Annotated in this window: 39 protein-coding genes (1 of these 39 only partly in view); 18 read left to right on the top strand and 21 right to left on the bottom strand. The window is 70.3% G+C overall.

What is annotated here, in order from left to right:
- Nucleotides 1-4,264: the 3' portion of a DUF6531 domain-containing protein gene (locus Aco04nite_RS08375; RefSeq protein ID WP_212996611.1), read on the top strand. The gene continues 1,181 nt to the left of window position 1, outside the view; only the last 4,264 of its 5,445 coding nucleotides appear in the window; its start codon lies off the left edge, out of view; the stop codon is at nt 4,262-4,264.
- 71 nt (nt 4,265-4,335) lie between these two features.
- On the top strand, nt 4,336-5,244 hold the full coding sequence (locus Aco04nite_RS08370; RefSeq protein WP_212996610.1) for a hypothetical protein: 909 nt from the start codon (nt 4,336-4,338) through the stop codon (nt 5,242-5,244).
- A 198-nt stretch (nt 5,245-5,442) separates the two neighbouring features.
- Here the strand turns inward: Aco04nite_RS08370 and Aco04nite_RS08365 are convergent, their stop codons facing one another.
- Entirely contained in the window at nt 5,443-5,865 is a 423-nt protein-coding gene (locus tag Aco04nite_RS08365) for a hypothetical protein (RefSeq protein WP_212996609.1), read from the bottom strand.
- 202 nt (nt 5,866-6,067) lie between these two features.
- Here Aco04nite_RS08365 and Aco04nite_RS08360 point away from each other — a divergent pair, with 202 nt between their 5' ends.
- A complete protein-coding gene (locus Aco04nite_RS08360; RefSeq protein ID WP_212996608.1) occupies nt 6,068-6,865 on the top strand; it encodes a hypothetical protein in 798 nt (265 codons plus the stop codon).
- A gap of 3 nt (nt 6,866-6,868) precedes the next feature.
- On the opposite strand, the gene Aco04nite_RS08355 is transcribed toward Aco04nite_RS08360, so the two are convergent.
- Nucleotides 6,869-7,117 carry a hypothetical protein gene (locus tag Aco04nite_RS08355; RefSeq protein WP_203840672.1) on the bottom strand — a complete coding sequence of 83 codons (249 nt, stop codon included), beginning with the start codon at nt 7,115-7,117 and terminating at the stop codon, nt 6,869-6,871.
- A 136-nt stretch (nt 7,118-7,253) separates the two neighbouring features.
- On the opposite strand from Aco04nite_RS08355, the gene Aco04nite_RS08350 reads away from it, so the two are divergent.
- The 10 genes from Aco04nite_RS08350 (at nt 7,254) to Aco04nite_RS08305 (ending at nt 15,583) form a co-directional block, all read left to right on the top strand.
- Entirely contained in the window at nt 7,254-7,943 is a 690-nt protein-coding gene (locus Aco04nite_RS08350; RefSeq protein WP_212996607.1) for a hypothetical protein, read from the top strand.
- A complete protein-coding gene (locus tag Aco04nite_RS08345; RefSeq protein WP_212996606.1) occupies nt 7,943-8,299 on the top strand; it encodes a hypothetical protein in 357 nt (118 codons plus the stop codon). Before Aco04nite_RS08350 ends, Aco04nite_RS08345 begins: the two co-directional genes overlap by 1 nt.
- Before the next feature lie 30 nt (nt 8,300-8,329).
- The gene (locus Aco04nite_RS08340; RefSeq protein ID WP_212996605.1) at nt 8,330-9,172 is read left to right on the top strand and encodes a lipocalin/fatty acid-binding family protein; all 843 of its coding nucleotides are present in this window, start codon (nt 8,330-8,332) and stop codon (nt 9,170-9,172) included.
- Nucleotides 9,173-9,192: 20 nt separating this feature from the next.
- The gene (locus Aco04nite_RS08335) at nt 9,193-9,819 is read left to right on the top strand and encodes a hypothetical protein (protein ID WP_212996604.1); all 627 of its coding nucleotides are present in this window, start codon (nt 9,193-9,195) and stop codon (nt 9,817-9,819) included.
- An 8-nt stretch (nt 9,820-9,827) separates the two neighbouring features.
- Nucleotides 9,828-11,411 carry a DUF8823 domain-containing protein gene (locus Aco04nite_RS08330; protein WP_212996603.1) on the top strand — a complete coding sequence of 528 codons (1,584 nt, stop codon included), beginning with the start codon at nt 9,828-9,830 and terminating at the stop codon, nt 11,409-11,411.
- Entirely contained in the window at nt 11,408-12,259 is an 852-nt protein-coding gene (pdxY, locus tag Aco04nite_RS08325; RefSeq protein ID WP_212996602.1) for a pyridoxal kinase PdxY, read from the top strand. Before Aco04nite_RS08330 ends, pdxY begins: the two co-directional genes overlap by 4 nt.
- A 27-nt stretch (nt 12,260-12,286) precedes the next feature.
- Nucleotides 12,287-13,279, top strand: a complete 993-nt coding sequence (locus Aco04nite_RS08320) for an aldo/keto reductase (protein WP_212996601.1) — start codon at nt 12,287-12,289, stop codon at nt 13,277-13,279.
- Nucleotides 13,280-13,377: 98 nt separating this feature from the next.
- Complete coding sequence (locus tag Aco04nite_RS08315) at nt 13,378-14,088, top strand: WXG100-like domain-containing protein (RefSeq protein WP_212996600.1); 711 nt, start codon at nt 13,378-13,380, stop codon at nt 14,086-14,088.
- On the top strand, nt 14,088-14,759 hold the full coding sequence (locus Aco04nite_RS08310; protein WP_212996599.1) for a hypothetical protein: 672 nt from the start codon (nt 14,088-14,090) through the stop codon (nt 14,757-14,759). Before Aco04nite_RS08315 ends, Aco04nite_RS08310 begins: the two co-directional genes overlap by 1 nt.
- Nucleotides 14,756-15,583 carry a hypothetical protein gene (locus Aco04nite_RS08305; protein ID WP_212996598.1) on the top strand — a complete coding sequence of 276 codons (828 nt, stop codon included), beginning with the start codon at nt 14,756-14,758 and terminating at the stop codon, nt 15,581-15,583. The genes Aco04nite_RS08310 and Aco04nite_RS08305 overlap by 4 nt, the downstream gene beginning before the upstream one ends.
- Nucleotides 15,584-15,636: 53 nt before the next feature.
- Here the strand turns inward: Aco04nite_RS08305 and Aco04nite_RS08300 are convergent, their stop codons facing one another.
- The 4 genes from Aco04nite_RS08300 to Aco04nite_RS08285 are packed head-to-tail and all read right to left on the bottom strand — an operon-like array spanning nt 15,637 to nt 18,327.
- A complete protein-coding gene (locus Aco04nite_RS08300; protein ID WP_212996597.1) occupies nt 15,637-16,110 on the bottom strand; it encodes a hypothetical protein in 474 nt (157 codons plus the stop codon).
- Nucleotides 16,111-16,136: 26 nt separating this feature from the next.
- Nucleotides 16,137-16,604: a hypothetical protein gene (locus Aco04nite_RS08295; RefSeq protein ID WP_212996596.1), complete on the bottom strand. Its 468-nt coding sequence runs from the start codon at nt 16,602-16,604 to the stop codon at nt 16,137-16,139.
- Nucleotides 16,601-17,479: a peptidase inhibitor family I36 protein gene (locus Aco04nite_RS08290; protein WP_212996595.1), complete on the bottom strand. Its 879-nt coding sequence runs from the start codon at nt 17,477-17,479 to the stop codon at nt 16,601-16,603. The genes Aco04nite_RS08295 and Aco04nite_RS08290 overlap by 4 nt, the downstream gene beginning before the upstream one ends.
- 14 nt (nt 17,480-17,493) lie before the next feature.
- Nucleotides 17,494-18,327 (bottom strand): peptidoglycan-binding protein, encoded by an 834-nt coding sequence (locus Aco04nite_RS08285; RefSeq protein ID WP_212996594.1) that lies wholly within the window; start codon nt 18,325-18,327, stop codon nt 17,494-17,496.
- Nucleotides 18,328-18,480: 153 nt separating this feature from the next.
- Between Aco04nite_RS08285 and Aco04nite_RS08280 the strand changes: the two genes are divergently transcribed.
- The 3 genes from Aco04nite_RS08280 to Aco04nite_RS08270 are packed head-to-tail and all read left to right on the top strand — an operon-like array spanning nt 18,481 to nt 21,307.
- Nucleotides 18,481-19,599, top strand: coding sequence for a sensor histidine kinase (locus tag Aco04nite_RS08280; RefSeq protein WP_212996593.1), 1,119 nt, complete (start codon nt 18,481-18,483; stop codon nt 19,597-19,599).
- On the top strand, nt 19,596-20,669 hold the full coding sequence (locus tag Aco04nite_RS08275) for a hypothetical protein (RefSeq protein ID WP_212996592.1): 1,074 nt from the start codon (nt 19,596-19,598) through the stop codon (nt 20,667-20,669). The genes Aco04nite_RS08280 and Aco04nite_RS08275 overlap by 4 nt, the downstream gene beginning before the upstream one ends.
- The gene (locus tag Aco04nite_RS08270) at nt 20,657-21,307 is read left to right on the top strand and encodes a response regulator transcription factor (RefSeq protein ID WP_212996591.1); all 651 of its coding nucleotides are present in this window, start codon (nt 20,657-20,659) and stop codon (nt 21,305-21,307) included. The genes Aco04nite_RS08275 and Aco04nite_RS08270 overlap by 13 nt, the downstream gene beginning before the upstream one ends.
- 76 nt (nt 21,308-21,383) lie before the next feature.
- Here Aco04nite_RS08270 and Aco04nite_RS08265 read toward each other — a convergent pair whose 3' ends face one another.
- From Aco04nite_RS08265 to Aco04nite_RS08255, 4 genes are all read right to left on the bottom strand, one after another.
- Entirely contained in the window at nt 21,384-22,691 is a 1,308-nt protein-coding gene (locus Aco04nite_RS08265; RefSeq protein WP_212996590.1) for a serine/threonine-protein kinase, read from the bottom strand.
- 201 nt (nt 22,692-22,892) lie between these two features.
- Complete coding sequence (locus Aco04nite_RS49535; protein WP_280519319.1) at nt 22,893-23,015, bottom strand: hypothetical protein; 123 nt, start codon at nt 23,013-23,015, stop codon at nt 22,893-22,895.
- A 266-nt stretch (nt 23,016-23,281) separates the two neighbouring features.
- A complete protein-coding gene (locus Aco04nite_RS08260) occupies nt 23,282-24,370 on the bottom strand; it encodes a hypothetical protein (protein WP_212996589.1) in 1,089 nt (362 codons plus the stop codon).
- Nucleotides 24,357-24,881 carry a SigE family RNA polymerase sigma factor gene (locus Aco04nite_RS08255; protein ID WP_212996588.1) on the bottom strand — a complete coding sequence of 175 codons (525 nt, stop codon included), beginning with the start codon at nt 24,879-24,881 and terminating at the stop codon, nt 24,357-24,359. Before Aco04nite_RS08255 ends, Aco04nite_RS08260 begins: the two co-directional genes overlap by 14 nt.
- 252 nt (nt 24,882-25,133) lie before the next feature.
- Here Aco04nite_RS08255 and Aco04nite_RS08250 point away from each other — a divergent pair, with 252 nt between their 5' ends.
- A complete protein-coding gene (locus tag Aco04nite_RS08250) occupies nt 25,134-26,108 on the top strand; it encodes a helix-turn-helix domain-containing protein (RefSeq protein WP_212996587.1) in 975 nt (324 codons plus the stop codon).
- Nucleotides 26,109-26,118: 10 nt separating this feature from the next.
- On the opposite strand, the gene Aco04nite_RS08245 is transcribed toward Aco04nite_RS08250, so the two are convergent.
- From Aco04nite_RS08245 to Aco04nite_RS08200, 10 genes are all read right to left on the bottom strand, one after another.
- Nucleotides 26,119-26,403: a hypothetical protein gene (locus tag Aco04nite_RS08245; RefSeq protein ID WP_212996586.1), complete on the bottom strand. Its 285-nt coding sequence runs from the start codon at nt 26,401-26,403 to the stop codon at nt 26,119-26,121.
- 223 nt (nt 26,404-26,626) lie between these two features.
- Entirely contained in the window at nt 26,627-27,379 is a 753-nt protein-coding gene (locus Aco04nite_RS08240) for a thioesterase II family protein (protein ID WP_212996585.1), read from the bottom strand.
- On the bottom strand, nt 27,376-28,353 hold the full coding sequence (locus Aco04nite_RS08235; protein WP_212996584.1) for an acyltransferase domain-containing protein: 978 nt from the start codon (nt 28,351-28,353) through the stop codon (nt 27,376-27,378). Before Aco04nite_RS08235 ends, Aco04nite_RS08240 begins: the two co-directional genes overlap by 4 nt.
- Entirely contained in the window at nt 28,346-29,431 is a 1,086-nt protein-coding gene (locus tag Aco04nite_RS08230; RefSeq protein ID WP_212996583.1) for an LLM class flavin-dependent oxidoreductase, read from the bottom strand. The genes Aco04nite_RS08235 and Aco04nite_RS08230 overlap by 8 nt, the downstream gene beginning before the upstream one ends.
- Nucleotides 29,421-30,713 carry an ATP-grasp domain-containing protein gene (locus Aco04nite_RS08225; RefSeq protein ID WP_212996582.1) on the bottom strand — a complete coding sequence of 431 codons (1,293 nt, stop codon included), beginning with the start codon at nt 30,711-30,713 and terminating at the stop codon, nt 29,421-29,423. Before Aco04nite_RS08225 ends, Aco04nite_RS08230 begins: the two co-directional genes overlap by 11 nt.
- Nucleotides 30,710-50,005, bottom strand: a complete 19,296-nt coding sequence (locus tag Aco04nite_RS08220) for an SDR family NAD(P)-dependent oxidoreductase (protein ID WP_212996581.1) — start codon at nt 50,003-50,005, stop codon at nt 30,710-30,712. The genes Aco04nite_RS08225 and Aco04nite_RS08220 overlap by 4 nt, the downstream gene beginning before the upstream one ends.
- Nucleotides 50,002-51,975 (bottom strand): asparagine synthase (glutamine-hydrolyzing), encoded by a 1,974-nt coding sequence (gene asnB / locus Aco04nite_RS08215; protein ID WP_212996580.1) that lies wholly within the window; start codon nt 51,973-51,975, stop codon nt 50,002-50,004. Before asnB ends, Aco04nite_RS08220 begins: the two co-directional genes overlap by 4 nt.
- A 15-nt stretch (nt 51,976-51,990) precedes the next feature.
- Nucleotides 51,991-52,245 carry an acyl carrier protein gene (locus tag Aco04nite_RS08210; RefSeq protein ID WP_212996579.1) on the bottom strand — a complete coding sequence of 85 codons (255 nt, stop codon included), beginning with the start codon at nt 52,243-52,245 and terminating at the stop codon, nt 51,991-51,993.
- On the bottom strand, nt 52,193-53,095 hold the full coding sequence (locus tag Aco04nite_RS08205; protein ID WP_280519322.1) for an ACP S-malonyltransferase: 903 nt from the start codon (nt 53,093-53,095) through the stop codon (nt 52,193-52,195). Before Aco04nite_RS08205 ends, Aco04nite_RS08210 begins: the two co-directional genes overlap by 53 nt.
- Nucleotides 53,096-53,160: 65 nt before the next feature.
- Nucleotides 53,161-53,337 (bottom strand): hypothetical protein, encoded by a 177-nt coding sequence (locus Aco04nite_RS08200; RefSeq protein ID WP_212996577.1) that lies wholly within the window; start codon nt 53,335-53,337, stop codon nt 53,161-53,163.
- Nucleotides 53,338-53,986: 649 nt separating this feature from the next.
- Between Aco04nite_RS08200 and Aco04nite_RS08195 the strand changes: the two genes are divergently transcribed.
- Nucleotides 53,987-55,186 carry an MFS transporter gene (locus Aco04nite_RS08195; protein WP_212996576.1) on the top strand — a complete coding sequence of 400 codons (1,200 nt, stop codon included), beginning with the start codon at nt 53,987-53,989 and terminating at the stop codon, nt 55,184-55,186.
- Between the two features lie 33 nt (nt 55,187-55,219).
- Here Aco04nite_RS08195 and Aco04nite_RS08190 read toward each other — a convergent pair whose 3' ends face one another.
- Nucleotides 55,220-57,592 (bottom strand): endo-beta-N-acetylglucosaminidase, encoded by a 2,373-nt coding sequence (locus tag Aco04nite_RS08190; RefSeq protein WP_212996650.1) that lies wholly within the window; start codon nt 57,590-57,592, stop codon nt 55,220-55,222.
- Nucleotides 57,593-57,671 lie beyond the last annotated feature (79 nt).

Here is a 57,671-nt window from a genome sequence, read left to right as displayed (position 1 = left end):
CACCGACGCGTCCGGCCGGGTCGTGACCGCGGACCTCGGCACCGACGGGCTGATCCGCAAGATCACCCTGCCGGACGGCCGCTCGGTGAAGTACGCCTACACCGACGGGCTGCTCACCGCGGCTACCGACGCCGAGGGTGCCACCTGGAAGTACGCCTACACCGGCCGGCTGCTGACCAAGGTGACCGACCCCGACGACCGGGTCCAGGTGACCACCACCTACACCGGCGCCCGGGTCACCGCCCAGACCGACGCGCTCGGCAAGGTCACCACGTTCGCGTGGGACGCCACGAAACAGGAGGCCCGCACCACCGACGCCGACGGCGTCAACTTCTTCGACGGCTACCGCGGCAACGTGCTCGTCTACAGCCAGAACGGCAACGGCGACACCACCAACCAGCGCTACAACGCCCAGGTCGACCCGACGCTGCTGGTCGACGCGAAGGGCAACCAGCTCGCCGCCGGGTTCGACACCGCCGGGAACATGACCACGATGACCGCGCCGGAACCGTTCAACTACACGGTCAGCAACACCTTCGACCCGCACAACAACCTGACCACGCACACCGACGGGCTCGGCAACACCTCGACGTTCGGCTACAACGCGTTCGACGAGATCACCCGGATCACCAGCTTCGGCGGCGACACGACCGTGGTCACCGTCGACGACCGCGGCCTGGTCACCGAGATCGCCGACCCGCGCGGCAAGAAGTCCACGATGACCTACGACGCGTTCGGCAACCTCACGGCGCACACCACCCCGCTGGGTGCCAGGACCGCCTACACCTACGACACAGCGGGCCGCCCGGTCCGCGAAACCGACCCGCGCGGCACGGCAACCGGCGCGAACCCGGACGCCTACACCACCCGCTACGTCTACGACGCGCTCGACCGGCTCCGCAAGTCGTTCGACCCGGGCAAGGAAGACCCCTGGATCACCGACTACGACGACCTCGGCCAGCTGACCCGCTCGGCGGACCCGGAGGGCAACGCGACCACGTACGCGTACCTGAAGGTCATCGGCCGCACCGCGTCGGTGACCGACGCGACCGGCAATCGCACCGACTACGCCTACACCGCGGCCGGCCGCAGGTCAGCCGTCACCGACCCCGCAGGCGGCAGGACCACCTTCGGGTACGACACCCGCGGCAACCTGTCGACCGTGGTGTCCCCGCGCGGCAACGTCAAGGGCGCGAACCCCGCTCCGTTCACGAGCACCTACACCTACGACTTCAACAGCAACCTCGTCCGCGCCCAGCGCCCCTACCCGGGCGGCGGTTTCGCGACCGTGGACACCGGCTTCGACGAGCTGAACCGGGCCGTCACCGGCACCGACGCGTTCGGCAAGGTCACCCGGACCCGCTACGACAACAACCACCAGGTGGTCTCCAGCATCGACCCGCTCGGCGACGAGACCACGGTCGACTACGACGCGGACGGCCGGCCCAGCGCCGTCACCGCCCCGGCCGGCGGCACCCTGCGCACGGAGTACGACGATGCCGGCAACCCCGTCGCCCGGATCTCCGCGACCGGCGGGAAGACCACCTGGACCTACGACGACGACAACCGCGTCGCCACCGCCGTCGAGGCCCGGGGCAACGTCGCCGGCGCCGACCCCGCCGACTTCACCACCAGGTACACGTACGACGCCGTCGGCAACATCACCGCGGTCACCGACGCGCTCGGCGCGCGCATGAGCTTCGGCTACGACGCACTCAACCAGGTCGTCCGCAACACCGACCGGCTCGGCAACGCCACCACCTACGGCTACGACGACGCGAACCGGGCCACCAGGGTCGTCGCGCCCGGCGCCGCCAAACCGACCACGAAGTACGAGTACGACAAGGCCGGCCACGTCGTCAAGCGCACCGACCCGAACGGGCACAGCGGCGAGTACACGTACGACGTACTCGGAAGGGTGTCCACGGTCAAGGACGCCCTCGACCGCAAGAGCACGTACGCGTACGACATCGAGAGCAACATGGTCCGCTACACGGCACCCGGCGAGGGCGACGACTCCGCGCGCAGCGTGGTCAACACGTTCGACACCCTCAACCGGCACGTCGGGCAGGACCAGGGCGCCGGCTCGCTGATCTACCACTACGGCTACGACGCCGAGAACCGCATGACGAGCATGGCCGACCCGTCCGGGCTGCGCACGATGGCCTACGACGCGAACGGCATGCTGACCCGGGTGAGCCGCGACGACGGCAGCTTCACGTACGGCTACGACGGCGACGGCAACGTCACCTCGCGTACCTGGCCGGACGGCACCACGATCACGGACACGCTCGACGCCGCCGGGCGTACCACTCAGACCAAGGCAACCGGCGGATCGGCCGGCACCACCGGCACCACCTGGTCCTTCGGCTACGACCCGGCGGGCCGGCTGACCCGCACCACCATGCCCGGCGCGGAGACCACCCGCGGCTACGACCGGGGCGGGCGGCTCACCGACCTCAGCACCACCAGCGGCGACGACGTCCTGGCCCGCTACCGGATGGTGCGCGACGCGGCCGGGAACCCCACCACCGTCACCACCACCCGCGGCGCCACGTCGCAGGCCGTCGGCTACAGCTACGACCCGTCGAACCGGGTCACCGCCGCCTGCTACGGCGTCGAGACCTGCGCCGGCACGCCCGCGAACGCCGTCACCTACAAGTACGACGCCGTCGGCAACCGGCTGTCGCAACGCCTGACCGGGACCGCCGGCTCCGGCACCACCACATACGACTACGACAAGGGCGACCAGCTCGTCGAGGCCACCACCAGCGGCGTCGCCGGGGCTGCCAGCGGCGGCGACGCGCGCACCGTCAAGTACGACTACGACGAGCAGGGCAACCTGATCAAGGCCGGTGACAACCGGTTCACGTACAACCTGGACCACACCATGGCGTCGGCGACGGTCGGCGGGCGGAAGGCCGACTTCAGCTACGACGGCCAGGGGCTGCAGCTCAGTGCGGTCTCCGGCACCGGCACCGACGTGCAGAGCCGCACGTGGCGCTACGACATCAACAACACCGTGCCACAGCTCGCGCTGGACACCCTCAGCAAGGGCACCGACAGCACCACCCGCGGTTTCGTCGCCGGTCCGGGGGAGACCCCGCTCGGCCTGCTGAAAGAGGGCGAGACCGACTCGTACGCCCTGGACTGGCTGGGCGGCGTCGCCGACGTCGTCTCCGGCACCGGGGACACCCTCGCCGCGTACGACTACGACCCGTACGGCAACGCCCGCACCAACGGCACCGCGGCGAGCGTGACCGCACCCGGCTCCGACAACCCGAAGAAGTTCACCGGCGCCTACCAGGACGGGGCCCTGGGCAACCAGTACTCGTTCCCGGCCCGCGCCTACGACCCCGGCACCGGCCGTTTCGGCAGCCCGGACCCGGTCGCCCAGCCGCTGCGCGCGGCGGCGGTCAGCACGTACGGCTATGTGGACGGCCGGACCACGGTCTTCACCGACCCGTCCGGCGCCTACACCAACGCCGATCACGACGCCGCCGAGGCGCTGGCCCTGGAGCAACTCGACGCGCGCTACGGGCGGTGGAACGTCTACGGCGGGGACGTGCCCGGGCGGATGTCGCTGCAGGGCGTCACGGGACTGATCCGCGTACCCACGGTGGCACCGCTGACCGGCGAACCCCTCATGAGCGAACCGGACATCATCGCCCGGTTCGGCGCCACCACCCTGGTGTGGGAGGTCAAGCACGCCGCCGACCAGCTCTCCTCCGGTGCACCGGGACGCCGGCCGATCCGCGAGGCGGAGAACGTCGCCCAGGTCAACCGCTACATCCGGTCGCTCGTCGGGCCCCGGTTCCCGAACGTGCAGAAGGGCCCGGACATCGTGCCGGCCAGCCGTACCGATGCCGACGGGATCTTGACCATCTTCTCCCGACCCAACTGGTTCGGCTGGGCGGCCAAGGGCAAACGCCCGGCCGCCGCGTCCAACGCCGAGGGGATCATCTACTACTGGCGGGTCAAACCGCCGCGGGTGCCGGCCCCTCGCACGACCGGCCAGCCGACCCAGCAACCCACGCAGCAACCGGGCCGGCAACCCACCACCGCCCCGACCACCCGGCCGGGTGACCAGCCCACCCAGCAACCCGTCGACTCCCCGGTCGTCAGCGACGTCGTCGTGGGCGTGCTGGTGGCGGTCGCGGTGGTCGCCGTCGTGGCACTGGCCATCGTCCTGCTCCCCGTGGAAGCGGTCGCCGCCGCCGCGGTGGCGGTCGTCGGCGGCTTGTGGGCCTGGGCCACCGCCTGATAACCCTGGTATCCATCGGTCGCGCGACCCGGAATCGTTCCGGGTCGCGCGACCCCCTTCGCGAGGTGACGATGCGAGACGATCAGCGGCAGGAGATGCCGCAGGCCGAGTTCGACGCGGTGCACTACTTCGTCAACGAGCCCGGCCGGGCCCCCGCGCCCCCCGAGGACCTGGCCGTCTACCTGGCCTCCACGCTCACCCAGCCCGCCCTCGCCGAGCAGCTCGACACCCTTGTCGCCGATCTGCGGGCCCTGGTTCCCGGCTTCGATCCGGTGGCCACCTCCTGGGCGTCGGCCGGCGAGGCTCCCGCGGGCGCCGAGGGCGGACCCGACGACCGCACCCGGGCCGCTCTGCGCGCCGGACAGGTCGAAATGCTCCAGGTATCGCTGGCGGACGACATGGGGCGGCGGCTGATCCTCTCGCTCGTGGCGCTGCCCGGCGACCCCGCCGCGAGCCTCGGCCTCTCGATCGCCGGCGAGGACAACCCCTGGCCTGACGGCCCCGACCCCATGGCCGAGCGGTTGCTCCAGCTCGTGCTCCGCCGCCGGCACGAGTGGTCCCTCACCACCGCGGGCATCACGTACGACCGGAGCGGCCTCGACCGCACAGCCTGGGAACGCTGGTACTCGGCTCCCGACACGCTCATGCTGCCCGCCGCCACCGAACACGTCCGCGGCTACTTCTGGGCGAACCTGCTGACCCCGGGACACCTGGCCGCGTACGGTGGCGAATTCCCGCACCGGGCCGAGAGCGCCGGCATGACGGTCGTTCCCGCCGGCGACGGCGTGCTCGTCCGCGACCCGGGCCCGATCACCGCCTTCACCGACGACCGCCTCGCCGCGATGAAGAAACTGCTCACGCCGGTGCTGCTCGACCGGGCGTACCTGTCCTATCAGGGCTACCCGCTCCGGATCGTGCGCGACCCGGGCACCGCGTTTCGCCAGGTCCCCCCGGGCGACCCCGTCCCGCGCGTCTTCTGATACGGCCTAGTCCCGGCCTAGTCCTCGCGGCCGCACGGGAAACGGGTGACGCCGGCGGCCCATACCCGGGGAACCGGCGGGCTCGCTGTAGCCGCGTGGGTCGTAGGTGCGTTCGTCGACCTCGGCCAGGACGTCGCCGGTGGTGCTCAGCCACACCACGACGTCGTAGCGGGCCAGGTTCGCATCCGGCCGGCGCCCTCAGATCTCGGCCTGGTACTCCTCCACCTTGCCGACCGGCCAGCCGATGAACTCCGCGACCTCTTCGGCGTCCTCGGCGAGGGCCCAGTCCTCGATGGCGTTGGCGAGCCCGTCCGGCAGCTCGGGCGACGACACGTACGTCAGGTCCTCGTCCTCCAGGATGCGGTCGTGGTGGACGAACTTGCCGTCCGGGTCGAGCTCGGCGGCTGCGGCCTCGTACGCCTCGATGCCACCGCCGCCCGCGGCGAGGATCTCGCTGGTACGCCAGTCGATGATGTCCCAGCCGTCGTCACCGATCTGGCCGCCCGTGATGATGCGGTGGCCCTGCGCCTCGAGCTCCTCGATGCGCTGGCGGGTCTGACCGAGGCTGGCGAAGTTGGCCTCGAGCACGTTCTGCACGTGCTCCTTGAGAAGGTTGCTCACGAGCGTGAATCCTATCGTCCGGGCCCGGGCGAACATCGCCGCCGTCGTCCATTCGAAAGAATTGTATTCGACAGGGGTTGTCCGAAAGGCGTGGTATTTCATCGTCGGAAAGTTGACGATGCTTTTCTCGCGGGAATCGTTTACAGTCCGATTGCCTCGTTCGGAAAAGGGAAAACCCCATGCGCAAAGAGCTGGGAGTCACATGCGTATCAAGGCCATGGTCGCCGCCGTTGCCGTCGCTCTGGTGCTGAGTCCCGGGGCCGCCCATGCGAGCACCGGGATCGGGAACGGGGAGATCCGGATCGCCCGGACGGCGCAGGACTACACGTACCGCACCTACAACCGGCACTGGTCGGTCGTCGCGGTGCAGCCCGCTGCCACGGCCGACTGGGACCTGGCGCTGCGTGACAATGCGGGCACCATCGTGGCGACCAGTGTGTACGGCGCGGGGCGGACGGATTTCGTCGCGGTGGATTCCAACGTCGGGCGGCGGCCGTTCGATGTGTACACGGCGGTGGTCACGGCGTACACCCCCGGTCTCTATTGGGTGCAGCAGTTCGCCGGGAGTGACACGGTGACGCTGCCGGCGATCACCCACCACGGGGTCACGGGTGCGGGCGATCCCGATCTGGCGTTCGTCAGCCTCGCCGATCACGATGTCGTGTCGATCGCGGACGTCTACCTGGGTGCGGGGGAGTCGTTCTGGGCGAACACGACCACGGCGGCGGCGTCACTGTTCCTGCTGGACAGCGATCCGGCGAACCCCGCCACGTTCGCGCAGGGGCGGGCCACGGCGACGGCCCGGCAGCACACCCAGGTGCTCGACGGGTGCACGCTCTACACCGCGCAGCGCAGTGGGTGGCACGCGCTGGTGCTGACCGGGGACCGGGCGCCGGAGACCCACAACCCCACGCAGGGTACGGCGTACGCGCTGCACCGGGTCGATCCGGCCACGCCGTCGAGCTGCCCGCAGCGCAACTTCCCCGCCCCGACGCCCTGATCCTCAGGCCCGTTTGAGGAACGCCGTGAGCTGGAGCACCGTGCCGCCCGTGTTGGCCACGCTCACGAGCTCCCAGCCGTGCTCCTTCAGCATGCCGACGGCGGTCATCAGCACCGACAGCATGCTGCCGGACGTGCCGAGGTTCGCGACGACGGCCAGGTAGGGGAAGGGGTACGGCCGGGGGTCGAACTGGCCGCTGAGCACGACCGCGGCGTCGACCTCATGGTTCATGGGAGCGGAGGCTGGCTGCATGACCACCAACGTAGCGAGCGCCGGGGCGGGCTGGACAGGGACCACGCGGCGTGGGCCCTTCGGCTATCGTGGCCCGATATCGACAGACGGCTGGTGAGATCGGCGTACTCCCGCGGGGGGAGTCGGGGGGAACGGGATGTTGAAGACAAAGCGCACCATCGCGCCGGACGATCCTCGGGCTCCCGACGCACGGCACTTCGCCGAGCGGCTCCGCAACGCCGTCGCGAACACTCCGCGTGACCTTCCCGTCGACGGACTCGACCGGATCCCCGGCGCGGACGTGAGCGACACCGTCACCTGTTTCGTGAACGTCCACGGTGATTTCGTCGACCTGAACCTGCAGTCGGACTGGTGGTACACCGTCGGCCCCTCGGGCGTCGCCGCCGCCGTGCTCGACGCGCTCGCGTTCGCCCAGGAGAAGAGCTCGATCGCGATGGCGATTCTCGGGCACTACCACCGCCGGGTCGAGGAGCGCGACGACAACCCGTTCTCGTTCCTGCAGACGGCGGACGTGCCCTACTCCCGCGACCCCGAGTCCGAGATCGCCGAGGCGTACGAAAAGGTAAGGCGCACCGCTTCACTCGTGGACGTCGCCGACCGGATGAGTCGCCGCCGCGAGACCGCGCAGCAACGCGTCATCGCAGGTCCGCGCGGGTTCTTCCGGCTGACCATGGCGGGTTTCGAGCTGCAGCACGCGGACGTCGACGAGAACGCCCTGTCGGCATCCGACGCCGGCCTGCTCGCCGAGGACGCCCGCGCCGCTCTGGTGCAGGCCACCCGCGAGAACGACCCGAGGTACTGGTTCGCCAGAGAGGTGGTGGGCTGATGCCCGACGAATATCCTTACTTCACCCCGGAAGCCATCGAGGTCGCCACCCACGCGGTGCACGACGAGGCCAAGAAATGGTTCGGTTTCTCCGACCGCATGGCCGACGTCAGCAGCGCGATGGGCGGCATGACGCTCTCGGCCACGGCTTTCGCGGTCATCGACATCACCGGCATCATGACCGGCACCGACCAGTCCGGTGCCTACACGACAACGCAGGAATGGCTGACCTCGCTGTTCACGGATGCGACCGGCAAAATGGAGCGGTTCGGCGATGCGCTCAACAAATGCGCCGACGAGTACGACCGCACGGACGGCCTGAGCGCCAAGTCCTTCGACACCATCGCCACGTCGTGATCCGTCCTGGCCTCTGGAGAGGAACCGGCCGTGCCTGACAATCCACCGGCGCCCGCGACGAGCAGCAGTTACACCCCGGTCGCCATCGAGGCGTTCCGCAAGGCCGTGGATCTGGTCCAGGAGATGATCGACAAGATCCGCGACGAGCTCACCAAGCTGATCAACGGCGTCAACTCCTTCATGCAGTCCGCCGTCGACAAGGTGAACGACAGCCTCTTCGGCAATGTCGTCGAGTTCTTCACCGGTGACCTCGAGGCCAACCTCAAGACGATCACGACGACGACCGAGCTCGCCCGGGACAAGATCTCGGAGATCCTCACCAAGGCCTCCGAGGCGGTGGCCGGCGCGGTTCCGGTCGCGTCGCTGTTCTCCCACGGCTTCGACATCAACGACAAGGTCACCCGGCCGCTGTCCGGCATGTTCGGCGACATGACCGGCTCCGGCGAGATCGACTTCTGGCGTGGCCCGGCCAAGGACACGTACGAGAAGCGGGTCCTGGACCAGCAGGACGCGGTCACCAACGCCACCGCGAAGCTCAAGAAGCTCGTGGAATACCTGGGCCAGGCCGGCGCCGGCAACATGGCGTACATGGCGAGCCTCGGCGAACGGCTCGGCGAGATCTACGGCAGCATCGTGACCGCCGTGATCGACCTGGGCGCGACCGCGGCCGGCGCGCTCACCCAGGCGATGGCCCTGCTCGCGCACTTCTCCGAGGTCATCGGCACCGCCGCCACCCAGATCGTCGGGTACGCCACGGCCCTCGGTGCCCGGATCACCGAGGTGCTCGACCAGATCCTGCAGCTGGAGGCCGAGAAGGCCGATCTCATCGGGCTCACCTCGGACGGCATGTGGCCGTCGCCCGTCTCGGACTGATCTCGGACTGACGGAGGTTCATGGTGACCAGTCGCCTGCTGATCGTGCCGGTTTTCGCCGTCGCGCTGACCGTGACCGGGTGCGGTGTCGAAGCCGACCCGGTGGCACTCCCGCCCGGCTCGGAGCAGTCCTCGCCGGCCTCGGGGTCGGACGCGTTCGTCGGCAAGTACACCAAGCTGAACGGCACCTGCCCGACGCTCGACGGTGACACCGCCAAGGATCTGAAGCTGCCGGCGACCGGCACCCCCGCCGACGTCAACGCCGACACCCCGATCTCGCAGCTCGTCACGTGCACGTGGGGCACCGGCGCCGGTTCCGTCACCGTCCTGGTGACCATCGACCGCCACACCGGCACGCCCACCGCCGAGGAGAGAACCGCCGGCCAGTTCGAGAAGGACTGGCAGGCGGCGATCGACGACGGCCGTACGCTGGCCGCCAAACCGGTGAGCGGTATCGGTGACCAGGCCTACCTCGGTGTTCACCGTGACCGGCAGAGCATCGTGCTGTCTACACGGGCCAGCAACGCCGAGGTCCAGCTCTCCTACGGCGTCGCCGACATGGAGCCCGAGTCGTTCGCCGCCAACCGCGACAGCAACGCCGACACCATGGTCGCCCTCGGCCGCGATGTCCTCGACGACCTTTCCTAGACCGAGTTTTGATCCGACTTCACGAGGTACGCCGGTGGTGCCACCCCGCCGTCGCGGCCGGGCTGCTCGCCGGTGTGCTGAGCGTGGTGTGGGGCTTGTGGCTGGCGCGCAACGCGGGTGACCTCACGGCCCAGTACGCCTGGACCGGCTTCGTCCGCGAGCATCCGGGATCGGCGTACAACTTCTCCTGGTACGGCGGGATCCATCCGGCTTCGTACAGCGTCGTCTCGCCGTACCTCATGGCACTGATCGGGGTCCGGACCACCGGTGTCCTGGCCTGCACCGCCGCAGCCGTCCTCGGCGGTCTGCTGCTCAGCCGGTCCGGGATCCGCCGGCCGCTGCTGCCCGCCCTCTGGCTGGCGGCCGCGATCTGGGGAAACCTCGCCACCGGACGCGTCACCTACCTGCTCGGCATGGTGTTCGTCCTGCTGGCAGCCGTTGCCCTGCAACCCGGAACCGGTCGTCCCCGGCCGGTGCTCGCGGCGGTGGCCGGCACGGTGGCCACCCTGTGCAGCCCGGTCGCCGGCCTGTTCGTCGAGGTGCTCGCCGCCGCGCTGTTCCTGACCGGCCGCCGCCGGCACGCCGTGCTGCTCGCTCCCGGCCCGGCGCTGGTGATCGGGCTGACCACCCTGCTGTTCCCGTTCTCCGGCGTGCAACCGTTCCCCCTGGGATCCGCCCTGCTCACCGCCGCCGCCGCGGCAGCCGTCGCCGTGCTGACCCCACGATCCTGGCGCACCGTACGAGCCGGGGCCTGGGTGTACTGCGCCGGTGTCGCACTCTGCTGGGCGATCCCCACCCCCATCGGCAGCAACGTCGAACGGCTCGCCCTGCTCGGCGCGGCCGCCGTCCTGATCAGCGCCGCCGCCGTCCGCGAACGCACCGGCCGATGGCTGATCGCGACGTCCGTGGCCGCCGCCGGGCTCGCCGTCTGGACGGTGGTGCAGCCACTCAACGACTACACCCGGATGGACGCCGTCGCCGACGCCCGCCCGCTGCTCGACGAGCTCCGGCAGCTGGACGCCGGCCGGGGACGCGTCGAGGTCGTGCCGCTGCGTACGCACTGGGAGGCGTTCGGCGTCGCGCCGTACGTCAACCTCGCCCGCGGCTGGAACAGGCAGGCGGACGTCGAACGCAACCCGCTGTTCTACGACGGCACCCTGACCACGGCCACCTACCAGGACTGGCTGCGCACCTGGGGCATCGGCTACGTCGTGCTGCCCACGGCCGCACCGGACGGCGCCGGGATCGACGAGGCCCGGCTCATCACGGCAGGCATGCCAGGGCTGTCACCGGTGTGGCAGAACCCGGACTGGCGCATCTATCGCGTGCAGACCCCCACCCCACTGGCCGACGCCCCCGCAACCGTCACCGGCATCAGCCCGGCATCCGTCACCGTCACCGTTACCCGACCCGGGTCGACGCTGCTACGCGTGGCCTGGTCACCGTGGCTGGCCATCGACGCCGGGACGGCCTGCCTCACCCGCCACGGCGACTGGACCGAGCTGGTCACCACCACGCCCGGCACCTTCACCATCGACGCCCGCTACTCCTTCGACCGCGGCACACCGTGCCCGCCTAGGCTGGGGGCATGAAGGTTCTGTCCATCCAGTCAGCGGTCGCCTACGGCCACGTCGGGAATTCCGCGGCCGTGTTCCCGCTGCAGCGCATCGGTGTCGAGGTCGTCGCGGTCCCGACGGTCAACTTCTCCAACCACACGGGGTACGGAGCCTGGCGCGGCCCGCTCATTCCCCCGCCGGACGTCGCCGAGATTCTCCTCGGCGTCGAAGAGCGCGGCGTGTTCCCGCAGATCGACGCCGTGCTGTCCGGATACCAGGGCGGCGCCGGCATCGGTGACGTCATCATCGACGTCGTGCGCCGGGTGAAGGCCGCGAACCCCGCGGCGCTGTACGCGTGCGACCCGGTCATGGGCAACGCCAAGTCCGGCTGCTTCGTCGCACCCGAGATCCCCGACCTGCTGCGCGACCGGGTCGTGCCGGTCGCCGACATCATCACCCCGAACCAGTTCGAGCTGGGGTTCCTCACCGGCACCGACCCGGCGAGCCTCGAATCGACCCTCGTCTCGGCCGACCTCGCCCGCGCCATGGGCCCCTCGACCGTCCTGGTCACCAGCGTCGAGCGCCCCGACCGGGAGGAGGGCACGATCGAGATGCTCGTCGTGGACCCCGCCGGCGCCTGGCTGGTGAGCACCCCGCACCTGCCGTTCAAGGCGAACGGTTCCGGCGACGTCACAGCCGCGCTGTTCACCGCCCATTACGGGACGACCGGGGACGCGGCTCTGTCGCTGGAGCGTACGGTCTCCAGCGTCTTCGACCTGCTCGACACCACCTACCGCTCCGGCGACCGCGAGCTCCAGCTCGTGCAGGCCCAGGAGTTCTACGCCACCCCGCGCATGCAGTTCAAGGCCGAGCGGGTGCGGTGACCTCAGCGTCCGGCGTAGGTTCGAGGTATGGAATACACCCGTCTGGGTCGTAGTGGCCTCTCCGTGTCCCGGCTCGTGCTCGGCACCATGAACTTCGGTCCGGAGACGTCCGAGGACGACAGCCACGCGATCATGGATCGCGCCCACGAGAACGGCATCAACTTCTTCGACACCGCCAACGTGTACGGCTGGAAGCAGGGCGAAGGCGTCACCGAGCAGATCATCGGCCGCTGGTTCGCCAAGGGCGGCGACCGGCGTGAGAAGACCGTGCTGGCCACCAAGTACTACGGCAGCATGGGCGACTGGCCCAACGACGACCTGTCGTCCGCGCTGAACATCCGCAAGGCTTGCGACGCGTCGCTCAAACGGCTGCAGACCGACTACATCGACCTCTACCAGATGCACCACATCGACCGCACCACGCCGTGGGACGAGATCTGGGAAGCGTTCAGCGTCCTGCGCCAGCAGGGCAAGGTCCTCTACTTCGGCTCCTCGAACTTCGCCGGCTGGCACCTCGCCCAGGCCCAGGAGGCCGCCCGCTCCCGGCACTTCCTCGGCCTGGTCAGCGAGCAGTCCATCTACAACCTGCTCACCCGCTGGGTCGAGCTCGAGGTCCTCCCCGCAGCCCGCGAGTACGGTCTCGGCGTCATCCCCTGGTCCCCGCTGCAGGGCGGCCTGCTCGGCGGCGTCCTGCGCAAACAGCGCGAGGGCGGCGCCTCCCGCAGCACCTCGGAACGCTCCGCCGGCGGCCTCGCCAAGCACCGCGACGCCATCGAGGCCTACGAGAAACTCTGCGCCGACCTCGGCGAGGACCCCGCGAACGTCGGCCTTGCCTGGCTCCTCGCCCAGCCCGGCGTCACCGGCCCCATCATCGGCCCCCGCACCGCCGCCCAGCTCGACGGCGCCCTCCACGCCTTGGAGATCAAGCTGGACGACCCCACCCTCGCCCGCCTCGACGAGCTCTTCCCGCCGCCGGGCCCCAACGGCGCCAAGCCGGCCCCCGAGGCCTACGCCTGGTAGTCACAAGCCCCACCGGCGAAGCTCCGGCCCTTCAGCCCGGGGCCGGAGCTTCGTTCTTACTCTGAGTTAGCTGTATGCAGCATCTGTACAGTGGTCCCGTGGCGATAGATGACCTCCCGCTGCCGGTCGTGAACTTCCTCAATGTCCTTGGCGTGCCATGGCCTTACATCGATGAGGACGTGGTCTCACAGTTCGCTGCGTTCACCCGGGACTTCGCCACCGCGGTGCAGACCACCCATGACGACGCGACCCGGGCGGTGGCCGGTATCGCCGGTGCCTACCAGGGGTCGGCGACCGATGCAATGAGCTCCGGTTGGGCGCGGATGTCCGCCCGGCACGTCGATGAGCTCGTCGACGGTTGTCACGTGCTTGCCGTCGCCCTGGACGTCGCAGCCGGTTACATCGTTGCCCAGAAAGCCGAAGCTATCGCCGTCCTCGTCGGTATGGCTGCCGCCTTCGTAGCGGATCAGGCCGCTGCGGTGGCGACCGCCGGGCTTGCTGAGGCTGCCGTGCCATTGATCATCGAAGGCGCCGAACTCTTGGTGAAGTCACTGGTCATGGATCTTGAGCAGCACATCATCGGCCAGGTGATCGAGGCGGCCGCGAAGCCTCTGTTCGCCAAGGTGGAGGAGGCTCTCGCGGGCCTGGACTGGTCACAATCCGGCACGACTCAGTCCGAGGCCGCCACCGGTGTGTCGCTGGATCCCGCGGCGCTGGCGCGGCAAGTCGCGGTCCTGCGGGACCACGCCACCGCTCTCGGCCAGCACGGCACCCGGTTCGCGGGACTCGTCGCGAGCCTTGAGTTCTGATGGCGGACGGGGAGATCAGCGCCGTTTTCAAGGCACTTGCCCGGCAGATGGCCGAGGCCATGGAACGGGCCGCCGGCAAGATGGCCGCCGTCAGCGAGGAAACCGCCGAGCGGGCCGCAGCCGGCGGCAAGAGCCTTGAGGAGACCGATGCCGCAGTCGCCAAGAGGTTCGACGACATCCGGACCGAGGAAACCGGTGGAGAGAGGATCGCTGCTGAGACAACGGGCCCGCCATGGCCGGTCAGCGACGGCGTTACCGGACCCGCGCGTGGCAAGGACCTGCGGCCGCCGAACAACCGGCACACGGTGGCCGGAGCTCGCAGCGGGCAGGTGCGGGGTGATAACACCGTCATCCTGCGGGGTAATGAGCAGGCGGTCCGCGACGATGTGCGGGAGATCGCCGCAGGCAACGCTGAGTGGGACGACGCCGCAGCGGTCTACCGGGTGAACGAACGCAGTTACCGGGTGGAACCGCAAGGCACTGTCTTTCCCGTTTCCGGTCCAGGGCTGGTCTACCTTGATCGAAACGAGTACGCCGCGTTGAAGGAGATCGCCAAGGCTCGAGGCGATCCTGCCCAGGTGCCGGCCTTCACGCAGAATCCCCGCTTCACCAGCAATCCGGACGCCATCACCAAGGCCAAGGCCATCTACGACGGGACATATCTGGGATGACGACGGGCTACGACCTGCTGATCGCCGGCGACCTCGACGTGGTGCGGCTGCGAGTTGCTCTCTGCAGGATCAACGAGGTGCCGCTGGACGAGGTCGACGTCGCCGACGAGGACGCCGAGGACCGGAACTGGCAGGCGATCGTGTTGTGTACCTTTGCGCCGCGCTCCGGTGACATCCGGTGGGCGCTCGACGTCTATGTGACGGAGGCGGCTCCGGTGCGAAGGTCAGTGGCCGAGAGCGCCGAAGAGCTGGCGGTTGAGCTGCGCGTTCCGGTTCTGTATGACGCGGGCGGCGTACGGCCGAGTGCGTATTGGCTTGCTGCCCCGGACGGGCCGCGCACCCGGGCGAGGGTCTACGACGGGCCGGAGGAGGGTTCGCTGGTGATCGACGCGGTGGAGCGGCCGGTGGCGTTGCTGCCGCGGGTCCGGGTCGCGCCGCAGCCCGAGGTCATCAAGGATCACCCTGTTCCTCATCCGATCGCTGACGCATTCGATGCGGTGCTGGGAGACAGCGCGCTGATTCCGGTGACCGGTGACGAGCTCTGGCACGCCACGACCCGGTTGAAGGCGTGGGAAGCGCTCGCCGTTCGCATGACCACGGGATGGCCGCCGGACGGCCGGTACCCACGTGACTTCTACGACCAGGACCTCGAGGTACGCGACCAGCTGACGCGAACCGTGGTGCCCGCCGTGGTCGCCGTACCGTTCGAGCGGGCTGTCGAGGCCGTCGACGCGGTCTTCCGTGACCACACCACCGCGGCCGGCCCCGAGCCCGGTCGCGGTTGGTGGTGGGGACGCGTGCCGGACCCGGAGCCGTGGTCGTAACGCTGACCGGCGGGTCCGGCACACGCAGAAGGCGTTGCCGATGGCTTTGCGGGTTATCCGCAGTGGCCGTAGATCTGGGCTGTGGCGGTGATGCTGCCGACCTCGATGGTGGAGCCTGCGTTGATGCACGTGCCCGCTGCTGAGCCCTTGGTGTTGACCGGGCCGGCGTAGCTGCTGTAGTGGCCGGAGTCGTAGTTCACGTTCTGGACCGGGCCGTCCTGGCTGTTGCACCTGCTCGCTACCGGGCCGCTGGTTCCGAAGCAGCGCAGGACCCACACGGACATGTCGCGGGCGGCGCCGGTGACGTTGGTCGCCTTGGCGCAGTTCTTGCCGGTGGACGAGTTGTAGTAGAGGTGAAGGGTGCCGTAGGTGTGGCTGCCGGACTTCATGGCCGCCGTGTCGATCTCCGTGCCGGAGCAGCTGCCGGTGACGGCCGCCGATGCCGGGGCCGGGGCCAGCGCCGCGAGGGAGAGCAGCGGGGTCAGGAGCAGGGCCGCGGACAGACCGGTTCTGCGCAGAGAAATCATTGAATCTCCTTGGTCGAGGGCGGCGGTCAGCCGCAGTGGCCCCAGATGTCGGCGCGGGCCTCGCCGCCGCTGGTCACCATCTGGGCTCCGGCGTAGATGCACCGGCCGGCGGCGCTGCCGAGGGTGTGGACCGGGCCGGCGTAGCTGCTGAACACCCCGGAGTCGAGGTTCTTGTTCTCGGTCGGTGTGTCGGTGAAATCGCAGGTCGCCTGTGTGCCGGAGGAGCCGGCCTTGCAGCGGAAGACCCATACGGCCAGCTGGTGGGCGGTACCGGTGGTGTTGGTCGCCTTGGCGCAGTTCTTGCCGGTGGACGAGTCGTAGTAGACGTACAGGGTTCCGTACGTGTGGGAGCCGCCCTTGATCGCTTTGGAGTCGATCTGGGTGCCGGAGCAGCTGCCGGAGACGTCGGCGTTCGCGGGGGACGGCGCTGCGAAGGCGAGCAGCGAGGTCAACAGGAGGAGGGCGGCGAGAGCGGCCCTGCGCAGAGGTGTCATCGTTCGTTGTACCCCCGTGCGTTCCAGAACGCGGTCGGGTCCGGGTTGACCAGGGTCTCGTCGCTGCTCACGGCGGCGAGTTCCTTGCGGCCCGGGCGGTATTCGACGTGGGTGTGCGCGGCGCTGCTGGAGCCGACGCCACGCCACGACTCGGTGGCGATCTGCTGGTCACGGGTGACGGTGTCGCCCTCGCTCAGGCTCGCCAGCGGGGCGCTGTGCAGGTAGACGATCGTGGCGTCGATACCGGAGTGGTAGATCGCGATGGTGGAGAGGCCGCCGCTCCCGGTCGAGCCGCGGACGATGTTGATGACCTTCCCGGACAGCAGGGCCCGGACCGGGGCGCCGAGTTCGCGGGCCATGTCGATGCCCTCGTGCCGGCCCGGGGTGTTCACATAGCGGTCGAAGCCGCAGGTGATGGTGCCGCTGGCGTTGTAGAGCCCGTGGGTCAGGTTCTCGTCGGCGGTGTCGTCGACGCCGAACTTGTGCGACGCGTTCTCGTTCTTCAGCTTCGAGTTGAGGTTGACCTTCTTACCGGCGGCGATGCCCTGGTGGGCGCCGCCGTAGCCGCTGTTGAAGTAGACGGTGACCGGGACGTCGGAGCGGTTCCAGACCGACGCGGCCTCGTTCTTCACGCACAGGTCCTGGCCGGCGCCGGCGCCCTTGAACTCGTAGCAGCTGGGCTGGGTGGCGCCGTAGTCCGAGATCGAACCGGTGAAGTCGGAGATCGATCCCTCGTTGTCGCTGTTGTAGTAGAGGCAGAACTCGCCGTCGTTGCAGACGCCGTCGCGGGACGCCGCGTGGGCGGCCGTCGGGGCGACGGTGACGATGCCGGCGCCGATCAGGGCGGCGATGGCGAGAGCTTTGAACTTCTTCATGGACGAACTCCTTGTCAGAGGGAACGCAGGTATTCCTCGTAGGTGACTTTCGAGACGCGCGGGCCGTCGTCGGCCGCGTTGTTCGCCAGGCCGTTGCGGCCCTCGTAATAGGCGCCGACCTGCTTCTGCGCCGAGGCGGACAGGTCGGTGTCGCTGATCGCGACGGCGTGGATGTGCAGCGGCCAGTCGCCCTGTGCCGGGGTCCGCAGCCACGCCGCGAAGCCGACCTGGCGCAGCGCGGTCACGGCGGCGGTGCGCTTGGCGGCGGTCAGTGCCTCGGCGTCGAGGTCGAGCGCGCCGCCGCCGTCGTGCGTACCGGCCGAGGTCGGGTCGGCGCCGGGGGAGTAGGACCCCTGCTCGACGGTGAAGGTGATCCCGGACCGGGTCTGCGCCGCCTTCAGCATGGCCAGGGTCCGCGTGTTGACGGGAAACCCCTGGTGGGTGGTCCGGGCGCCGACCGAGTAGACCCGGGTCAGGGTGAACTGCCCGTCACCGAGCCTGGTCAGCGACGTCTTGCCGGGCAGCCCGGAGGCGTCGATGCCGCTGTAGCCGAGTTGCTTCTGCCACTGGGCGTACGCTGCGACGGTCCGCGTGCCGAAGTGGCCATCCACATAGGACGCGTCGATCAGGCCCAGGCCGCGCAGGGCGGTCTCGACCAGCCGGACGCTCGGACCGGCGCCGGCGGTGACCGCCTCATCGGCCTTGACCGGGTCCCACTGCGCCGCCTTGAGCACGGCCTCCATATCGACCGTGGGCAGTGCGGCAGCGGCGAATGCCGACTGCGGGGCCAGCGCGAGCGCCGGGACGGCGGCGCCCAGTGCCAGCAGGGAACGACGGGAAACGTTCACCGGAAACCCTTCCGTGCAACGTGGTTTCTGCTCTGTCGATGCAGGACGCTACTGACGCGTAACCGTTGCGGTGAGCGGTGAACGACCCTCATCCGGCGGCGAGGTGGCATCGACCAAATACGCTGTCGCGCGCGGGGGAGAAAGGGGGCGGCTGTGCACACCATCAGCGACATCGGGCCGGTGGAGACCTCGGTCAAGGCTGCCGCCGCCCGGATCGCCGTGACCGCCAAGGTGCTCGTCGTCGTCGCCTGCACCGCCCTGGTGCCGCTCGGTGGCGTGACGGCAGCCTCCGCCGCGGTCGTCGTCGCCGTCCTGGCGTGGCAGGTCGCGTTCGTGCTGGCCGGGCGGTGGCCGCGAGCACGCGCGGTCGTGGACGGCATCCCGCTCGTTGCCGCGTGCGTGCTGCTGCCGTTGCTCCACCCGTCGCACGGCCATCTCGACCTGGACGACTGGGCGCGACCGGTGACCTCGGTGTGTGTCGGCGCGGTGCAGTTCTACACCCGCCCCCGTGACGGTCTCGGCTACACGCTCGTCATCTCCGCCGGCGTGTGGGTGGGGTCGACGCTGGCTCCGGGCGACGACTGGAACCTGCGCGGCGCCCAGGCGGTGATGCTGCTCTGGCAGGGTGGGCTGGCCCGGTGCCTCATCGTGCTGGTCACCCGGAGTGCCCGGCGCGTCGACGACCTCACCGCCGCCACAGCCACCGCGCGACGCGAGGCGGAGCTCACCACTGCCCGCCGGGCCGACGTCGAGGAACACCTCGCGGTGCTGCACGACACCGTCGCCGCCACGCTCACGGCAGCGGCGTCGCGTGGCGTCAGTGGCCCCGAACTGCAGCACCGGGCGCGATCCGATCTGTCCCGGCTCGAGCCCGCGCCCCGGACCGCGACGTTCGCGGACCTGACCACCCCACCCGAGACCGGTACGCTCGGCGTCACCGTCACGCAGGAATCCGCCGGCGATGCTCCGGCGATCCCCGCGTACGCCATCGATGCCCTGCTCCTGGCCCGTGACGAGGCACTGCGCAACGTCGAACGCCACGCCGGCACCGGCCAGGCCCGGCTGCGGCTGCGGCTGCCCGCACCGGGAACGGTGACGCTGGACGTCATCGACGACGGTCGCGGGTTCCGGCCGGGCGACGTTCCCGGCGGGACACATCTCGGCCTGCGACTGTCCGTCGAGGCCCGGATGCGCCGGGCCGGCGGCAGCGCCCGCGTGGTCAGCGCCCCGGGCCGGGGCACCCGAGTCGAGCTGCGCTGGCCCGCCGCGTGACCGACATCCGCAGGGCGGCCCGGTGGGGAACCTGGGTGATGTGCGGCGTGCTGCTGCTGGTGCTGTACCGCGCCGACGCCCTGGACAATCCCGCCGGCATCCAGCGCGTGGCCTACCTGGCCAGCATCGGCGCCTGGCTCGCGACGGCCGGCCTCATGGCCTGGCCCGAGCGGGGCACCCGGCAACGACAGGTGCTCGCCACCACCCTCAGCGTCGTGACACTCGCCGCCACCACCGCCGTAACCCTCACCGTGCCCGCCGGGCTGCAGCACACCAACGCCAACTGGGCGATCGGGGTGAACGGCTGGCTGCTGCTGACGATCGCCTCCGGTGTCCGGCTGTCGCTGCTCGTGCTGTGGCTGGCCCTGCCGGTGGTGCTCGCCCTGGCCGCGGCGATCCCCGCCGGACCGCCGGAGATCGCCGTGATGTGCGTCCGCGCGCTCGGCATCCTCGGCCTGCAGATCCCGATCGCGCTGGCGACACGGGCACTCGAACGCTCCGCCGAGGCCACCAGGCAGCTGCAGCTGACGCAGGATGCCATCCGCACGGAGCAGTTCGTGGCGGCCGCGCTGCACGACGACCGGCTCCGCCGCTCCCGGACGGTCGCCGCCGCGGTCGAACCGGTCCTGGCCAGCCTTGCCGACGTCGCCGCGGGCACCGCCCCCGACGACAGCCTGCGCCGGAGCAGTCGCATCGCGGCCGCCCAGGTGCGCCGCCTGCTCGCCGCCTGGAACCACGACGACGGCGACCCACTCGGTGACGAACTGTCAGCATGCCTCGACGATCTGCAGGCGGCGGGCACCCGGATCGAGGTCGCCGTGCACGCCGGCCAGCTGCCTCCCGTGCTGCGCCGGGCGACCCGCGACGTGGTGCGCGCCTGCGCCCGCCTGCCGGTGTCCCGCCTGCGTCTCACCGCCGTGCCGACCCCCACCCACCTGAGCCTCAGCGTCGTCGCCCGCACCGGCAACCCCGGGGCGCGGTTCGTGCTCGGCCCCGTCCCCGCCCCGCTGGCGATCCGTACCACCACCATCGACGAAACCCTGTGGGTGGAGCTGACATGTCCCCTCTGAACCCGTCCGTCGCCATCGTCGACGACCACCCGGTGGTCCTCGCCGGCGCCCGGGCCTGGTTCCAGGCCGCCGGGATCACGGTGACAGCCGCCGGTAACGACCCGCGGATCGCCACGACCCCGGAAGGCCTGCGGGCCGACGTCGTCGTCCTGGACCTGCAGCTCACCGACCGGCACACCGTGGCCTGGGACGCCCTGGCGGAGCTGGTCGCCGCCGGCCGGCGCGTGATCGTGTACACCATGCGCGAGGACCGCGAGACCGCGCTGCGCTGCCTCGACGCCGGCTGCGCCACGTTCCTCACCAAGGCCGAGGGCGAAGAACACCTGGTCGCGGCGGTGCGAGCGGCCGCCCAGGATCTGCCGTACGTGCCGCCCGCCCTCGCCGGAGCGATGTCGGCGAACGAAGCCTCCGATCGCCCGCGGCTGACCGAGCGGGAGCAGGAGGTGTTGCTGGCGTGGTTCCAGTGCGAGTCCAAGCAGCTGGTCGCCGCCCGGTGCCACCTCTCACCCCGGACGGTCGAGGGCTACATCGACCGGGTCCGGGTCCGCTATGCCCGCGCCGGGCGCCCCGCCTCGACGAAGGCCGCCCTGGTCGCGCGCGCCCTGCAGGACGGTCTGATCCAGCTCGACGACCTCTGACGGCCACCCCCGCTCAGAACAGGCCCTGCTCAGAACAAGCCCTGCTCAGGCGGGCCCTGCTCAGGCCAGGCCCTGCTCAGACCAGGCCCTGGGCCTCGCCGGTCGGGGTGGGCGGGGGCGTCTCGACCGGGGTGGACGACGGGTCCGGGTCGGTGGTCGGGTCGACCGGCTCGGTCGGGGTGGGGCTGGTGTCCGGGGACTCCGTCGGCGTCGACGGGGTCGGCGAGCCGGAGGGCGACGCGGACGGGCTCGCTGAGCGGGACGCACTGACCGACGGGGCCGGCTTGGACGACGAGCGGGGCCGGCTGGGCACGGTCGACTCCACCGGGACGACCGCGGTGGGCTCGGGCGCGATGACCGGTCGTGTCGACGAGCCGGGCACGGCCGGTGTCGTCGCAGCGGGCGGTGTCTCGCCGACAGCGGCGTCGGCCGGGTGACCGCCGGGCGTCGCGGCACCGTTGGCGAGCTGCATCCCCACGACGGTCAGGGCCACCGTCACGACCCCCAGCGCCGCCATGACGACCCCGCGCCGTCGCGAGCGCGTCGTCCCCATCGCGGGAATGAACGCCGTGAGGGATTCTGAGCTGCGGCGCAGGATGTCGGCCGCGGCCGCCGCCGTGGGACGCCGGGCCGGGTCGTCGGCGGTGCACGCCTCGTAGAGCCGGATGAGGTCGCGGGGGATCCCGGGGATGCGGGGCAGCCGGGGCGACGGGTTGTGGTGGCGGGCGGTGAGGATCTCGACGATGCTGTTGCCCGGCCAGGCGCGCTCGGCGGTGAGGCATTCGAACAACAGCAGGCCGAGAGCGTACACATCGGCTGCGGGGTAGGTCGCCTCGCCGCGGAGCTGTTCCGGGGCGAGCGTGGCCGGGGTGCCCCACAGCCGGCCCTGGGTGTCGACGGCGTTCTTGCCCGCCGCGGCGGCGATGCCGAAGTCGAGGACCTTCGTGCCGTCCGGGGAGAGCATGACGTTGCGGGGCTTGACGTCGCGATGCACGAGATTCTGCTCGTGCGCGGCGGCCAGCGCGGCAGCGACATCCGCACCGATCTCGGCGGCGCGTTGCCATGGCAGCGGGCCGGTGCCCTTGAGCCGGTCGGCGAGCGTCTCACCGGCGACGAACTCCATGATGAGGAACGGCGTGCGGTCGGCGCCGTCGACAACCTCGCCGTAGTCGTAGACCCGGGCGATGTTCGGGTGGTTGAGCCCCGCCGCGGTGCGCGCCTCCAGCAGAACGGCGTCCGCGGCGTTGTCGCCGGGACCGTACGGGAAGAACAGTTTCACGGCGACGTGTCGTTTCAACGTACGGTCGAAGCCACGATGGACCACCGCACTGCCGCCACGGCCGACGGCGTTGCCCACCCGGTAACGCCCTGCGAGCTCTTGCACCGCGACCTCCCCCACCAACCACCCACAGTGAGAGAGCCTCGGTGGATGTGCGCAGATCCTACCCCGGGCCGCGGTGATCAAACCGCCCCGATCGATGGCCGCACGGCAACGGTTCGATGAAGTCACCGGCGAAAACGGCGGAAGTAGTGCCAGACCAGGTCGCGTGCCGCCCCTCTCGGTGACGGGCGGCACGCCGGTTCGTCAGAAGGTGATCTCGCCCTGGTGGTAGACGCGGGGGAGGTAGTACGAGTTCCGGGTCTCGTTCATCTCATGGAACGGCCGCAACAGCACCGGAACCCCGACATCCGCGGAGTTGAACATCATGCCGCCACCCCAGAGCCCGGGCCACTGACGATGTGGCTCCCGGTGATCGCCTCTCCCGGGTAAGAGTCAGCCCTCCGAGGCTCCGGCCGCCACGGTCTGGATCAGCGTGGCGGAGGCTTTGGCGAGGTCGTTCCAGGGGAGGAGACCTGCAGCCGGGGGTCTATGTCGGGCGGGGGCAGCACGTCCGGCTTGTCTGGTTGTTCGTAGTGAACGGCTGACCCCGGAACGCCGCGCCGCGCCGCGGGTGGGACGCGGCGCCGGCGGTTCTACGGGTGGAGGAGCTTGGTGGCCGGGGTCCAGGTGGTTTCGTCGGTGAGGTCGGCAAGTTTGATCGACTTGGCGACCTGGGTCTTCTCGGCGATGGGGAGGTTGCCGGTGACCGAGAGCAGGGTTGTGCCGGTGACGATCGAGTAGGTGCAGGACGTCGCTGCGTCGGCGTTGGTGCACTTGTGGGAGGCGTCGATGGGTGGGGGCTTCTGTCCCGTTGCGGCGAGGGAGCTGACCGTGATGGTGAAACTGCCGGGCAGGTCGAGGTAGGGATCCGACAGGCCGGTTGCCGGGGCGTTGCGGGCGAAGATCGCGCCGCCGTAGACGGTGCCGTTGCTGCCGGTGATGCTGTCCCAGCCGGGCAGCGAGTGCTCGGCCACGTCGACCGCGGTGTAGCCGGCCGGCAGGTAGGCCATCGTGAAGGGCAGGACGGCCGGGGCCGGGCTGGTGTTCGGTTTGAAACCTGCGATCAGGGCGGTCAGGTCGGTGAACGACGGGTTGTCAGCGTCGGTGGAGAGGGACTTCACGACCGCCCAGGCGCCGGTCGCGTACTGCCAGGCGATCGCCTTGTCACCCCGGTCGGCGTCGGTCCGGGGCTTGCCGTCCGCCAGCAGGGTCGCCTGGAGCACGGCCTGCCCGTCGACGGTCACCGTCGTGGCGTTGGTGAGTGAGGCCTCGTTGAACGCGCCCGGCTGGTAGACCGTCAGCGACGCATACGCACCGGACGGCGCGCCGTCGACCGTGATCGTGGCGACCTGGTAGGCGGCGGACACGTCGGTCGGGTTCTGCACGTGCAACCTGCCCGCGTCATAGGCCCCGAAGGTGAAGCTGAACGGCGGCGACGTCACCGCGGTGGGGCCGGCCGTTCCGACTGCGGTGGTGGCGGTGGTGGTGTCGTCGTGCGCGGGCAGCGCGAACGCGCCGCCCGCCACCACCGCGACCAGTGCCGCCGCGCCGGCCATGGCGAATCCGCCCTTGCGACGGCGCTCGGCCCGGCGACCGGCCGACACGATCTCGTCGATTTCGATGCTGCGACCCAGTGGTGGCTCGTCGGCCGTCACCGTTTCCACGACCTCATGCAACCGCATGGGACAACTCTCCTTCGCTGAGATCGATCTTTTCCGCGGCCATGAGCTCGCGGAGCTTGGCGAGGCCTCGGGAGGTCTGGCTCTTCGCCGTGCCGAGGTTGCAGCCCAGGACCTGGGCCGTGTCCTCCAGGCTGAGGCCCAGGTAGTGCCGCAGGATCACGGCTGCGCGCTGCCGGGGCGGGACCCCGTCCAGCGCGGCCTTGAGGCGTAACCGCTCGTCGGTGGCGCCTGCCGGGTCCCGCAGCGCGATCTCCGGCATGGCGTGGCTCGCCGACCGTTCGCGGCGCCACGGGCGCCGGGTCTCGTCGATCGCGGCCCGGTAGACCATGGTTTTGACGTAGAGGTCCGGGCGCTCAAGCTTGCGCCAGCGCGGGTAGAGCTTGACCAGCGCGTTGGCCACGGCGTCCTCCGCCGCGTGCCAGTCGCCGCAGGTCAGGTATGCCAGCTTGCGCAACGACGCCATCTGGGACGTCACGAACTCACGAAATGCGTCTTCTTCTGCGGCTCTCAAATCGCCTGCCTCCCTTCGGCGGAGATGGAACGGTCAGCGCCGGGCCAAAGGTTGCACGCCGAACGGGCGTAGTCGGGCAGTTACGCAGAGGGAAAGCGATCTCTGTCGGGCAAGACCCTGATAGCCAAGATCTTTTTGCGCTTATAGGTTTCCGATTGTCTGGTCGACGAACCGGTAGCGGTCCGGCAATCAGCGATACCCGGTTGGATCAGCGCAGGACCTGGGAGTTGTACCTTGCTTCAGATTCTAGGCATGCAGGGGATACCGGAGACCGTCTACCGCGCGATGCTCAAGCATCAGGAGATGTCCGTCGAGCAGCTCGCGGAGCATCTCACCCTCTCCACGGACGATATCCGGACGGCGCTGGACGTGCTCTTCGAGCGCCGGTTGCTGCGGGAGTCGCTGGAGGACCCCGGCCAGATGTTCGCCGTCGATCCGCTGGTCGGGTTGCAGGAGCTGATGGCGGAGGAGCGGCGTCACCTGGTCGAACGGCAGCAGCAGATCGCCGACCGGCAGGACATGATCACCCGGATGCTGGCGGAGAGCGAGCTGCGTACCGTCGGCGGTCGCGCCGGTGACGGGGGCGGTGTCGAGCGGCTCGACGGGATCCAGGCCGTGCAGCGGCGGCTGGAGCAGTTGTCCTGCAATGCCACGCGTACGGTGATGACGTTCATGCCCGGGGGTGCCCAATCCGGCCCGGCGCTGACCGCGGCACTGCGCAACGACGAGTCGGTGCTGCGCCGTGGGGTAACCATCCGGACCATCGGGCTGGACACCATCAGGCAGGACGACGCCACCTTCGATTACGCCGGCGGGCTGACCGATCGTGGTGGCGAGTTCCGCACGGTGGCGACGCTGCCGCCGCGCATGGTCCTGGTGGACAACTCGATCGCGCTGGTGCCCATCGACCCGGTCGACACCCGTAAGGGAGCGCTGTGTCACACCGGGCCGGGCGTGATCGCCTCCCTCGTCGCGCTGTTCGAGGCCACCTGGGACGTCGCCACCCCACTGGGCGCGGAGCGTGACACCGAGCGGATCGGGCTGTCGGAGCAGGAACGCCAGCTGCTGGTGCTCATCGCCCAGGGTCACACCGACGAGTCCTCGGCGTCGCAGCTGTTCATCTCCGCCCGCACCTCACGCCGGATGATGGCCTCGATCATGGAGCGGCTCGGTGCGCGCAGCCGGTTCGAGGCGGGCGTGAAGGCCGCCCAGCTCGGGTGGCTCTGAGTTACCGAAGTTACTGACGGCGGGTCTGAACTGCGGCGAGTTTCCAGCCGCTCAGCGACGGCGATGTCGCCAGCGCCCGGCGGCAGATGGCCGCGGCCGACGCGGACGCGGGCTTTCCGTCGAGGCGGCTGTAGAAACCGAGATGGATGACCGCCGGGCCGGGCCGGATGCTGACGTGTTCCAGGAGGTCCTCCGGGGTGGCCGCGGTCCAGATCACGTCCGTGATCACCGCCGGCGGCGACTCGTTGACCGGGCAGCAACCGTGCGGGACGAGCTTTATCGTCACAAGACGCATAGGTACGTCGATTCAGTCGATTGCCCCGCAGACCCGCGCCGGACGGCGTGGGCCCGCGGGGACGGCGAAGTCGGCGGGCTGGATCCAGCAGGGCGGTGCCCGGGGGGACAGCCGTTCCCCCGGGCAATATTTTCCGCCCGGACGTGCGCCGCGGGAAGGGCGGACGGGTGGCCTCAAACGTCCTGGACGTTTCAGGTCAGCGCCGACAGCGCCGCCGGCCGGTTCAGGTCAGCGCCGACAGTGCCGTCGACCGGATCAGGCCGGCGATCCGGTCCACGTGCTGGGTCAGATAGAAATGGCCGCCGGTGAACGTCGTCAGCTCGAACGGGCCGCGGGTGTGCCCGGCCCACGCGCGTGCCTCGGCGTCGTTCACCTTCGCGTCGTCACGCCCGATCAACGCGTGCACCGGGCTGTTGATGACCGCGCCGGGCTCGCTGCGATAGCGCTCGATCGCCTGATAGTCGTTGCGCAGCGCCGGCATGACCAGGGCCACCATCTCCGGGTTGTCGAACAGGCTGGTGTCGGTGCCGTCGAGGGTGCGCAGCTCCGCCATGATCTCCGCGTCGGGCGCCAGATGCACCCGCTCGTTCAGCCGCTGCCGCGACGGTGCCACCCGGCCGGAGGCGTAGAACCGGTCGACCCGGGCGCCCCTGTCCTCCAGCCGGCGGATCGTCTCGAACCCGACGGTCGCACCCATGCTGTGGCCGAAGAACGTGAGCGGCTGGTCCGCCAGCGGCAGGATCACCTCGGCCAGCCGGTCGGCCAGCTCCGCCACGCCCGGCACGAGGGGCTCACCACGGCGGTCCTGCCGGCCCGGATACTGCACCGAGAACACGGCCAGGCCGGGTTCCAGCGCGAGCGCGAGCGGCCGGTAGAAGGGCGCCGAACCCCCGGCATGCGGCAGGCAGATGAGCCTGCCACGGCCCGATCCTTCATCAGTACGCGCATAGCGCCGCAACCACAGCTGCGCGCTCACCGGACAGCCATGATCTCGGCCCGCGACTCCTCGAACTGGGCCGGCCCACCGTGCCCGCGGCGCAGCGTACCGACCGCCGTCGCCGTACCACCGGCCGCCGCGATGGTCGCCCGGATCCCGTCGAGCAGCACCGGGTGCGGGCTGACCTCGATGACCGTCCGGTGACCGGCGAGGGCGGCCCGCAGCGCCGGTTCGAACAGCACGGCGCCGCGCAGGTTGTCGAACCAGTACTGCGCGTCGAGGTCGGCGGTGTCGACCAGGGTGGCGGTCGTGGAGGAGTAGAACGGCACGACGCCCGAGCGCGGCGAGACGGACGCCAGGCCGGTGAGGATCGGCTCGCGCAACGGCTCCATCAACGGCGAGTGCGAGGCGTAGTCGACCTTGACCTTGCGGGCCATGACGTCGTCACGGAAACACTGCACCAGCAGCTCGTTGAGGGCCTGCACCTCACCGGAGACGACAACGCTCTGCGGGCCGTTGATCGCGGCCAGGGTCAGCCGCCCCGGCCAGCGCCGCAGATACTCCTGCGCCTTCTCGGCCGACAGGACCAGCGAACCCATGCCGCCGCTGCCGGCCAGCTCGGCCAGCAACCTGCTGCGCTGCGCGATGACCCGGGCGGCGTCGGGCAGGTCGAGGGCGCCGGCGACGTACGCGGCGGCGATCTCGCCCTGGCTGTGCCCGATCACCGCGCTCGGCTCGACGCCGTGGGAGCGCCACAGCGCGGTGAGCGAGACGTACATCGCGAACAGCACGGGCTGCACGACGTCGACCCGGTCCAGGTCGGGCGCGCCGGGCACACCGCGCAGCACGTCGAGCAGCGACCAACCGGTGAGCGGATCGAGCGCCGCGGCGGCGCGGTCCATCTCGGCGGCGAACGCCGGTGCCGTGTCCAGCAGCTCCCGGGCCATGCCGTCCCACTGGGCACCCTGACCCGGGAACACGAACACGACGCCGCTCTCGGAAAGATCAGACATTCGCGGTCTCCTTCGACGAAACAGCGCGCTTGGCGAGCTCCTCGCGCACCGTTGGGATGACGTAGCGACCGAAGTCGATGGCGTCGCCGAGCCAGTCGTAGCCGCGGGCGGCGATGATGTCCACGCCCAGGTCGATGTAGTCGAGGATCGCCGCGGCCACGGTGTCCGGCGTGCCCACCAGCGCGGTGGTGTCGCCACTGCCTCCGGTGGCGACCGCGGTGGCCGTCCACAGTGCCCGGTCATGGCGTTCACCCGTGCCGGCCAGCGCCAGCAGACGTTGCGTACCCGCGTTCTCCGCCTTGTGGTCCGGGTCCCGGCGGGCGTAGAGCCGCTCCACGATGTCGTGGGCCTTCTTCCACGCGAGGTCCTCGGTCGCCGCGATGATCGGCCGGAAACCGATCTGGATCCGCGGCGAATCCGTGCGCCCGGCGGCCTTCGCGGCGGCCCGGACCGCCGCGATCTGCGCGGCCGTGCCCTCCAGCGACTCGGCCCACAGCGCGTAGATGTCCGCCTCGGCGCCTCCGGCGCTGTAGGCAGCCGGGGACGAGCCGCCGAACGACACCTCCGGGCCCCGAGCGCTGACCGGGACGACGTCGTTCTGGAACCCGGTGAACCGGTAGTGCTCGCCGTCGTGGTCGAACGGCTCCCGTGTCGTCCACGCCCGCTTGACGATGCCCATGTACTCGCGGGTCCGGGAGTACCGCTGGTCCTTGCTCAGGTAGTCGCCCTCGCGCTGCTGCTCGCTCTGCACGCCGCCGGTGATGAAGTGCACGGTCGCCCGGCCGCCGGAGATCTGGTCCAGGGTGGCGAACATCTTCGCCGCGTACGTCGGGTGGCAGACGTTCGGCCGGTGCGCGACGACCAGCCCGAGGCTGCGGGTGTTGGCCGCGATCAGACCGGCGACCATCGTCGGGTCCGGAGCGCTGGTCCAGTAGGGCACCAGCACCCGGTCGTACCCGAAGTCCTCGTGGGCGCGGGCCAGCCGGATCGTGTACTCCGGGTCCATGAGCGCCCCGGAACGGTCGCGGATCTCCGAACCGTCGTTGATCGCACCGGTTCCCAGGAATTCAACGGGCATCGCTGATCGCCTCCTCGCGTACATCAATGGAATAGGTCTTGAGAATGTGTTCCATGTCCTGGCGCACCGACTCGCTGCTCGGCCCGGCGAGCACGAACGTGCCGGTGGTGTGGAAGACGGGCCGGCCGTCGTTGAGCGTCTGACCGACCTCGGGCAGGTCGGCGTGCAGCACCGAGACGGGCAGCGTGTCCACCCCGTGCACGGCCTGCACGCGGCAGGGCTCGCTCGTCTGTTCCATCCCGGCCCACAGCGCCCCGGAGGCACCTCCGCGCACCGGTTCGACGTCGTGGTGGGTGGCGGGTCCCGGCAGGGACGACGGCGTGCCGGTGCAGGCCCGGACGGCCTCGTCGGCCAGATCGATGCCGTACGCCGTGCGCACGTGCTGCCGGATGTAGCCGCCACCGAACCGGTTCGCGATCTCCAGGAAGACCAGGTCGTCGTCCGGCGTCGTGAACAACTCCAGGTGGAACGCGCTGTCGCGCAGACCCAGAGCCTTCAGGACCGTGCTCGTGTACGCCGAAAGCCGCGCGACCCGCTCGGGACTGTCCACTGTGATTGACCCGAGCGGCGCGTTGTGATGCTGGGTGCTGTAGCAGTCGCCGTAGTAGTCCGAGGCGCTGAAGAAGTGCAGTTTCCCGTCGCGGACCACGCCATCGGTGTGGCCGATCGTCCCCGCGACGAACTCCTCGATCTCGTGGGCCGCCCCGATCGGCTCGGTCCGGACATGGTCGAGCAGTTCGCGGCCGCTGCCGAAGACCCGCACCCCGAAACCGGCCGCCTGACTCCGGGGCTTGAGCACGACCTTCTTCTGGATCCGCGCCACGATGTCGGCGAGGCGATCGGGCGACGTGGTCTCGTCGACCGCCCAGAACGCCGGGGTCCGCACCACGTCGCGCAACGCCTGCTTCATGGCCACCTTGTCGCGGCACAGCAGGGCGGTGCGCAGATCTGTTCCGGGTACGCCGAACAGATCCCGGAGCCGGGCCGCGGGCAGCGTGGTGTGCTCGTACACCGCGACGACGGCGTCGGGCGTGCCGAACCGGCCGGCGAATCCGCGTACCGCCGCCTCGATCTGGTCGAAAGCCCGGTCGTAGTCGTCCATGTCGATACGGTCGGGGACGTCCAGCACCGCGATCGCGGCGAACTTCGTGCGGACCGTGTCGCTGAGCAGGCCGGCGGCGTACCCGTCGACGACCAGGGTGACGGTGCAGGCGTCGAAGTCGACGGCGTCGGCGTAGCTCTCGTAGAACCCGACATGCACCACATGGGGTTTGCGGGTCATCGGACAACCTCCTGGAGGACGGTGAACCACTCGTCGGCCATCGCGCGGACGGTCGTCGCGTCGAACACGTTGGTGTCGTACTTGAAGAAGGCCTTGTAGCCCTCGCCGTCGGGGTAGATCTCGACGGTGAGCCGCCGTTCCCCGGCGTCGGGCAGGTCATCGAACTGCCGCAGGTCGAGCTCGCCGGGCCGGGCCGCCCCGGCGTTGGTCAGCAGGCCGACGCCTTCGAAGTTCTGGAACAGGAAGTTCGTGGCCACCAGCGGTTCCTGCGTGACGTTCAAGGCCCGGCCGATCTGCGCGTACGGGTAGGCGCCGTGCTCGAGCCCCGTCAGGACCCGGTGATGCAGCTCGCGGGTCAGCTGCGCGAAGTTCTCCTCGCCGGTGACCTCGCAGCGGATCGGCAGGCAGTTCGCGAACTGCCCGACGACCGACCGGAACCGCTCGTCGAAGCGGGCGGCGGTGGGCAGGCCCACGACGAAGTCACGCTGACCGGTGAGGCGGTGCAGGAACATCGCGTACGCCGTGAACATGACCGTGGAAACGCTCACCCGATGGGTACGTGCGGTGGCGGCGACGGCGGCAGCCAGTTCAGCGGGAACCTTCACCGGCATCGCGTCGGCGCGGGGAGTCCGCGCCGGGTCGTACGCCCGGTCGTAGGGCAGCGCGAGCGCCGCGGGGGTGTTCCCCAGCTCCCCGACCCAGTAGGCGCGGTGGCTTTCCCCGTCGGGCCCGGCGAGCATGTCGCGTTCCCATGTCACGTAGTCCTGGTAGGAAACCGTTCCGGCGGTGTCGATGCCCCGGTACGCCTCGCCGAGCGTGCGGATCAGCACGGTCGTCGAGGTGCCGTCCAGCACGATGTGATGCGCCGTGAGCAGCAACAGGCGACGCCGTCCCGGCAGGGTGACCAGGTGCGCCCGCAGCAGCGGCCCGGTGCTCAGGTCGAACGGCTGGTTCGCCAGTTCCCGCAATCGGGCCAGCTGAGCGACCCGTGAGCCGGCAGCGATGTCGACCCGCTCGAACGACGGCCGGCGGCCGTCGTCGATGTCCATCACCGGAACGCCGTCGCGTTCGCGCAGGACCGCGCTGAGGACCGGGTGCCGGCGGAACTGCTCCCCGACCGCGCGTTCCAGTGCGTCCTCGTCGAGCTCGCCGTGCACCTCGAACAGGATCGGCAGGTTGTAGATGGTGGTGTCCGGCCACCGCTGCTGGACCTGCCACATGCCGCGCTGGCCGTGGGACAGCTCCCACGTCTCACCCGGCCGCGTCTCACCCGCCGCAGTGGTGCTTCCGCCCAGGTGGGTGCTCAGCTCGTCGATGGAGCCCGCGTCGAACAGCATCGCCGGGGTCACGTTCGTGCCGAGCTCGGCCCGCAGGGCGTTCGCGAGCTGCAGGACGAGGATCGAGTCCAGGCCGTAGTCGGTGAGCGGCGCGGCGGTGTCGATCCGCCCGGCCGGGATGTCGAGGACGGCGGCGGCCCGGTCCCGGATGATGTTCGTGACCGGCGCCGAAACCGATCGGGCCGGTGGGACAGGCGGAACCGCCAGGGCCGCCAGGGCCGCCAGGGCCGCTGGAGCCGCTGGAGCCGGCGGGACAGGCTCGGTGGCCGCGGCCGTTCCGGTCACCGCTCGCAGGATCTGCTGGCCGAGTTCTCCCGCCCGGGGCAGCTCGGACACCACCGTCGGGAAGCCCTCGCTCTCGAGGACCTCACGCCAGCTGTCCAGGGTGAGCGCGGGCGAGCCCGGGATGCGCAGCGCCTTGTCGTCGAACAACCACCAGCCGTCGAGCAGCCCGAACGTCAGATGGCTGAACAGGTCGAACTTCGACAGCTCGTTGAGCAGCAGCGAACCCCCGTCGCGCAGCGCGGCCCGGCTGTGCCGCACGGTCCGGCGGATGTCGCGGGTCGCGTGCAGCACGTTGGCGGCGATGACCAGGTCGAAGTCGCCGTCCGTGAAGCCCTGCCCCGCGATCGGCGCCTCGATGTCCAGCCGCTGGGTCTCCAGGTAGGGCACCGAGGGCCCGAACCGGGCGCGGGCCCGGTTGAGGAAGGCCTTCGACAGGTCGGTGAAGACGTACGTGTCGATGTTCTTCTCGTACGCCCGCAGCGCCTCGAACATCGCCGTACTCGTCCCGCCCGTGCCCGCGCCGATCTCGAGGATCCGGAGCCGGACCTGCGGGTCCCGCTCGACGTGCCCGGCGACCAGTGCGGTCGCGGCCCGGGTCATCGCCTGGTTGAACAGGTCGGCGGCGTCGTTGTCGCGGTAGCAGCCCTCCACCAGCCCCATGTCGCCGCCGGGGAACAGCACGTCGGTCGGGCGGATCCGGCCGGTCAGCACGTCCGGCAGGGCCCGCAGCGCCGCGGACACCAGGCGTACCTCGGCGGCCTTGTCGGGTTCGGTGGACCAGGTGGCACAGCGGCGGTCCCACTCCGCCAGCGCGATGTGCGCCGGCTGGGGCCGGCCGGCGGGCAGTAGCCGTTCGGCGTGCCGCATCCATTCGGCGTACTGCGGCGCGATCGCGGAGCGGTCCGGGATGGCGGCGAGCTGAGCCGCCAGAACGGTGGCCAGCATCGGGTCGCGTTCCTCGTCGCGCCAGTGCCGCACCCGCTCGATCAGGTCGTCGGAAGGTTGTGCACAATTTAATTGTGCACAATCGAGTTGGTCCGCGTCGTCACTGAGGGTAACGCGCCCGGTCCCGGCCCCGGTTACCGCGGCGCGGTCCAGGTTGGGCAGGGTGTTGCGCTCATTGACCTTGATGTACGCCAGCTGCGGCTGCGCGCCGTCCAGCAGCACATCGAGCGCCGCGATGCCGTCGGCGGCCTCGATCGACTCCAGGCCCGCCCGGCTCATCCGCTCGCGGTAGAACGCCGACGTGACGCTGCCGACGTTGCCCCACCACCCCCAGTTCATCACCCTGACCGGAAGGTCGCGATGCTGTGCGTACGCATGGGCGTACGCGTCGATGAAGGTGCTCCCGGCTGCGTAGTTGCCCTGCCCGGCCGCCGTGGTGAAAGACTGCATCGACGAGAACAGCAGGAAGAAGTCGAGCGGTTCCCCCTCGACCGCCTCGGCCAGCGCGACCGTCGCGTCGACCTTCGCGGCGAGCGCGGCGCGCAGGCCGTCCTCGGTCATCGCGGCGAAACCGCTGTCCCGCAACACCAGCGCGGCCTGCACCACCCCGTGGATGCTCGGGTGATCGCGCTTGACGACGTCGACGGCGCGGCGCAACGCGACCGGGTCACCGGCGTCCGCCTGCACGTACCGGACCGTGCCGGGCCCGTCGATCGACCGCAGCTTGGCGTCGATGTCCACGTCCTGCGGGCGCCGGCCGATCCAGATGACGTGAGCGCCGAGCGCGGCCACGTGCCGGGTCCATGCGGTGCCCAGGCCGCCGGCGCCCCCGACCACCAGGTAGACGCCGTCCGCGCGGTAGATCGACCGGCCCGGCGCGGTGAACGGCGTCCACCGGCGCGCGAGCCAGCTCCCGGCCCGATGCACCCACGCGTCGTCGGGTGACGCGGCCGGCAGGGCGGTGAGGTCCGCGGGCCAGCCGGCGTTCTCGACGTCGGTGCGCCGCACCGTCCAATGCGGATACTCGCGCTGCAGCGACCCGAACAGCCCGTGCAGTCCGGCGTGGGCCGGCTCGACCCGGTCGCCGGCATGCGTTGCCAGCGCCCGCGTGGTGACGAGCGTGATGCCCAGCGGCCGATCCTGGCAACCGGTCGCCAGCAGCGCCTTGATCATGCGGTGGGCGGCGACGACACCCTCCTCCTGCGCGGCGGTGTATCCCGCCGCGTCGGCCGGCTTGAGCTCGATGGCCGGCGCGATCCAGACGAGATGGTCGATCGGCCCACGGGTACGCAATGCCGCGTCGACGTCAGCCGCCGGGGCAGTGGCGGGCAACGGCCAGATGTCCACGTGGGCGCCGGTTGCTGACAGCGTCGCCCACTGCACCGGGGTGCCGCCCGCGACCAGGACCCGGTCACCGGCGCGGGGCGTGCTCGCCGCGGTGGCCGCGATCGGCTCCCACCGCGGCGCGTACATGGCCGAGGTGTCAGTCGTTGTCACGGTTGGCGGTGCCGTGCGGCGGGCGGTGTATCCCTTCATCCGTACGCACACCGCGCCGGACGCGTCGACCAGGTCGATGTCGAGGGCGGGAAGCGTGCCCGCCTGTCCACCGCGCACGACCGCCCACATGACGTCGCCGCAGCGGGCGTACACCTCGTAGCTGCCCAGCGCGAACGGCACCGCGGTGTCCTGCAGTCGCCGTTCACCGCCTGCCAGGTGAGTGGCGACCGAGGCCTGGATGGCGGCGTCCAGCAGGGCCGGTGCGGGCATCCCGCGCTCGGCTCCGGCGGGCAGCCGCAGCTCCGCGAGCACCACGCCGGGACCGACCCAGGCGTCGTGGATCGCGCGCAGAGCGGGACCGTGGTCGATGCCCGCCGCGAACAGCGCCGCGTGGATGCGCTCCTCCGGAACACTGTCACGGCAGGTGGTGCGCAGGGCGGCGAGGTCGACCGGGGCCGGCCGTGGCGATCGGGCGAGTGCGATGTCGCCCTGGGAGTAGACCGTGTCGCCGTCGGCGATCGTGAACCGGTGACCGTCCGTGCCGTCCGGGGTCAGCTCGACCCGTACGGTGACGGGCTCGGTAGTGACCGTGAGTGGCCGCGCCCAGGTGACGTCACGGAACCCCACGACGGTCGCGCCGGTGGTCCGGGCCGCAGCACGCCGCGCGAGTTCCAGGTGTGCGACACCGGGCAGGACACCGCGACCCTGCACCGTGTGCTCGCGGATCAGCTGGTCACCGGGGCTGAGAACAACTTCGATCCCCGACTTGCCGTTGCGTGGCAGCTCGGCTGCCGGCGAGGCGCTGCGTAGCACTCCGGTTGCCGGCTCGGCGGTGCGGGGCCAGTAGCGCTCGCCGGCGAACGGGTATGTCGGCAGCGGAACCCGGCGGGCCGCGCCGGTGATGACCGGCGGTGCGCCACCCTCCAGGAACGTGCGCGCCGCGTCATTCGTACGAGCGGCAGAACTCCCGTCGAGGACCGCGATCAGTTCCGCCAGGTCACCGGCGACGCAGGCGAAACGGTGCGGGAAGTGCCGCCGGCCCGCCGCGAGGGAGAAGGCGACGTCGCCCAGCACGACCTGCGAGCCGGCCGTACGCAGATGGGCCGCCAGCCGCTGCTTCTGCAGGCCGAGTTGCTCCGGGGTCTTCGCCGACAGGACGACGACCTGCTCACCCTGCGGCGCCGGGCCGCGCCGCAGGGCCGGGGGTGCCTCTTCGATGACGAGGTGCGCGTTGGTGCCGCTGGCGCCGAACGAGCTGACCGCCGCGGTGCGTGGCACACCGTCCGCGACGTCCCAGCTCTGCAGGCCGGTCGGCACGCGGAACGGGCTGCCGGTCAGCTCGATCGCCGGGTTCGGGGTCGCGAAGCCGGTCAGAGCGGGGATCTGCCGGTGCCGGAGCGCCAGCAGCACCTTCAGCACCCCGGCCACCCCGGCGGCGAACTGGGTGTGCCCGATGTTCGCCTTGAGCGACCCGAGGGCGCAGAATTCCTGCCGGTCGGTGTGCGCCCGGAACGCCCGGGTCAACGCACCGAACTCGATGGGGTCGCCGAGCCCTGTTCCCGTACCGTGCGTCTCGACGAACTGGATGTTGTCGACGTTGACGGCGAAGTCGTCGTACACGTCACGCAGCAGTCGCTCCTGGGAGAGGGAGCTGGGCGCCGTGATGCCGTTCGTGGCGCCGTCCTGGTTCGTCCCGATGGCCCTGATCACGCCGTGGATGTGGTCGCCGTCGGCCAGCGCGTCCTCGAGCCGCTTGAGGACCACCATCCCGACGCCCTCGCCCGGCACGAACCCGTCGGCACGCTCGTCGAAGGAGTGGCAGGCGCCGGTGGGGGAGAGCATCCCGGCCCGGTCGGCCTGGCGGTAGAGCCGCGGCGTCGACTGCAGGAACACGCCACCGGCCAGCGCCCTCGACGTACGGCCCAGCCAGAGGTCCTTGCAGGCGAGATCGATGGCCACCAGGGAGCTGGAGCACGACGTGTCCACGGCGATGGCCGGGCCTTCGAGATCCAGGAAGTAGGAGACCCGGCTGGGGATGACCGAGCTCATGTTGCCCCACAACGTCTGCGCGGGGGCGTCGTCGCCGAGCAGCGAGTGGTAGTCGCCCGCCCAGCCACCGAGGTAGACACCGCAGCGGCGGTCGGCTGCCGGGCCTGCGTACCCGGCGTCCTCCAGGGCCTTCCACGCCTCCTCCAGCACGAGCCGCTGCTGGGGGTCCATCACCGCGGCCTCGGTGCCGGAGACGGTGAAGAACATCGCGTCGAACTCGTCGATGCGGTCGAGGAAGCCACCTCTGGTGCAGTCGCTGATACCGGTCAGATCCCAGCGGTCCGCCTCGGTGATCAGATCGTCGCCGGCCGCGAGGTGCTGCCACAGCTCGTCCAGATCGTCCGAGCCGGCGTACCGGCCGCTCATCCCGATGATGGCGATCGGCCCGCGCGTTGTTCCGGTCGCTGCTACCGGCCCTGCTGGCACTACCGATGGGGGAGTGGCTGCCGGTGGGGTCATCGTGTCGCGGTATTCGGTGCTGAGGTGCCGGGTGAGGCGGTCGGCGGTGCTGAAGTCGAAGATCACGTTGGTGGACAGGCGCAGGGACAGGGCCTCGTTGAGCTGGCTGACCACCCGGATCGCGAGAATCGAGTCGAGCCCGTAGTCGGCGAAGGCGACGTCACCGCGTACCTCGGACTCGTCCAGGGCCAGAGCGACCGCGACCTTCTCGCGCACCAGGCCGGAGACGTAGTGATCCCAGTCCGGTGCGGCAGCGGCAGCGGGTTCGGTCGTGGCAGGGGGCGGGGCGATCTCCTCGGTCGCGGTCAGATCGCCGATCCAGAACCGGTCCTTGGCGAACGGGTACGTCGGCAGCGACACCGGCCGCGTGGTCCCGGTGCTGAGCAGGGACCAGTCCACCTCGGTGCCGGACACCCACAGGGCGGCGAGCCTGCCGAGGCTGCCCGCTTCGATCCAGCGCCGCACCAACTCGTTCTGCAGGTCACCGTCACCGGCCGGCTCCGCGTGGGCGATGGCGGTGCCCCGATGACCTCTGCCCGTACGCAGAGCGGCGCGTAGTTCTACGACGGAGGGGACCAGGACGGCGTACCTCTCGGTCATCGCCTCCCGCCCGGTCCGCAGGGTGTGGGCCAGCGCGGCCAGGTCGGTGCCGGGATTCCGGTCGAGGAACTCACCGAGCCGCTCGACGGAGCGGTCCAGCTGTTCACCGGTGCGCGCGGAGAGGACGACGAGCTGTTCGTCCGCGGCGGGTCCCGCGTTCGGCGCAGGGGGCATGACGTATTCCTCCACGATGATGTGTGCGTTCGATCCACCGGCGCCGAACGACGACACCGCGGCGACGCGGGGCTGCGCGGACTCCCACGCGGTCAGCTCACGCTGGAGCCGGAACGGGGTGCGCTCGAAGCTGATGTTGGGATTGACGCTGTCGGCGTGCAGGGACGGCACGAGCTGCTTGTGCCGCAGTTGCAGCACCGTCTTGGTCAGCCCGGCGACACCGGCGGCCGCCTCCAGGTGCCCGATGCCGGACTTCACCGAGCCGATCGCGCAGTACTGCCGTTCGCTGGTGTCCCGGTCGTAGGCGGTGCTCAGACCGGTGATCTCGATCGGATCACCCAGCTCGGTGCCGGTGCCGTGGGCCTCGACGTACCCGACCCGGTCCGCGGGGATCCCGGCCTTGTCGAGGGTGGCGCGGATCAGCGCGGCCTGTGCGACCGGGCTCGGCACGGTGTAGCCACTGGTACGCCCACCGTGGTTGATCCCCGATCCCCGGATCACGGCGAGGACCCGGTCCCCGTCCGCGACCGCCCGGCTCAGCGGCTTGAGCAGCACACAGCCGACACCCTCGCCGGGCACGAACCCGTGTCCACCGGCACCGAACGAGCGGTTCTGCGCATCGGGCGACAACATCCCCGACCGGCACAGCTCCACATAGTCCAGTGGATGGGTGTACAGGTTGACGCCACCGGCAACGGCCACCTCGCAGTCACCGCGGCGCAGATGCTCGCACGCCTCGTGGATCGCCGTCAGCGACGCCGAGCACATGGTGTCGACGGTCAGACTCGGCCCGGTCAGATTCAGCAGGTACGACACCCGCGCACTCAGCGACGCGAACGACAGCCCGGGCACCACGAGTTCCCCCGAGGCGAGCCGTCCGGCCGGATACCGTGCGTGCCCGACCTTGGTGACTCCGGCGAACACCCCGACGCCGCCCCGATGCTGCTCGCTGAGCCGCGCCCGGGTGTAGCCGGCGTCCTCGAGGACCTCCCACCCGGCCTGCACGAACAACCGCTCCTGCGGATCCATGGCGTACGCATCCCGCGGCGCGATCCCGAAGAACCGCGGGTCGAACGCGGTGGCATCCTCGAGGAACCCGCCCCACTTGCTGTAGCTACGCCCGGTGGCAACGGCGCGATCACGATCCGGCTCGAAGAACCCGTCCAGCGCCCAGCGGTCGGCCGGCACCTCGCGGACGGCGTCGCGCCCGGCCTTGAGGTTCTCCCAGAACTCGTCGAGATCCGCCGCACCGGGGTACCGGCCGCTCATCCCGATGATCGCGATCGGCTCGTCCGCCCCTTCCGGATGCACGCCCTGTGCCGTAGCCACCTCCCGAGGCGCTTGAGCCGAGGCTGCGACCGGCTGCTGCCCTTCCGAGTTGGCCGCGACGGGTGCGGCCGGTTGCCGGCTGCGCAGGGTGGCCGCTACGGCCCGCAGGGTCGGCTGCTCGTAGAACACCGTCCGGGAGAAGTCCGGCGCGATCTCGGCCAGCCGCCGGTTGAGCTGGATGATCATCACTGATTCCAGGCCCAGGTCGATCAGCGGCCGGTCGGGATCCACGGCCAGCCCGGTGACCTCGGCGAACAACTCGACAAGCGTCTCGACCTTCACGGCCGGACCGTCCTCGGCCACCGGCCCTACCGACTCGATCGGCCCGACCGGCTTGACCTGGTCGATCGGCTCGTGCGACATGGTCGGCGCTGACACCGGTGCGGCCGGCAGGCGTTGCGGGTCGCCGTGATGGATCCAAACCTGGTCAGCGCCGAGCTGCCACGCGGCGTTGAGGGCGGTCAGGCCGTCCGGGGTCGGCATCGGGGCCAGTCCCCGGTCACGCCACAGGTAGTCGCGGGTGCTCGCGCTCACCCTCATGCCACCGTCCTGCCACAACGGCCAGGCGATCGCCGTCGTACGCCCACGGCGGCTGCCCTGGTCGACGAGGGTGTTGCGCTGTTCGGCGTACGCGTGAAGGAAGGCGTTGGCAACCGCATAGTCGGCCTGACCGGGGTTTCCGGTGAGAGCGACGCCCGACGAGAACGCGAGGAGGAACTCCAGCGGATGGTCCTCCGTGGCCCGGTCGAGGTGCACCAGGCCGTCGACCTTCGCCGCCAGGACCTCGTCCCACTGCTCGGCCGTCTTCCCGGCGAGCAGGGCGTCACGGGTCCGGCCCGCGGCGTGCACGATGCCGGTGACCTGCCCGGACTGCGCGACCAGGTGCCGCACGTCCTCCCACCGGGAGACGTCCGCCCGCATGTAGCGGGCCGTCAGCCCGGCACGTTCCAGCTCACTCAGCAGCGCCGTGATGCGCTCGTCACGAGGGGACCGGCCGGTGAGCACCACGGTCGCGTCGCGGGTGTCCGCGGCGATGCGACGGGCGACGTGCGCCCCGACACCGCCGGCACCCCCGGTGATGAGGTACGTGCCGCCGTCGCGCCACGGCGCCGCGGTCGCGTCCGCCTCCGCAAGTGTCCACACCGGAACGGTCCGTACGCCGTCGCGGTACACCACCAGGTCGTCCGCGCCGCCGGAGTTCTCGGCCGCGACCGTGGCGACGTCCTGGCCCTCGATGACGATGACCTGACCCGTCATACCCGGCCGTTCCCGGGTCAGTGTCCGGGTCAGCCCCGCGAGCGCTCGCGCCGCCGGTTCCCCGGCGATCACCTGCACCAGGGTCCGCCCGGCGGGTTCGCCGAGCTCCTGGACGATCCGGGCCACCTGCCAGGACAGGTCGCGCAGCCGGGTCTCCGGGCGGGTCTTGTCCGTGTGGACGGGGAAACACTCGGCGCCGGGCACCCGCCCGTCGATCCCGCAGAGGATGACGACGTGCCGGTCGTAGCCAACGGCCGGCCCGGCCGCCGCGGGCTCCCACCGAGCGGTCAAGAGCGACGTGCGACTCGTGGCGGCCGGCGGGTGCGGTTCGGTGTGGGTGCCGGGGATCCAGAAACGGTCGTCCGCAAACGGGTACGCGGGCAGGTGCACCCGGTTCGGCGTCTGCGCGCCGTACAGCGACCTCCAGTCGACCGCCTCGTCGTCGAGCCATCGCTGAAGCACGATGCCCAGCTCGCCAGCCGGTGCGGAGCTCCCGCCGTCGATGAAGGCTCGTAGCGCCGAGATCAGCTCCTCGTGCGAGGTGACGACCCAGCCGGCCCGCTCGCGCATCGGCTGCCGTCCGGCCTGCAACGTCCAGGCGATCTCGTCCAGCGCGGGCCGCTCCCCGCGCAGGTGGGCGAGCAGGTCACGGGCCCGCTGCACGAGTTGGTCCGGCGTACGCGCCGACAGCGGCACCACCACGGCGGTGACGTCCCGCGGATCCTGCGGCACGCGCTGGTACTCCTCGACGACCACGTGGGCGTTCACGCCGCCGAAGCCGAAGCTGCTGACCCCGGCGCGGCGGGGAGCGGCACCGCGGGGCGCGGGCCACGGCTCGGCGTCGCGCACCACATGGAACGGGCCACCGGCCAGCTCGATGTAGGGGTTGATCCGGTCGAGCCCGACGGTGCCGGGCAGGACCCGGTGTTCGAGGGCGAGCAGGACCTTGACCAGCCCGGCGATGCCTGCCGCCGCCTCGAGGTGCCCGATGCCGGCCTTCACCGAGCCGAGCGCGCAGGCGCCGTCGTCCGCGTGGCCGAGACCGCGGAACGCCTTGCGCAGACCGCGGATCTCCACCGGATCGCCGAGGGCGGTGCCGGTGCCGTGCGTCTCGATGTAGCCGATGGTCGCGGGGTCGAGATCCCCGATGGCCGCGCTGACCAGCTCGGCCTGCGCGTCGGCGTTCGGCGCGGTCAGCGAGTTCGCCCGGCCGCCGTGGTTCTGCGCGGTTCCCCGGATCACGCCCATGATGGCGTCCCCGTCGCGTTCCGCGTCGGCGAGCGGTTTGAGGACCACGGCGGCGACGCCCTCACCGCGGACGTACCCGTCGGCCCGCGCGTCGAAGGTCTTGCACCGGCCGTCCGGGCTGAGCATCCCGGCCAGCTGCGCACTGATGAACCCGTCCGCGCCGAGCAGCACGTTGACCCCACCGGCGACCGCCATGGTGCAGGCCCCGGAACGGATCGCCTCGACCGCCCGGTGGACCGCCACCAGCGAACTGGAACAGGCGGTGTCGATCGGCTCGCTCGGCCCGCGCACATCGAGCAGATAGGAGATCCGGTTGGCCAGGATCGAGTGCGTGTTGCCCACGGTGGTGAAGGCGTCCGGCATCACTCCGTACGCGGTGAGCAGCCCGCTGTACTCGTTGGCCGACACACCGATGAAGACCCCCGTATCGGACGGCAGCTCGCCCGGCTGGTGAGCGCTGTGCTCGAGCGCGTTCCACACCGTCTCCAGCACGAGCCGGTGCTGGGGATCCATCCGCTCCGCCTCCCGCGGCAGAATCCCGAAGAACGCGGCATCGAACGCGTCGACGTCGTCGAGCACGCCCATCCGATGCGGGAAGTCGGCATCCTCAACGGCCCGGCGGTAGGCGCCCTCGTAGCGGTCCAGCGGAAATGCGGTGACATGGTCCCCGCCGGCCGTCATGTTCGCCCAGAACTCATCGAGGTTCCGCGCACCGGGAAACCGCCCCGCCGCCCCGATGACCGCAACCGGCATCACACCATCGGTTGCCGGGGTGACGGGTACTGAGGCCGGTGCTGCTACGGCCGTGGGCGTCGTGGGGACGGCCGCGGCGTCGCGATGGACGTCGCGCACACCGTGCTCGGTCATCAGGTGGTCGCCGAGGGCGTCGATCGTGGTGAGGTCGAAGAACACCGCGGGACTGAGCTCGGGCCCGAAGCGCTCCCGGATCCGCTGCGCGAAAGTCACCAGCGACATCGAGTCGAACCCGAACGCGTCGAACCCGGTTCCGGTGTCCAGCTCATGCGCCTCGAACCCGAGAATCTCCGCCGCAATGGCCTGCAACTCCCCGACAACAGCCGGGACCGGCGATTTCGCGACAAAGACTGCAGGCTGCATCGCCGCGACAACCACCGGCCGCGCCGCCTGCGGAGCCACAACGCCCTGCCGCACACCGCGGTGCTCGGCCCCGAACCGCACGCCGTTGATCTCGGCCCCGAACCGCACGCCGTTGATCTCGGCCCCGAACCGCACGCCGTTGATCTCGGCGCCGGCCCGCACGGCGTTGAGGGATGTGCCGGATAGCGTGCCGTTGGTCTCGGTGCCGGATTGCACATCGCTGAGTTCGGCGACGATGTCGCTGCTGTCGGAGAGCAGGAGGATGTCGCCGGCGGTGGTGAACACGACCGTGCTGACCGGCGCGGTCACCCCGAGCCGCACCGACGCGGCACCGGTGAGCCCGGCCTGCGCCCAAGCCGCCACCCCGGCCCGTTTCGCCTGCCACCGCAGTCCCTGGTCGACGGCGCACAGAACGGCCGGATCGAGGGTGACGTTGCGCCGTAAGTGGTCCTGGCGCAGCCGGGGTTCCCGCAGCCGCAGCACGGTGTGCCCGTCCTCGGTCCGCTCGACCCCGTCGACAGCGCTGTAGGCGTCCCGGTATCGCAGACCGCCCTGCGCGAGCTCGCCCAGGAGTCCCTGCTGATCGAGAATGCGCGAGGTCCGCCCGACCGTGACGTGACGCGTGGCGGAACCGTCGTCCGTACCGGCGGTGAATGACACCACGACGGTGCCGTCAGGAGTGCGGACGATGCCGTGCCCGCCGTCGAAGGCGATGTCCAGTCGTGGGGTGGTGGCCCAGTCGACCGGCGTGGACAGCACCAGATCGTGCACGGCGGGGGTGCCGGCGTGGCCGCTCAGCCGGGTGACGGCGAGTGCGAGGTCCACGGCGAACGTACTGATGATCTGCGGTGTGTCCTGCGACCGGAAGCTGTAGTCGCGCAGGTCGGTGAGGTCGGCGTCGAGTTCCCAGCGCAACCCTCGCACGTCGGAGGTGTTCCGGGTGATGAACGGGTGCAGTCGTTCGCGCAGGGCCAGCGGCGCGAGCACCGACGGCGCGCCGGGGGTGCTCTCCACCCAGCACCGGATCTTGTCGAACGGGTACGCCGGCAGCGACACCCGCCGTGCGACCGGCAGCTGCCGCCAGTCGACGCTACGACCCGCCACCCACGCCTGAGCATGCTCGCCGGTGACGGCCTCCCGGGCACCGGCCAGATAACGGTCGATCGCCGCCAGCGCGGACGTCTTGTCCGGCGCGGTGAACGCCCACCGGTGCGGCAACGCGTTCTTGCCGACCCGCAGCGTGTAAGCGATGTCGGCCAGCTCCGCGTCGTCCGCCCGGTCCAGGTACTCCCGGAATGTCGTCAGGTACCGCGCGAGTGCCGCCTCGTGCATGGCGGAGAAGGCGAACAGCTGGGAACCGGCCGCCCCACCGGCAGCGGGCCGCGCCGGGCGGTGTTCCTCGAGGATGATGTGCGAGTTCATGCCGCCCGCACCGATGGACGTGACCCCGGCGCGCCGGGGCAGGGTGACCGTCGCGCCGTCCTGAGTGATCACGATGGGGTTCCACGGGGCGAGGTCCTGCTGCACCCGGAACGGGGTTTCGCCGAAGTCGATGTCGGGGTTCAGCTCGGTGCTGTGCAGCGACGGCGCGAGCATGCCGTGGCGCAGCTGGAGCAGCACCTTGGTGATGCCGATCATCCCGGCGGCGGCCAGCAGGTGGCCCATGTTGGCCTTGACCGAGCCGAGTGCGCAGAACTGGCTGTCCGCGGTGTGCTTCCGGTACGCGCTGGTGAGCGCGCTGATCTCGATCGGGTCGCCCAGTGCCGTCCCGGATCCGTGGCCCTCGACGTAGTTCACGGTGCGCGCGTCGATGCCGGCGTCGTCGAAGGCCTTCTCGACCGCGCGGGCCTGCATGGCCGGGCTCGGCACGGTGAAGCCGTTGCGGATGCCCGCGTTCGACAGGGCGGTCCCCTTGATGACGGCGTAGATGTGGTCACCGTCGCGCTCCGCCTCGGCGAGCGGCTTGAGGACCATCGCGCCGACACCTTCGCCGAGGATGGTGCCGTCGACGCCCTGGCCGAAGCTGCGGATGACGTCCGACGTCCCGGTGGTGAAGTACTCCTGAGACGAGGCGATCAGGTTGTACGGGTGCAGCATCAGGTTGACACCACCCGCGACGACCATGCGGCACTCGCCGGACCGCAGCATCTGCACGGCCTGGTGGATGCACGTCGACGATGCCGAACACATCGTGTCCATGAAGATCGACGGGCCGGTCAACCCGTAGAAGTACGACAGCATGTTCGGGATCGTCGCGGTGTAGCTCCCGCTCTCCTCGGAGCCGCGGGTCAGGCTGTTCTCGAAGCCGTAGAGGTTGTAGTGGTTGCTCATCGTGCCGACGAGCACGCCGACGTCGCCGTCGTACTGGCGCTGGATCGTCTCCTTCGAGTAGCCGGAGTCCTCCAGGGCCTCGACCCCGGCCTGCAGGAACAGCCGCACCTCGGGGGACATCCGGTCGGCGTCACGCTTGGAGATCCGGAAGTAGCGCGGGTCGAACTTGTCGATGTCGGTGAGGAACGTGCCCGTACGGATGACGCTCTTGCCCAGCACCGCCCGGTCGTTGTCGTAGATCTGTTCGTGGCGCCACCGCTCGTCCGGGATCTCCTCGAACATGTGCCGGCCGTCGGCGATCACCTCCCACAGCTCGTCGAGGGTGCTCGCGCCGGGATAACGCCCCGAGACCCCGATGATGGCGATGTCCCGATCCCGGGACTCCGGCTCGGCGACGACGACGGCGGGTTCGGGGGCGGCGACGATGGGCGCGGCGGCGACGGGCGCGGCGATGATGGGTTCGGCGGCCACGGGTTCGGCGGCCACGGGGGCAGGGGCGGGGGCGGCCTCTGGAGGGGGTTCGGCCGTGAACAGGGCCGCGAGCTGGTCGTGCCGGGTCCGCACGAGGTATTGCGCGACGGACGAGATGTTCAGGTGCTCGAAGAAGATCGTCTTGGACAGCGACCCGACGATCTTCTCCAGCCGCCGGGTGGTCTCCATGATGCTCAGCGAGTCGATGCCGTACTCGATGAGGTTGACGCCGGATTCGACCGTGCCGGGCGCGTGGTGCAGCACCTCGGTGAGCACGTCCTTGAGCATGTCCTCGGTGCGCTGCTGCAGCGACTCGCCCTGCTGCGCCGACTTGCCCTGCTGCACCGACTCGCCCTGCGAGCGGACCGCGGCCGCGGCGGGAGCCGGTGTAGCGGGAAGAGCGGGAGCAGTCCGCCACCGCTGCGGCGACAGAGTGGCCGCGGCGCCATAGGCCACGACCATCCGCGACGGCGCGTCGGTGAGCAGCGCCCGGCCCAGGGCGCGTACCCCGTCCTCGGTCGGCAGAGCCTCCCAGCCGCGATCGGCGCGAAGCTCCGCGCGGGTCGCGTCGTCCAGGGTCATGCCACCCTGCTCCCAGAGCGGCCAGCTGATCGCCACGGAGCGCCCGGTCCGTTCACCCGCGTCGACGAGCGCCTGCCGGTGCCCGGCGAACGCGTCGAGGAAAGCGTTGGCGGCGCTGTAGTCCGTCTGTCCGGCGTTGCCGTACTCGGCAGCGACTGACGAGAACAGCACGAAGAAATCCAGATCGAGATGCCGCGTCGCCGCGTCCAGGTGGAGCGTGCCGTCAATCTTGGGCGCGGTCACCGTACGCACATCCGTGAGCTCTTTGCGCAGCAGGAACTGGTCTCGCAGCACCCCCGCGGCGTTCACCACCCCGTGCAGCCCACCGTGTTCACGCTCAATGGACGAAACGGCGCGGCGCACCGCATCGCCGTCGGTGACATCGACGGGCAGGTAGTGCGCGGCGATCCCGTCCCGGCGCAGCGCCGCCACAGCGGAGCTGTCCGCCGAACGGCCGCTCAGCACCACGATGGTGTCCTGAGCGCGGGCCAGATACCGGGCCACGTGTGCCCCGATCCCGCCCGCCCCGCCGAGGATCCAGTACACGCCGCCGGTGCGCAGGGCCGGAACCCGGGGAGCCGGTCCGGCGGGCAGCTCAACGGTCTGCCGGCTCTGCCGCCGCCCGTCGCCGAGATAACGCACCTCGGTGTCCGCGGAATCATCGCTGCCTTCCGCGCCCAGGACGGCGGCCAGCGACGCCGGCTCGGCGGCGGCGAGCCCGGCCACCCGGACCACGAGCCCGGAGACGAGCGGGTTCTCCAGCACGACACTGCGCAGGAGACCGGCCAGCGCCGCGTGGTGGTGCTCGGGGACACGCCCGTCGACCAGCACCACGAATCGCTGCTCGGTGTCCGGGGAGGAACGCAGCACTTCCTGCACACGCGAGAAGACGTCCATCAGCGTCTGCTGAACACCCGCGGCCACGCCGCCCGCGGATATGGCGGGCAACGACACACAACCGTCGAGCTCGCGTCCGACAACCAGACCGTGCAAGGTGCGGCCGCCCGAGCCCGCCCGGACCGGGGTGTCGATCCACTGCGAGGTCGCGGTCACCACTCGCGAGGAGCCGCGGGCGGTGCGCTGGGCGAGCCCCCGGACAGCGGCCAGCACCGTGCCGTCGCCGTCGCACAGGTCGATGTCGAACGCGCCCTCGGTCGTACGGCGTACCCAGGCCCAGGTGGTGGACGGGCAGGCCGCGTACGCCTGCAACTCCCGCACCGCGAACGCCAGCACCGGATCCCCGGTGTCACCGAGCAGCAGCAGCGACACCTGGAACGCCGCGTCGACCACACTCGGCGGCAGCACGTATCCGTCGACGTCGTCGCTGTCGATCCGGGCCAGCGCTTGGTCCTCGCCGACGCTCACCGCACGCAGCCGCCGCATCGCGGGACCGTGCGAGAGCCCGGTTCCGCGCAATCCGTCGTACAGCTGGGCCACGTCCGCGGTCTCGGGGCAAGCCGCGCGGACAGTGTCGAGGTCGACGCGCGGCGGCGTGACGAGCGGCCCGGTCCGCGCGAATCCGGCGCTGTACACAACCTCGCCACGCTTGATCTCGAACGCGACCCCGTCGTCCTGACCACGCAGGGCGACATCCACCTCGATCGGTGAGCCGTCCCCGGTCAGCGGCCGCAACCACGCGACATCACTGAGCGACACCGATGCCTGCCCGGCGGCGAAGCCGACAGCAGCCCGAGCCATCTCCAGATGCGCCACGGCGGGCAGCACCGCACGCCCCTCGACCCGATGCGCGTCAAGGAACGGCTCCGAACCAGTGAACGTCGAGCTGAACCGCGAATCGCTCAACGTGGACGTGTTGCGATGCACGAGCGGGTGAAGCCGGTCGACAGCCGGGGGAGCGGCGGGCGGCGTGACGAACCAGTGCCGGTCGGTGGCGAACGGGTAGCCCGGCAGGCGTACCCGATGCGGCCGGGTCTCGTAGGAAGCCGCCCAGTCGACGGTCCCGCCGCCGACCCACCGGTTTGCGGTAGCCACGATCTCCTCGGACGCCTGCTCCACGGCGTGAACCTCACCCGGGGTGAACGCCTCCAGCGCCGCTACGAGCTCTTCGTGGTCATTGACCACGAACGCCGCGCGGGCGGTCATCGCCTCCCGCCCGACCTGCAACGTGTACGCGATCTCCGTCATGGTCCCGACGGACTGCAGCGCGGCGATGCCTTCGTCGGCCGGGGCCTGCAGGTACGCCCGCAGTCGCGCAGCCGCTTCCCGCAACCGCGCAGGGTTCTTCGCCGAGAGCGGGACAAGATAAGGCCCCGGCAGCTGTACGCCCTCCGCGAAGACCGGCGGCTCCTCCAGCAGCACATGCGCATTGGTCCCGCCGAACCCGAACGAGCTGATCCCGGCCCGCCGCGGGAGGTCCGCCGGCGGCGTCCACGGCTGGGTCTCGCCGACGATGCGGAACGGGCTGCCGTTGAGATCGATGAGCTGGTTGAGGGCGCGGAAGTTGACGGTGCCGGGCAGGGTGCCGGTGGCCATCGCCCCGATCACCTTGACGACCCCGGCGACGCCGGCAGCCGATTCCAGGTGCCCGATGTTCGACTTGATCGAGCCGATCCCGGTGATCTCCGGCTCGGGCCTGGTCCCGGCGGCGTCGTGCATGCTGCGGAACGCGTTCTTCAGACCCAGGATCTCGATGGGGTCGCCGACCGGGGTGCCGGGGCCGTGCGCCTCGATGTACGTGACGGTCTCTGGTGCCACCCCGGCGCGGCTGTAGACGTTCTCGATCAGCGCCGCCTGTGCCCGCGGGTTCGTCACGGTCAGCGAGCTGGTCCGGCCGCCGTGGTTGGTGCCCGCGCCCCGGATCACCGCGTGGATCGCGTCGCCGTCGGCCAGCGCGGCCTCGAGCGGCTTGAGCAGCAGGATCGCGCCGCCCTCACCGCGGACGAAACCGTCGGCGTCCTGATCGAAGGCGTGCGAGCGGCCGGTGGGCGACAGCATGCCGGCCTGGCTGAACGCGACGAACAGCTTCGGTGACCAGGCCAGGTTGACGCCACCGGCGAGGGCCAGGTCGCAGTCGCCGTTGTTCAGCGCGGCGACGGCCTCGTAGATCGACACGAGCGAGCTGGAGCACGCCGTGTCATTGGTGATGCTGGGGCCGCGGAGGTCGAAGAAGTACGACAACCGGTTCGCCACGATGGAGTACGCCGTCCCGGTCGGGAAGTACGCATCCGTGGGTACGCCGTCGCGCTCCATCAGCTCGGCATAGTCGGCGTGGCACAGCCCCATGTAGACACCCGTGCGGCTGCCGGCGAGATCCGCGGCGCGGTAGCCGGCGTCCTCGATGGCGTGCCACGCGAGCTCCAGCGCGAACCGCTGCTGCGGGTCCATCGTCTCGGCCTCACGCGGCGAGATGTTGAAGAACGCCGCGTCGAAACGATCGGCGTGCTCGATGAAGCCGGCCCAGATGCTGTTCGTCCTCGCCTCGCCGCTGCGGGGATCGCCGAAGTGGCGTTCCTTCACCCAGCGCTCGGCGGGCACCTCGGTGATCAGGGAGCGCCCGGCCACCAGGTGACCGAAGAGCTCGGGAAGCGTGTCGGAGCCCGGGAAGCGCAGGGCCAGACCGGTGATGGCGATGTCGCCGGAGCGGGAGGTCATCGAGCATCCTCTGAGTGGGAGCGGTAGTCCACCCGGACGCCGAGCGAGAGCGGGGCGGGCGTGACGGGTTCGTCGCCACGGACGAACTGGTGGTGCAGGGCCATGGTCGTGAGCAGGTAGAGGAACGTCTGGTCCTCGCGGGTGCTGATGTTCTCGACGGGGGTGCTCATCACCTTGTCGGTGAGCCGGCGCGCGAAGTTCACGTCGATGACCTCGGCCTTCGCGAGTTCGGCCTCGGACAGCAGCAGTTCGAGATAGTCCGGGCTGTGGTCCTTGAAGGCGGCGCTGCCCGGGGCCCGGTACGGCTGCTTGGGCCGGGAGGTCGTCCACTCCGGCAGGACATCGCGGAACGCCTTCTTGAGCAGCGCCTTCTCCACGAGCCCGTCGTCGTAGCGCAGGTTCACCGACGCCGCCGCACGCACCACGGCCGGATCCAGGAACGGGCAACGGTTCTCGACGCTGTTGGCGAGCGCCGTACGGTCGCCCTGGGTGGAGAGCAGGAACCCGGGCAGCAGCGTGTTGTATTCCAGCCACTGTGCTTTGTGGATCGCCGACCGGTCCTGGTAACCGGGGGTCGTGGCGACCAGGTTCTGCAGATCGGCGAACGGGTCGACCTTCTCCGCGAGCAGCCGCGCCGCGAACCGGCCGTTGCTGAACCGCATCTCGTGGGAGAACAGGCCGGGCATGTGCTCGGTGGAATACTGCTGGTAGAGACCGACGAGGTGTTCCTGGTGCTCGGGACCGAAGTGCGCCAGCTCGGGGTGCAGACTGGCGATCTTCGTACGCCGCTCGGTGTCGCTGAGCTCGTTCCACTGCCGGCGCAGCAACGTCTCCCGGAACAGCGAGTAGCCCAGGAACGCCTCATCCGAGCCCTCCCCGCTCAGGATCGTCTTGATGCCGGAGTCCCGGACGTGCTTCGACAGCAGGTACATCGGCACGAACGAGGTCCGGAACGTCGGCACCTCGGCGTGGTAGATCCCGGTGAGGAAGTTGTCGGTGATGTCGGTGCTGCCGACCGTCACCGTGGAGTGCTGGGTGCCGAGGCGCTCGGCGACCAGCCGCTGGCTCTCCGACTCGTCGAACGTCTTGTTCTCGAACGCCACCGAGAACGTCCGCACCGGATGCCGCGACAACTGCGTGGTCAGGGCGGTGACGATCGACGAGTCCAGCCCGCCGCTGAGGTAGACGCCGACCTCCACGTCCGCCCGCAGGCGCAGCTCCACGCTGTCGCGCAGGGTCTCGCGAATGAAGTCGATCGCCTCGGCCTCACTGCCGTCAAAGGCAGGAACATCAAAGTCAAGCGTGTGGTACGCCCGGAGCGCCCGATCGCTGCCCCGAAGGGTGAGCACGCTACCCATGGGCAGCTGCTGGATGCCCTTGAACGGCGTCCGGTCCGGCAGCGGCGTCCACACCGCGTACGTCGACGCCAGCTCGCGGGCGTCGAACTCGAACGAGAACCCCGGGAAGCCCCGGAACGCCTTCATCTCCGAGGCGAACAGGAAGCGGCCGGGCTCGTCGACGTAGAACAAGGGCCGCTTGCCGTACCGGTCGCGGGCGAGCACGACGTCACCGGTCACCCGGTCGCGGATGGCCAGCGCGAACGCGCCGTTGAACCGCGCGAAGCCCTCCGCTCCCCAGTGGATCCACGCCTGCAATGCGACCTCCGTGTCGGAGTGGTCGCTGCGGAACCGCCGGCCCGCTGCCTGCAGCTCCCGGCGCAGCTCGGCATGGTTGTAGATCTCGCCGTTGAAGCTGATCCAGTAGCGATCCGACGGGTCGGACATCGGTTGCGCGCCGCCGGCCTCGTCGACGATCGCCAGGCGTACCGTGCCCATCGCGAAACCGTCGTCCAGGTAGTAACCGGCGTCGTCGGGGCCACGGTGACCGATCCGCGACAACATCGAGGTGATCACCGTGTCGGCACCCGCACCGCGCAGCGCCGTCGACAGAAAGCCAGCGATCCCGCACATTTGTTTTACTCCTCGTCAGGCGGACACAGCCGCGATCTTGGTGGCGACGAATTCGTCGATGGAGGTGAGAGACACCAGGATGTTCGTGAGAATGTCTTCGGCGGAGATCTCCACACCGAACTGCTGTTCCAGGAATTTCATCATCCGGACGTATCCGAACGAGTCGATGACACCGGCCTTGAAAAGGTCCGTGTCGGCCGTGATGGTGTCGTCGAAATCAAACAGGAACGTGTCCTCGAGATACTTTCCGATGATGGCTTTGCTCTGCATCTGTGCCGCTCCGTTTTCTGATGGTGCGCGCCATGCGCACGAGTGATTCGCCGCCTATCTCGCTGAACTCCACCCGCGGGTCGAGTGCCAGCAGATGACGGATGCTGTCGGTCCACCGCACCGGCCGGACGAGCTGCTCGGCGAGCAGCCCGGCGACGGCACCGGATTCGTGGGGGAGCCCGGTGACGTTGGCGATCACGGGCTGCCGTGGCTCGGCGAACCGGAAGCCGGACAGGTATCGGGCGAACTCCGCCCGCGCGGGCTCCATGTACCGGGAGTGGAACGGGCCGCTGACCCGCAACGCGCTGAACCGGATCCGCCGTTGTCCGAGGCAGCGGTGGGCGGCCTCCAGGACCGGGAGGGTGCCGGAGATGACCGTCTGCGTGTCGGTGTTGAACCCGGCGAGGTCGACACCGTCGACGCCGTCCTCGTGCAGCATGTCGAGCAGCTCCGGCACGGTGACGCCGAGCACGGCGGTCATCCCGCCGCCCGACGCGGCCGCCATCAGCTCCCCTCGTTTGCGCACCAGCCGCAGACCGGTTTCGAAATCGAGGACGCCGGCGGCCAGCAGGGCGTTGTACTCACCGAGGCTGTGCCCCAGATAGAAATCGGCCGGGGTGTCCTCCCGCCGAACGCGCTCGAAATGGCGCAGCGCGTTGACCACGTACATCGCCGGTTGGGTGTATTCGGTCCGGGTCAGCAGATCGTCCGGGTCGTCGCGGCACAATTCAGCGAGGTCGTAGCCGAGGATGTCGGTGGCGAGCTGGACGAGGCCGGGATAGTGCCCGAAGACGTCGAGCCCCATTCCCTTTTCCTGGAAACCCTGCCCTGCAAAGGCAAGCGCGAGCATCTGCATCTTCCGATCACGTCAGGGCCGACGCGATGAGCGTCAGAGATGAATGGGGGAGTGCGACGTCAGGCGACCTGCCCGGTGGCCGGAGCCTCCGGCGCGGTGTCCCAGATCAGGCCCGCCCGGTAGGTCGTGCCGGCGTGGTGGGCCGAGCCGGGGTCGCCGGCCACGACGAGCGCGGCGAGCGCGGCGAGCAGCAGCAGGCCGGCGAGAATTCCGGAGATCCGGGCGGTGGCAGACATGGAGCCCTCCAGCGGGAAGTCACATTGGTCGTTCAGGAGGGCGTATCGGGGCTTCCGGTGCGAAGCCGCCGTTCCCTTGATCAATAGTTTGGGGCGGGCCCCGGGCACCGGGAAGGGATAACCGGTGGTCAGAAGCGTCCAGGACGGTTTGTGCCACACGTCCCTGCCCGCCTCGCCGGGGTGATGCCGGCCGACTACCCCGCAGTTGCCCGTCGAAGGCGGCGGGCCGGCGGGCTCACGTACTTCGATGCCCTGGGGTAGTTTCCTGGTGTCTCCGGGTGATTCCGAGTCCGGAGCCGATTGAGCGTCTACGGGGGCGTCCTCATCCTTGTCGTCACGCGGTGACGACGGTGCGGACTGAGCAACGTTGCTCGGCTCCTGAATCTTTTCCCATGCCGGCCACTGTTTCGGCGCTGCCCGTATTGCGCTTCACAGAAATGGTCAAGCCATTGACACGGGGGTTCTGTGCGAGCGTTCTCTGCTGTCCGGCCCGCGGCGGGACGAGCTCAGCAGCTGGCGTCCGTGACGCTCGCCGCCACGATCGGGAACCTCATCTCCCGGCCACTTCCCGACGCGTACGCCCGCCAGCTGGCCGAGCCCGCCCGGACGGGCCGGGCGACGCACCGGCCCCGGCGTGCAGTGAGGCAGCATGCCGGTGACTGAACGGGTCAGCTACGCCACCCTGCTGTCCTCGCCCGCCCGCCGATGGCTCCTGCTGACCGGGGCCATCTCCCGGCTGCCGCTGGCGGGTGCGGGGGTCGCCATCGTGCTGGCAGTGGGCAACAGCACCGGCTCGTACGGCGTCGGCGGAACCGCATCGGCGCTGTACGTCGTCGGCGCGTCGGTCATGGCTCCGGTCCACGGCCGCCGCATGGACCGGCTCGGGCAGCGCCGCGAGCTCATGATCGGCGCCGGCGTGCAGGTCTGCGCGCTGATCGCCCTCATGGTGGCCTGCGCGAGGCCCTTCGGCTGGCAGGTGCCCACGGTGCTCGCGGCCAGCCTGCTCGCCGGCATGGCGCAGATCGACATCGGATCCGCCGTACGGGCCCGCTGGGCGTACGCCGTGACTCAGCCCGGAGCCCGCCAGACCGCCTTCTTCCTGGAGTCCGTGGTCGACGAGATGATGTTCGTCCTGGCGCCGGTGGCGATCACCGCCATCACGATCGGCCATCCCTGGGCCTCGCCCGTCGTGGTGCTCGCCGGTCCCGCTCTCGGCTGGTTCCTGCTGGCCGCGCAGACCGCGACCGAACCACCCGCCATGGCACGGCGTGCCTCCCCCGGCGGCGTGCCCGGGAGCCGATCCGCCGTCCGCACCAAGGCCGTTGTGGCTGCTTTCGTGGGCATCGGCGCCTACCTGGGCTCGATCGAGATTCTGCTGGTCGCGCTCGCGGACGGCGCGGGCCACCCCGCCTGGGCGGGTATCTCCCTGGCGGCCTGGGCCATCGGCAGCGCGAGCGCGGCCCTGTTCGCCGGGCCACGGCTCGGGCAGATCGCCCCCCAGCGGCTGTTCGTCCCGGCCATGGCCTGGATGACCGGCTGCGGCCTGCTGCTCCCGCTCGCCCGGTCACCGGTGCTGCTGGCCGTCGCCTGCCTGCTGGCCGGCGTCGGTGCGGCACCGGCCCTCAGCGCCGGTTTCTCCCTGCTCAGCAACCCGGAGACCGGCGCCGCCGAGGGCATGACCTGGGCCTCCGCCGGAATGGGCGCCGGCACCACCATCGGCGCGTTCTGCGGAGGCTGGCTCGTCGACCGGGTCGCCTCCCACAACGCCTTCTGGCTGTCGGTCCTGTTCGGCCTCGGCGCCCTGCTCCTGGCCTGGCGCACCCGCCGCCCCACCCTGCCCACCCACTGACCGCGCCGGCGACGGCCGATGGGATGGGGGCTGTCAGGTGCCCCAGGCCTCGAACTCGTAGATGCGGGCTGCGGGGTCAGCGGTCTGCGTGGGGGTGGTGACGGTGAGGCGGACGTAGCGAGCCGTTGTGGTCACGGGGTGAGCCGATGTGCTGTCGGTGTTGGCGTTTACCGTGACGACGGTCTGCCAGGGGTCCGTTGTCGCTGAGCGGACGGCGATGGTGAACGCCTTGGTGTTGAAGGTGGCGGACTCGCCGCCCGCACCGGCGTGTTTGACGACGAAGCTGCTCAGGGAGCGGTTCGAGCCGAGGTCGACCTCGAGCCACTTCTGCGTACCCAGGGAACACCACTTGTCGGAGTTGCCGCCGCTGACGCTGCCGTTCACCGCCTTGGCGGCGCTCTCCGCGGTCGCGCACTGGGAGTCCGCGGTGGCCGGCTGGTTGAGGGCCAGGTTCGTCGCGACCGGTGCGCCGCTCCACTCCACCTCGGTGCTCTCGGCGGTGGATCGGCCGCCCTCGGCGCCCACCGCCTCCACCTCGATGGTGCTGGCCGCTTCGGTGCCGGTGCGGTCGAGGCGCGGCACGAAGTAGGAGGTGTTCGTGGTGCCGCCCAGATAGGCCCGGGTGCCGTCGGCGTTGCGGTGGAACACGTCGTAGTGGTGCACCGGCCCGCTCGCGGCGTTCCAGGTGAGCCGCACCGTCTTGCGGGCCGATGACACGTCCGTCACGCCGAGCACGGACAACCCGTCCGGCGCGTCGACGGCGTCCACCGCGCCGTCGTACACGGCGATCCTGCCGACGTGGATCGAGTAGGCGTCCACCGGCTCGGAGGCAGCCGCGCGCAGACCGAGCTGGGCGATCGTGCGGCCGGCGTACCCGGAGAGGTCGAGGGTCTTGGTCTCCCAGCCCGTGCCGGTGGTGGCGCCGAGGTCGAGGGTCGTGAACGTGGCCGGATCGTCGGTGAACGACACCGCCGCGGCCAGGTTCGTCGCACCCGCCGCCGGGTTCTTGACGACGACCGACAGCTTGGTGTCCGCAGCAACCGGGAGCCGGGTCTGGTAGAGCCGCACGGTGTTGGCCGCGTCGAGCTTGCCGGACAGCTGCAGGGAGCTGCCACCCTCGTACGCGTCCGAGAAGTCGATGCCCGGCGTCAGCTTCGTGCCCGTCGACTGCACCACCCAGCGGTACGTCGGCGGCACGTCCTGCAGCGACAGGTTGTTCCAGCCGCTCGTCCCGAGCCGCTCCCCGCCGACCGCGTAGAAGTCACCCTGACCGGCGTTGAAGCTGGTCACGAACGGCTTGGCCGTCACCGCGGTGGACTCGGCGACATAGGTGGCCAGCCCCTTCCACGTCGACGTCGTTCCCGTATCGGACGGGTCGTTGTTGGCGCCCACCCAGTAACGCGCGTCGCGGCTGTAGAAGTCGGCCCGCGACGTCGACGACTTCCAGGTCCATTCGGGCCGGTAGAGCCCGAGCCCGGTCACGTGCGGCTGCCCGTCCGGGAACACCGAGCTCCAGGGTACGGCTGTGTTGTACCCGTTGGCCTCGGTGTCGATGCCCGCGTACAGCTCGTACTCGCTGCGTCCGAGCCCGCGGGCCGTGGTGCGCGAGGTCGTCTGCTTGGCCGCGCTCCAGCCGAAGTCGAGGAACATCGAGTCGGACACCCGCGTGGCGCCGTCCTGAAGGAACGCGTCGTTCGCGGTGTTCAGCCCGTCCTGCCAGGACACCGCACCGCTCTCGGTCATCGCGTCGTACCACATGAAATCGACCGGGCCGCGCGACTTCGCATACGTCAGGGTGTTGCGCACCTCGGTCGCCAGCGCCGCGTCACCGCCACCGGTCTCCTGGTTGATGAACCAGCCCTCGAAGCCGTAGTGCTGCGCGACCTCCACGAGCTTGTCCGCCACCGGATAGCTGTTCCCGGACTTCTGCACGAAATCCCGGACCCACTGCAGCTGCCCGCCGTACGCCGCCGGCGGGAAGAACACCGTCCCGTAGACCTTCACCCCGTTGCGGTGCGCCGCATCGATGACCGTGGCGTTCGGAGCGAGAATCAGTCCCTCACTCGCCGACCCGCCCCAGAAGACCAGCGTGTCGATGTACTGCCAGTACGGGAACGCGTAGTAGTTCGTATCCAGCGCGCCCTGCGACGGATTGCCGGACGTCGGCCCGAACGACACCAGCGACGCGATCCTGCCCTCCCCGGCGTGCGCGTTCGCATTGGCCTTCAGAGCGGGATCCTGGGTACGCGCCGCGAGCGGCACCGTCGACACGTTGAACCGTGCATCGGCATCGGTAGCCGGATCCCAGTTCAGAATCGAGTTCGGATGCCAGTACGACGCGTACGGCTGGTTCCCCGGACCCACCGCGGCGGCAGCGCTCGCCGCCACCGCGGTGGGTCCGGGCATCGCGCCGCCGAGCGCAAGCACCGCACCAAGGCCAGAAAGCAAAAGGCGTGACGGTTTCATCGCGGTCTCCTCGCGAACG

It is taken from the genome of Winogradskya consettensis, from assembly GCF_018332715.1.
Classification (GTDB): domain Bacteria; phylum Actinomycetota; class Actinomycetes; order Mycobacteriales; family Micromonosporaceae; genus Actinoplanes; species Actinoplanes consettensis.
This window is presented reverse-complemented; position numbering and strand designations above follow the sequence as displayed.

What these genes read in the sequence shown, in the direction of transcription:
- Aco04nite_RS08360 (WP_212996608.1), top strand. Translation starts at nt 6,068, where the DNA reads ATGCGTATCAAGGCCATGGTCGCCGCCGTTGCCGTCGCTCTGGTGCTG.
- Aco04nite_RS08355 (WP_203840672.1), bottom strand. Translation starts at nt 7,117, where the DNA reads ATGCAGCCAGCCTCCGCTCCCATGAACCATGAGGTCGACGCCGCGGTC.
- Aco04nite_RS08345 (WP_212996606.1), top strand. Translation starts at nt 7,943, where the DNA reads ATGCCCGACGAATATCCTTACTTCACCCCGGAAGCCATCGAGGTCGCC.
- Aco04nite_RS08260 (WP_212996589.1), bottom strand. Translation starts at nt 24,370, where the DNA reads ATGCGGTTGCATGAGGTCGTGGAAACGGTGACGGCCGACGAGCCACCA.
- Aco04nite_RS08290 (WP_212996595.1), bottom strand. Translation starts at nt 17,479, where the DNA reads ATGAAGAAGTTCAAAGCTCTCGCCATCGCCGCCCTGATCGGCGCCGGC.
- Aco04nite_RS08200 (WP_212996577.1), bottom strand. Translation starts at nt 53,337, where the DNA reads ATGTCTGCCACCGCCCGGATCTCCGGAATTCTCGCCGGCCTGCTGCTG.
- Aco04nite_RS08305 (WP_212996598.1), top strand. Translation starts at nt 14,756, where the DNA reads ATGACGACGGGCTACGACCTGCTGATCGCCGGCGACCTCGACGTGGTG.
- Aco04nite_RS08270 (WP_212996591.1), top strand. Translation starts at nt 20,657, where the DNA reads ATGTCCCCTCTGAACCCGTCCGTCGCCATCGTCGACGACCACCCGGTG.
- Aco04nite_RS08245 (WP_212996586.1), bottom strand. Translation starts at nt 26,403, where the DNA reads ATGCGTCTTGTGACGATAAAGCTCGTCCCGCACGGTTGCTGCCCGGTC.
- Aco04nite_RS49535 (WP_280519319.1), bottom strand. Translation starts at nt 23,015, where the DNA reads ATGATGTTCAACTCCGCGGATGTCGGGGTTCCGGTGCTGTTGCGGCCG.
- asnB (WP_212996580.1), bottom strand. Translation starts at nt 51,975, where the DNA reads ATGTGCGGGATCGCTGGCTTTCTGTCGACGGCGCTGCGCGGTGCGGGT.
- Aco04nite_RS08250 (WP_212996587.1), top strand. Translation starts at nt 25,134, where the DNA reads ATGCAGGGGATACCGGAGACCGTCTACCGCGCGATGCTCAAGCATCAG.
- Aco04nite_RS08300 (WP_212996597.1), bottom strand. Translation starts at nt 16,110, where the DNA reads ATGATTTCTCTGCGCAGAACCGGTCTGTCCGCGGCCCTGCTCCTGACC.
- Aco04nite_RS08295 (WP_212996596.1), bottom strand. Translation starts at nt 16,604, where the DNA reads ATGACACCTCTGCGCAGGGCCGCTCTCGCCGCCCTCCTCCTGTTGACC.
- Aco04nite_RS08350 (WP_212996607.1), top strand. Translation starts at nt 7,254, where the DNA reads ATGTTGAAGACAAAGCGCACCATCGCGCCGGACGATCCTCGGGCTCCC.
- pdxY (WP_212996602.1), top strand. Translation starts at nt 11,408, where the DNA reads ATGAAGGTTCTGTCCATCCAGTCAGCGGTCGCCTACGGCCACGTCGGG.
- Aco04nite_RS08220 (WP_212996581.1), bottom strand. Translation starts at nt 50,005, where the DNA reads ATGACCTCCCGCTCCGGCGACATCGCCATCACCGGTCTGGCCCTGCGC.
- Aco04nite_RS08370 (WP_212996610.1), top strand. Translation starts at nt 4,336, where the DNA reads ATGCGAGACGATCAGCGGCAGGAGATGCCGCAGGCCGAGTTCGACGCG.
- Aco04nite_RS08205 (WP_280519322.1), bottom strand. Translation starts at nt 53,095, where the DNA reads ATGCTCGCGCTTGCCTTTGCAGGGCAGGGTTTCCAGGAAAAGGGAATG.
- Aco04nite_RS08225 (WP_212996582.1), bottom strand. Translation starts at nt 30,713, where the DNA reads ATGACCCGCAAACCCCATGTGGTGCATGTCGGGTTCTACGAGAGCTAC.
- Aco04nite_RS08195 (WP_212996576.1), top strand. Translation starts at nt 53,987, where the DNA reads ATGCCGGTGACTGAACGGGTCAGCTACGCCACCCTGCTGTCCTCGCCC.
- Aco04nite_RS08335 (WP_212996604.1), top strand. Translation starts at nt 9,193, where the DNA reads ATGGTGACCAGTCGCCTGCTGATCGTGCCGGTTTTCGCCGTCGCGCTG.
- Aco04nite_RS08230 (WP_212996583.1), bottom strand. Translation starts at nt 29,431, where the DNA reads ATGCCCGTTGAATTCCTGGGAACCGGTGCGATCAACGACGGTTCGGAG.
- Aco04nite_RS08320 (WP_212996601.1), top strand. Translation starts at nt 12,287, where the DNA reads ATGGAATACACCCGTCTGGGTCGTAGTGGCCTCTCCGTGTCCCGGCTC.
- Aco04nite_RS08190 (WP_212996650.1), bottom strand. Translation starts at nt 57,592, where the DNA reads ATGCCCGGACCCACCGCGGTGGCGGCGAGCGCTGCCGCCGCGGTGGGT.
- Aco04nite_RS08210 (WP_212996579.1), bottom strand. Translation starts at nt 52,245, where the DNA reads ATGCAGAGCAAAGCCATCATCGGAAAGTATCTCGAGGACACGTTCCTG.
- Aco04nite_RS08310 (WP_212996599.1), top strand. Translation starts at nt 14,088, where the DNA reads ATGGCGGACGGGGAGATCAGCGCCGTTTTCAAGGCACTTGCCCGGCAG.
- Aco04nite_RS08235 (WP_212996584.1), bottom strand. Translation starts at nt 28,353, where the DNA reads ATGTCTGATCTTTCCGAGAGCGGCGTCGTGTTCGTGTTCCCGGGTCAG.